Source organism: Micromonospora parastrephiae, assembly GCF_016802865.1.
GTDB lineage: Bacteria > Actinomycetota > Actinomycetes > Mycobacteriales > Micromonosporaceae > Micromonospora > Micromonospora parastrephiae.
The window spans coordinates 1-57,671 of sequence record NZ_JAEVHM010000006.1 but is presented as its reverse complement, the minus strand read 5'-3'; the positions used below and the strand labels follow the sequence as shown (position 1 = coordinate 57,671).

The window sequence follows — 57,671 nt, the reverse complement described above, 5'->3', positions numbered from 1 at the left end:
TGCGGAGAGTGGGTGGCGTACCGCGAACACCACCTCGATCAAGGAGTCCGCCGCCGCGGCGGGGATCGAGCTGAAGTTCGACGACGCGCAGCAGAAGCAGGAAAACCAGATCAAGGCGATCCGCAACTACATCCAGCAGAAGGTCGACGTGATCGCCTTCTCGCCGGTGGTGGAGTCCGGGTGGGACACCGTGCTCAAGGAGGCCAAGGACGCGGGCATCCCGGTCATCCTGACCGACCGCTCGGTGGACTCGGCCGACAAGTCCCTGTACAAGACGTTCCTCGGCTCGGACTTCGTCAAGGAGGGCCGGCTCGCCGGTGAGTGGCTGGTCGAGCAGAAGAAGACCGCCTCAGGCCCGGTGAACATTGTGGAGTTGCAGGGCAACACCGGTGCGGCGCCGGCGAACGATCGCAAGAAGGGCTTCGGCGAGGCGATCGCCGCCAACCCGAACCTGAAGATCATCGCCTCCCAGCCGGGTGACTTCACCCGGGCCGGCGGCAAGCAGGTGATGGAGCAGTTCCTCAAGGCCAACCCGAAGATCGACGTGCTGTTCGCGCACAACGACGACATGGGTCTGGGCGCGCTCGAGGCGATCACCGCCGCCGGCAAGGTGCCCGGCAAGGACATCACCATCATCACGGTCGACGCCGTGAAGGACGGCATGCAGGCTCTCGCCGACGGGAAGTTCAACTTCATCGCGGAGTGCAGCCCGCTGCTCGGCCCGCAGCTCATGGACCTCGCCAAGAAGGTCCACGCCGGCGAGGAGGTGCCTGCCCGGATCGAGACTGAGGAGACCACCTTCACGACTGAGCAGGCCAAGGAAGCGCTGCCCAACCGTAAGTACTGATCGACGACGGGGTCGCCGCGTTCGCGTGGCGGCCCCGCCGCGTCGCCTCCATACCCGAAACGGACCGGGCTTGGCCCGCGACCACCCCGTACCACGCCCGCCCGAGCGACCCCCAGGGACGACCGGGCGGGCGTCGCGGGAGCGCAGCGGCCCTTCCGTGTCGACAACCCAGAAGAGGTCTGATGGGATGACGGATAGCCGTCCGGTCCTGACGATGACCGGGATCAGCAAGTCCTTCCCCGGGGTGCGCGCACTCCACGACGTCAATTTCCGGCTCTTCCCCGGCGAGGTGCACGCCCTGATGGGCGAGAACGGCGCCGGCAAGTCGACCCTCATCAAGGTGCTGACCGGCGTCTACGACACCGACGAGGGCACGATCACACTCGACGGCGAGCCGGTGTCCTTCAGCGGGCCGATGCAGGCGACCGCCGCCGGAGTGAGCACCGTCTTCCAGGAGGTCAACCTCTGCACCAACCTCTCGGTGGCGGAGAACATCTTCATCGGCCGCGAACCCCGGCTCCTCGGCGCCGTCCGCTGGGGTGAGGTCCGTCGCCGCGCCCGAGCCCTGCTGGCCCGCCTCGACCTCGACCTCGACGTCAGCGCACCGCTCGGCTCGTACTCCCTGGCGATCCAGCAGATGGTCGCCATCGCCCGCGCGATCGACATCCAGGCCCGGGTGCTGATCCTGGACGAGCCGACGTCCAGCCTCGACGCCGGCGAGGTGGCACAGCTGTTCCGCATCATGCGCCAACTGCGCGACGAGGGCATCGCGATCCTCTTCGTGACGCACTTCCTCGACCAGGTCTACGAGATCGCGGACCGGATCACCGTGCTGCGCAACGGTGGGCTCGTCGGCGAGTACCTCACCACCGAGCTGCCCCAGCTCTCCCTGGTCGAGAAGATGATCGGCAAGGAACTCGACGTCCTGGAGGGCATCGAGGAGCACTCCCGACGGGACCTGGCCGCGCTGGAGGAGGGCACCCCCCTGGTGGCGGTGTCGAACTTCGGTCGGGCGGGCGCGGTCGAGCCGTTCAGCCTCACCATCCACGCCGGCGAGGTGGTGGGCCTGGCCGGCCTGCTGGGCTCCGGGCGTACCGAGGTTGCCCGGCTGCTGTTCGGCGCCGACCGGACCGACGGTGGTCAGGTCGCGGTGGACGGCACGGCGAGCAGTCTGCGCACCCCCGCCCAGGCCATCGACCACGGCGTCGGCTTCTGTTCGGAGAACCGTCGCGCGGAGGGCATCGTCGCGGACCTGTCGGTCCGCGAGAACATGATCCTCGCCATGCAGGCGGCCCGCGGCTGGCTGCGGCCCGTCCCGCGTCGTCGCCAGGACGAGCTGGTCGACAAGTACATCAAGGCCCTCAACATCCGGCCCGCGGACCCGGAGGTGCCGGTCCGCAACCTCTCCGGCGGCAACCAGCAGAAGGTGCTCCTGGCCCGGTGGCTGATCACCGAGCCGCGACTGTTGATCCTCGACGAACCGACCCGGGGCATCGACATCGGCGCGAAGACCGAGATCCAGAAGCTCGTGACCCAGTTGTCCGACGGCGGCATGGCCGTGCTGTTCATCTCCGCCGAGCTGGAGGAGGTGCTGCGCCTCAGCCACAAGGTGGCCGTCATGCGGGACCGCCAGATGGTCGCGCAGCTCGCCAACGACGACAGCCTGGACGCGGACCGCATCATGCAGACGATCGCCAGTGGTTCCCACCGGGAGGAGGCAGACCGATGAACGCCACCATGGGCCGCTACCGGGCGGTGACCGGTCACCGCCTGTTCTGGCCCGCCGCCGTGCTCGTCGTCATGCTCGCCGCGAACACGATCTACCGGCCCGGTTTCCTGTCCATCGAGCTCAAGGACGGGCACCTGTACGGTTCGCCGATCGACATCCTGCGGCTGAGCGCGCCGCTGATCCTCGTCGCGCTGGGCATGACCCTGGTCATCTCGACCGGCGGCATCGATCTGTCGGTCGGGTCGGTCTGCGCGATCAGCGGCGCGATCGCCTGCATGTACATCAGCAAGCAACCCGACCAGAACAGTCTTGCCGTGGTGCTGGCCGCCCTCGCGATGGCGTTCGGGGTCGCGCTCGTGCTCGGCGCCTGGAACGGGGTGCTGGTGGCCGTCATCGGGATCCAACCGATCATCGCCACCCTGATCCTGATGGTGGCCGGCCGGGGCCTCGCCCAGCTGATCACCCAGGGGCAGATCATCACCATCAACTCCGAGCCGTTCCGGGCGATCGGGCTGGGCCACCTGTTGACCCTGCCGCTGGCCATCTTCATCGCCCTGGCCGCGGCCCTGGTCGTCGCCGCGTTCACGCGTCGCACCGCACTCGGGATGATCGTCGAATCGGTGGGCGGTAACGCCGAGGCGAGCCGACTGGCCGGCATCCGCTCCGGCCGGGTCGTCTTCCTCGCGTACGTGCTCAGCGCCGCCTGCGCCGCGATCGCCGGATTCATGATGACGGCCAACGTCTCCAGTGCCGACGGCAACGCCGTCGGCCTCTGGGTGGAGCTGGACGCCATCCTCGCGGTCGTCATCGGCGGTACGTCCCTCGCCGGCGGGCGGTTCTTCCTCAGCGGCACGATCATCGGCGCGCTGATCATCCAAACCCTGACCACGACGGTGTACGCCATGGACATCTCACCGCAGACCTCGCTGCTGTTCAAGGCGGTCGTCGTCATCGCCGTCTGCCTCATCCAGGCGCCGGCCTTCCGGGCCCGGTTCACCCGCCGCAGGCGAAACGTTCCGACGCCCAACGCCATCGCCGACAAGCCGAAGGAGCAGGTGCCGGCATGACCACTGGATCGCTCACCGCTGGTCGTGCCCGCCTCCGGTTGCCGAGGCGGCAGATACCGGTCCTGGCCACGCTCGCCCTCCTGCTGGTCATGTACGGCATCGGCGTGTCCCAGTACACGGCGTTCTCCAACGTGCAGGTCATCTTCAACGTCTTCATCGACAACGGCTTCCTGCTCGTCGTCGCGATCGGGATGACCTTCGTGATCCTCACCGGCGGCATCGACCTGTCGGTCGGGTCCGTCGTGGCCATGACGGCGATGGTGTCGGCGTGGCTGCTCCAGGAGGGTCTGCCGGCGGCGCTGGTGCTCGTCATCGCCCTGCTCATCGGCCCGACGCTCGGCCTGCTGATGGGTTGCGCCATCCACTTCTTCGAGATCCAGCCGTTCATCGTCACGCTGGCCGGGATGTTCTTCGCCCGGGGGATGTGCACGTTCATCTCCGGCTCGTCCATCCCGATCACCGACGGGTTCTGGACCAGGATTTCGCAGGAGCGGATCGGTGATCCCCGGGGCAACTTCGTCTCGATCAGCGTGCTGATCGCCTTCGTCGTGGTCGCCGTCGCCGCGTACACGCTGGCCTACACCCGGCTCGGGCGCAACGTGTACGCCATCGGCGGCAACCCCCAGTCGGCCCTGCTGATGGGCCTGCCGGTGGGGCGGACCCGGATCGCCGTCTACACGATCAGCGGCCTGTGCTCCGCGATCGGCGGGATCCTGCTGTCCTTCTACACCCTCTCCGGCGCGCCGCTGATCGCCGTCGGCATGGAGCTGGACGTCATCGCCGCCGTGGTCATCGGAGGCACGGTGCTCACCGGCGGTTCGGGATACGTCTTCGGCACGGTGCTCGGCGTCCTGGTCCTGGGCGTGATCCAGACCCTGATCACCTTCGACGGGAGCCTCAACTCCTGGTGGACCAAGATCGTGATCGGCGGTCTGCTCTTCGCGTTCATCCTCCTCCAGCGCCTCATCGGAATCCGTTACAAGTGACCGCCCCTCTCGCGGAAGGCAACCCCATGGCACCACACACCGAACCCGAGATCTGGTTCCTCACCGGCAGCCAAGGCATGTACGGCGAGGAGACGCTCCGGCAGGTCGCCGAGCAGTCCCGTCAGATCGCGGCCGCCCTCGACGACTCGCCGCAGATTCCCGCCCGGGTGGTCTGGAAGCCCGTCCTGACCAACAGCGGTGAGATCCTGCAGGTCTGTCGGGACGCCGCCGCCCAGGGCGCCATCGGGGTTATCGCGTGGATGCACACCTTCTCTCCGGCGAAGATGTGGATCGCCGGTCTGGACGCGCTGCAGACGCCGCTGCTGCACCTGCACACCCAGGCCAACGTCCTGTTGCCGTGGAACGACATCGACATGGACTTCATGAACCTGAACCAGGCCGCGCACGGCGACCGCGAGTTCGGGTACATCCAAACCCGGCTCGGTGTGGCCCGCAAGACGGTGGCCGGGCACGTCAGCGACCCGCGGGTGAGCGCGCGGGTCGGGGCGTGGGCCCGCGCGGCGCTCGGCTGGTCGGCGATGCGGTCGTTGCGGCTGGCCCGTTTCGGCGACAACATGCGCGACGTCGCGGTGACCGAGGGCGACAAGGTCGAGGCGGAGCTGCGGTTCGGGGTGTCGGTCAACACCTACGGCGTCAACGACCTGGTCGAGGTGGTCGGCGAGGTCACCGACGCGCAGGTGGACGACCTCGTCAAGGAGTACGAGGACACCTACCGGGTCGTTCCGAGTCTGGTCGTCGGGGGAGCGCAGCACGACTCCCTGCGGTACGCGGCCCGGCTGGAGCTGGGCATGCGCGCCTTCCTGGACGAGGGCGGGTTCCGGGCGTTCACGACGAACTTCGAGGACCTCGGTGGCCTGCGTCAGCTGCCCGGCATCGCGGTGCAGCGGCTGATGGCGGACGGCTACGGCTTCGGTGGCGAGGGCGACTGGAAGACCTCCGTGCTGGTGCACACCCTCAAGGCGATGTCGGTGGGTGTGGACGGCGGGACGTCGTTCATGGAGGACTACACCTACGACCTCACCCCGGGCGAGGAGCTGGTGCTCGGGGCCCACATGCTGGAGGTCTGTCCGACCATCGCCGCCGGCGTGCCGAACGTGGAGATCCACCCGCTGAGCATCGGCGGGCGGGAGGATCCGGTCCGGCTCGTCTTCGACGCCGCTCCCGGCCCGGCGGTGGTGCTCGGGCTGGCCGACATGGGCGAGCGCTTCCGGCTCGTGGCCAACGAGATCGACGTGGTCGCTCCGCCCCAGCCGCTGCGCCGGCTGCCGGTGGCCCGCGCCGTGTGGCGCCCGCGACCCGACCTGCCCGGTTCGGCCGAGGCGTGGATCACCGCTGGCGCACCGCACCACACCGTGCTGTCCCAGGCGGTGGGTGTGGAGGAGTTGCACGACCTGGCCGAGATGAGCCGTACCGAGCTTGTCGTGATCGACGCCGACACCCAGCCCCGTCGCTTCGCCGACGAGATCCGCTGGAACCAGGCCTACTACCGGTTGGCCCGAGGCTTCTGAAGCGCAGTTGCCGACGCGCCCGCATGATCGACTCCGGCTTCTTGAAATCGGGGTAACCGTCCGTCCCGGACGCCCCGACACCAGGAAAGCCGAGTCGATCATCTCCAGCTCCGACTGAGCCCGGCCCAGGCGCAGCGAAGCGCCCGCCCCGGACGAGGGCGGGCGCTTCGCGCCTGTCGATGGTTGGGTCAGGTGCGCTTGACGAGCTGGGCGACAAACGCACGCCACGGTGCCGGGGCGAAGGCGAGCGCCGGGCCGGCCGGGTCCTTGGAGTCGCGGACCGCCACGATGCCGGGCAGGTTGTCGGCGACCTCGACGCAGTCGCCGCCGCTCGCGCCGCTGCGGGTGGACTTGCGCCACCGAGCGTTACTGAGGTCCATGCTGACTCTCCACTTCCTTCAACAGGTCGATGGACTGTCGGCGAGGAAGCGCCTCGTTCCGGACGCTCTCCCACCTCGCCTGAAGCGTAGCCACCTCATCGTCCTTGTCGATGACATCCCCACCAAGCTGGTTTTCGAGGTGCCCGACCCACAGGCCCTGAGTCGAGCGGGCCAGCGCGAACGGCCCGGACAGCCCGACATGCAGGCCGCTCCCTGTGGGGATGACATGGACGTGGACGTGCGGAAGCTCGGCCACCGCGATCAGGTGGGCGACCTGCTGGGCCATGATTCCGCCCAGGCCATCACCGGTACGCCGTAATGCGGCCTCGTCCAGCACGGCGACAAACTGCGGTGGACGTTCGCCCGTCAGGATCGATTGCCGGCTCATCCGCCCCTTCACCCGCTGCTCGACCTCGTCATCGGTGAGGCTGTCCACGGTTCGCAGCACGGTGCGGGCGTAGTGCTCGGTCTGCAATAGGCCAGGAACGAGAGTGGGCTGAAAACAGCGAAGCTGCGTCGCGCTGCTCTCGGCGTCCAGCCAGGGCAGGAACCATGACGGCACTCCAAGCTTCACCACGAGGCGCTCGAAAAGCCCACCGTTGTCGAGCGCTCTGTCTGCGCCCTTGACGAAGTCCATCGTGAGCGCTCGCGTGCCTCCCTCCACGGCGCTGACGTGTGACGGGCTGAATGCGGCAGCCCGGCCGAATGCGTCCTGCGTCATCCCGTTTGCACCTCTCGCACGGCGAATCTCGCCAACGATGAACGCCGCCAACGGGCCTGGTACGTCGGCCATCCAGTGCTCCCCAATACGAAGATCGACTACTCGCGTCGCCAATTACCGGGAGCCTGTTTCATCAGCTCAGCCCGGACGCCCGAGACACCTTCCGAGCGTAACGGTCACCACAGCAGAGTGTCATCAGGCGGCACGAGCTGGTCGTGCCGGGGCCGCACCTCAGGTGAGCACTCTGGGGCGGCCTTCCAACTACCGAGGGGGTGCCATGCGGGTAAACCGTCACCGCCGCGTCGGCTGCGGCAGGGCGATTGAGTCGAGCGTGTGGGGCTAACACGTGCGGCGGGCCGGGGTGGATGGTGAGGCCACCACACCTGCCGATGCGGCCCGCCTGGTTGTGCCGCAACTGCGCTGCCCCGTGGCCGTGCGGTCCGGCTCAGATCAGCCTTGCCGCAGAGTTCCATGGTCATTCGATCGCTCTGGCGCTCTACCTCGCTACCTTGATGCGGGTGGCCATTGACGACCTCATCCGCATCGGCGGCCGTCCCGACCTGGCCGGGATGCACGTCCGCTTCCTTGGTTGGCTGTCAACGACTCGCCGTGCCCGACACTCGGCGAGGCCCTGAGGTGCGGTGGCGGTGGTCTGGCGTTGTGTCGGTGGCAGCTCAGTCGCTCCGCGTGTCGATTCGCCCAGCTGTCAACGATCAAGAGACAAGGTCGCCGCGACGATCCCCCGTGGCCAGCTCGGCCCGCCGACCAACGTCTCGTCTTGACTACGGTCATGTTATCGATAACATTAGGAATCTATCTGGATCGATGCTTCCGTGGAGCGACTCCGATCCGCCCCTACTCGTCGAGGTCAACCGGCCCCAGCGGCGCGGCGGAGATGCTGTTAGCGATCACATCGACGATTCGGTGAGCCGGCCGGCGATGCGGATGCCGGGCCGGGTACGTCCGGCACATCAGGCCAGCAGAGGAGAATCATGCTTTCCATCGGTCGGGTTCCCCGGGGTGCGCCACACCGGCGCGGGTGGACGTCGCGACTCGTAGCCGCCGCGGTGGCGGTGCTGGTCGGCGGCGCGGTCGCGGCCGTCGCCCCGTCGCCCGCGTCGGCCGCGACGGTGGACACCAACGCGTGGTACGTGTTGGTCAACCGCAACAGCGGCAAGGCGCTGGACGTGTACAACCAGGCGACCAACGACGGCGCGCGGATCACCCAGTGGGCGCGCAACGACGGCGCCTGGCAGCAGTGGCAGTTCGTGGACTCCGGTGGTGGCTACTACCGACTCAAGTCGCGACACTCGGGCAAGGTGCTCGATGTCTACAACTTCTCGACCGCGAACGGCGCGTCGATCGTGCAGTGGGCCGACGGCAACGGGACCAACCAGCAGTTCCGGTTGGCCGACTCGGCCGGTGGCTACGTCCGCTTGATCAACCGGAACAGCAACAAGGCGATGGAGGTGCAGAGCGCCTCGACCGCCGACGGTGGCAACGTGGTGCAGTACGACGACTGGGGCGGCAACAACCAGCAGTGGCAACTCGTTCCCGTCGGCGGCAGCAACCCCGGCAACCCCGGTACGTCGTACTCGAACCCGGTGATCTGGCAGGACTTCGCCGACGTGGACATCATCCGGGTGGACAACACCTACTACATGTCGGCGTCCACCATGCACTACTCGCCGGGCGCGCCGGTTCTGCGCTCCTACGACCTGGTGAACTGGGAGTTCGCCGGGCACTCCGTACCCCGGCTCGACTTCGGGTCGAAGTACGACATGAGTGGCGGCCGGGCGTACGTCGACGGGATCTGGGCGTCGACGTTGAACTACCGGCCGAGCAACCGGACGTACTACTGGGCCGGCTGCATCGACTTCGCGCAGACCCACATCTACACCGCGTCCGCCGTCGACGGCACGTGGAGCAAGCACACCACCATCCCGAACTGCTACTACGACGCCGGGATGCTGATCGACGACAACGACACCATGTACGTGGCGTACGGCAACGGCAGCATCAGCGTGGCGCAGCTGTCCGCCGACGGGAAGACCCAGGTCCGCAACCAGCAGGTGTACACGACGCCGTCGAGCATCGGGACGCTGGAGGGCGCCCGCTTCTACAAGCGCAACGGCGCCTACTACATCTGGCTCACCCGACCCGCGAACGGCCAGTACGTGCTGAAGTCCACCAACGGTCCGTTCGGCCCGTACGAGCAGCGTCAGGTGCTGCTCAACCTGCCCGGCCCGATCTCCGGCGGCGGTGTGCCGCACCAGGGCGGACTGGTGCAGACCCAGAACGGCGACTGGTACTACATGGCCTTCGTCGACGCGTACCCCGGTGGTCGGATGCCGGCCATGGCGCCGATCACCTGGACCGGCGACGGGTGGCCGGTGCTGCAGACCGTCAACGGCGCGTGGGGCAGCTCGTACCCGAGGCCGAACCTGCCCGCGCCACCTCGGGCGGTGAAGCCACTCACCGGCACCGACACGTTCGCCGGCACCACCCTCGGCCCGCAGTGGGAGTGGAACCACAACCCGGACAACAGCAGGTGGTCGGTCAACAACGGGCTACAGCTGCAGACCGCCACCGTCACCAACGACCTGTACGCCGCGCGTAACACGCTGACGCACCGGATCCAGGGCCCCAGCTCCACCGCCACGATCGAGCTGGACTACTCCACGATGCGCGACGGTGACCGCACCGGTCTGGCGGTGCTGCGCAACTCGTCCGCCTGGATCGGGGTCCGGCGGGACAACGGCACCACGCGTCTGGTCATGCAGAACGGTCTCACCATGGACGGCAACTGGAACACCACCAGCACCGGCAGCGAGGTGGCGAGCACCGCCGTCTCCGGTGGCCGGATCTGGTTGCGCGCCAACGCCGACATCAGACCCGGCGCCGGCCGGCAGGCCCGTTTCTCGTACAGCACGGACGGAGTCACCTTCACATCGTTCGGCAACGCCCTGACCCTGGCGAACAACTGGGAGTTCTTCATGGGCTACCGGTTCGCCATCTTCAACCACGCCACCCAGGCGCTCGGTGGCGCGGTCACGGTGCGCCGATTCGACCTGACGACACCGTGACACCAGTCACACCTCGATCGGTTCGCCGCTGGTGTGAGATGCCGGGGCGTCCGCCCGCCAGGTGAAAGCCACGTCACCGCGTCGTAGCGTCGCCGGCCTGCTCCACGCCCTGTCCCGGGGCGTGGGGCGGGCCGGCGCTCCCTTTCGTCCGGGCCCCGACGCCGGATGCCGTGCGCGCGACGGGGAAGCGCGTCGCGCGACCATCGCGCACCGTTGCGTCCGCGCCGCATGGCCGTGCCGTGTCAGGGGCCTTGGCTGGCGTAGACTGTCGGCGATCCAGCGCTGGTCACCTGGGATTCAGCACCGGCGTGGTGGCTGAGCGAGGGGATCGGGCCGGGCTGCTCCAGTCGACGTCGACGGGCTGCGGGCCGGAGATGCAGCGGGGGGAGTGAAATGGCCGTCCACGGTCCCGCGATGACGGACGTTGCTCGTCTCGCCGGTGTCTCCCATCAGACGGTGTCGCGGGTGCTCAACGGGCATCCCAACGTCCGTGAGCAGACCCGGCTACGGGTGCGCGCGGCGATCGCCGAACTCGGCTACCGCCCGAACGGCGCGGCACGCGCGCTGGTGACCGGCCGGTCGCAGGTCATCGGCGTCGTCGCACAGAACACGACGCTCTACGGTCCGGCGTCGCTGCTGGCCGCGTTGGAGCAGACGGCCGCGGCGGAGGGTTTCGCGGTCAGTGTGGGCAGCGTGCGGAACCTGGACCACCGCTCCATCTCGGCGGCCGTCGAGCGGCACCTGTCGCACCGGGTCGCCGGCATCGTGGTCATCGCGCCGGTGGAGTCGGCGGCTGAGGCGTTGGAACGTCTGCCCAAGGACGTCCCGTTGGTCACGGTCGACGGCGATCCGAGCCTGCCGGTGCCGTTGGTGACGGTCGACCAGGTGGCGGGCGCCCGGGCGGCGACGCAGCATCTGCTCGACGCCGGGCACCGCACCGTGTGGCACGTCTCCGGGCCGTCGGACTGGTTCGACAGCGTCGGCCGGATCGACGGCTGGCGGCAGGCGCTGCTGGCCGCCGGCCTGGATCCGCCGCCGCTGATGCCGGGGGACTGGTCCGCGGCGTCGGGTTACCGCTGCGGGCAGATGCTCGCGCGGATGCCGGAGGTCACCGCGATCTTCACCGCCAACGACCATCTCGCGCTGGGCGTGCTGCGGGCGTTGCACGAGTTCGGCAGGCGTGTGCCGGACGACATCAGCGTGGTCGGCTTCGACGACGTGCCGGAGGCCGCGTACTTCATTCCGCCGCTGACCACCGTCCGACCGGACTTCGACGCGGTGGCGCGGGCGAGTCTGCAGCTGCTGCTGACCCAGATCGAGTCGGGCACCGGCGGGGCGTTGCGGCAGACCATCGCCCCGACCCTGGTTGCCCGTGAGAGTGTCGCTCCACCACGTCGCTGACCGCCGTGCCCCGGTTCTGGCCGCTCCTGTCGTTGTGGCGTCGTTCGATGCGGAGCCCGAACGAATCAATCGACGTGTGACGATTCGGTGAGGCACAGGTATTGAACGACGTGAAATCCCCCCGTAACATGATGGCCGTCACTGTTAGCGTTAACAACATTGGTGCCCGGCTATCGGTTCACGGGTCAGCGATCCTCGTCGCGAGGCGGGCGCCACCGACAAGGAGGCTCGATGAACCGCACCGCCCGAGGTCGTCGTTGGGGAAGCGTACTGGCGGCCGGGTTGCTGCTGGCCGGCGCCCTGGTCGGCCTCCGCGCCCCGGCGGCGCAGGCGTTGGACAACGGCGTGGCTCGCACGCCCCCCATGGGTTGGAATTCGTGGAACTCGTTCGGCTGCAACATCAACGAGACGCTGATCCGACAGTCAGCGGATGCGATCGTCAGCAGCGGGATGCGGGATCTGGGCTACCAGTACGTCGTGGTCGACGACTGCTGGTTCAACCCGAACCGGGACGCCTCCGGCAACCTGCAGGGCGACCCGGGCCGTTTCCCCAGCGGGATGAAGGCGCTCGGCGACTACCTGCACGCCCGGGGCCTGAAGTTCGGCCTCTACCAGGTGCCGGTCGACAAGACCTGCGCGCAGTACTTCAATTCCTACCCCGGCGCCACCGGTAGCAGGGGTCACGAGGCGCAGGACGCGCGCCAGTTCGCCGCCTGGGGCGTCGACTTCCTCAAGTACGACTGGTGCTCCCCCGAGGGCAGCATCAGCGACCAGGTGACCACCTTCGCCAAGATGCGTGACGCGCTGGCCGCCACCGGCCGACCGATCGTCTACAGCATCAACCCCAACAGCATCCACGCCAAGACCGGCCCCCAGCGCAACTGGGGCGACGTGGCCAACATGTGGCGTACCACCGAGGACATCACCAACGCGTGGGACACCGGCCAGACCAACGGCTACCCGATGGGCATCCAGAACATCATCAACGTGACCGTTCCGCTGGCGTCGTACGCGAGGCCGGGCGGGTTCAACGACCCGGACATGATGGAGGTCGGTCGCGGCGGCATGAACGACACGGAGATGCGCAGCCACTTCGCGATGTGGGCGATCATGGCGTCGCCGCTGATCGCCGGCAACGACGTCCGGAACATGAACTCGGCGACGCAGACCATCCTCAAGAACGCCAACCTGATCGCGATCAACCAGGACTCGCTCGGATTGCAGGGGACGCAGGTGTCGTTCGACGGCACGCGTCGGGTGCTGGCCAAGCGGCTCGCCAACGGCGACGTCGCCGTCGCCCTGTTCAACCAGGGCGGCTCGACCACGACCATCTCGACCACGGCCGCAGCCGTTGGCAAGTCCGGCTCGTCGTTCACGCTGGTGGACGCGTGGACCGGCGGCACCAGCTCCAGCAGCGGGACCATCAGCGCCAGCGTTCCGGCGCACGGCACGGTGGTCTACCGGGTCAGCGGTGGCGGGACGACGACCCCGCCGCCGACCACGTCGAGCGCGTTGGTCAGCGCCCCCTCCGGCCGCTGCCTGGACGTCCCGCAGAGCAACACGACCAACGGCACCCAGCCGGTGATCTGGGACTGCAGCGGCGCCGCCAACCAGAGCTGGACGGTCAACGGGCAGGCCCTGCAGGCCCTCGGCAAGTGCCTGGACGCGCCCCTGAACGCGACGGCCGGCGCCCGGGTGCAGATCTGGGACTGCAACGGTGGGGCCAACCAGCGGTGGACCATCAACGCCAACGGCACGATCAGTGGCGCGCAGTCCGGGCTCTGCCTGGACGTCAACAACAACGGCACCGCCAACGGCACCACGGTGATCCTCTGGACCTGCACCGGGGCCGCGAACCAGCGGTGGTCGCAGCGCTAGCCGGTCGGCTGCGCCGTCCGACCGGGCGGCGGCAGCCCACCTGATCCTTTAGTGGCACCAGTGCCCCGCGGGCGACGATCGTCGCCCGCGGGCACTAGTCTGTGCGGGCCGCCCACCGGGGGCGGTGAACCGCCGCGACGTGCGCTTGGAGTCAATCGGTGCCGCGGTCATGCTCGCTCGGCCGTCTCCGTTACGAGACCGTGACGCCGGTATTTCGGATCAGGTGTTGACGTGCCCTATGTGAGCGCTAACACTACCCGAAAGATGACACTTGGCCCCGGCACTCGGCGGGGGAGTCCAGAGAGGAGAGGCCCGTGGGCAGGAGATTCCTGGTTGCTCTCGGCAGCGCAGTGCTGGCGCTAAGCCTGGCGGCATGCAGTGGCGAGGGTGCCGGCAGCGGCGGCGACAAGAGCGGGGACAAGCCCGGCGACCTGACCATCGGTGTCTCGATGCCGACCCAGACCTCCGAGCGGTGGATCGCCGACGGCAACGCGGTGAAGCAGAAGCTTGAGGCCAAGGGCTACAAGGTCGAGCTCCAGTACGCCGGCGACGACATCCCCACCCAGTCGCAGCAGGTCGACCAGCTGATCACCCAGGGTGCGGACGTCCTGATCATCGCCGCGATCGACGGTACGGCGCTCAGCAGCCAGTTGCAGGCCGCCGCCGACGCGAAGATCCCGGTCATCGCGTACGACCGGCTGATCCGCGGCAGCAAGAACGTCGACTTCTACGTCAGCTTCGACAACTACAAGGTCGGCGTCGCCCAGGCCACCGCGCTGCTCGTCGGCCTCGGCCTGCAGAACAAGGACGGCTCGAAGGGCACGGCCAAGGGCCCGCTCAACGTCGAACTGTTCGCCGGTTCGCTCGACGACAACAACACCCAGTACTTCTTCGGCGGCGCGATGGACACGTTGAAGCCGTTCATCGACAACGGCACGCTGCGGGTCAAGTCCCGCCAGAACACCGCCGAGCAGGTCGCCATCCTGCGCTGGCAGCAGGAGACCGCGCAGAAGCGGATGGAGAACCTGCTCACCTCCAGCTACAACGACGGCACCAAGGTCGACGGTGTGCTGTCGCCGTACGACGGCATCTCCCGCGGCATCATCACCGCCCTGCAGAACGCCGGCTACGGCAGCGCGAGCAAGAAGATGCCGGTGGTGACCGGCCAGGACGCGGAGATCGCCTCGATCAAGCTGATCAACGACGGCGTGCAGAGCTCCACGGTCTTCAAGGACACCCGTCTGCTGGCCGAGCAGGCCGTGAACGCCGCCGAGGCGTTCCTGCAGAAGAAGCAGCCGCAGGCCAACGACACCGAGACGTACAACAACGGCGTCAAGGTCGTCCCGGCGTACCTGCTGCCGATCGCCACGGTCTACAAGGACGACATCAAGGCCACGCTGATCGACTCGGGCTACTGGACGGCGGAAGAGGTCGCCGCCGGTCAGGCCAAGAAGTAACCCACTCGTCGCCCGGCGGAGACCGCCGGGCCCGACGCCGTGGCGTACCACGTCCAACCTGACAGAGGACAGTGACCATGGACGACACCATCCTTGAGATGCGCCGCATCACGAAGACCTTCCCCGGCGTGACCGCGCTGGAGGACGTCACTCTCGCCGTGCGTCGCGGGGAGATCCACGCCATCTGCGGGGAGAACGGCGCCGGCAAGTCCACCCTGATGAAGGTGCTGTCCGGCGTCCACCCGTCCGGTTCGTACGACGGTGAGATCCTCTTCGACGGCAAACCGATGCAGTTCCGTGGCATCCGCGACAGCGAGGCCAACGGCATCGTCATCATCCACCAGGAGCTCGCCCTGGTGCCGTACCTGTCGATCGCGGAGAACATCTTCCTCGGCAACGAGCGGCGTGGCCGCAGCGGGCTCATCGACTGGAACCTGGCCAACGCCGAAGCGGCGAAGTTGCTGGCGTCCGTCGGGCTGCACGAGAATCCGGTCACCCCGGTCATCCAGCTCGGCGTCGGCAAGCAGCAACTGGTGGAGATCGCCAAGGCGCTGTCGAAGAAGGTGCGCCTGCTCATCCTGGACGAGCCGACCGCCGCGCTCAACGACATCGACTCGGCGCACCTGCTCGACCTGCTACGGGCACTCCGGGACCAGGGCATCACCTGCATCATGATCTCGCACAAGCTCAACGAGATCACCGCCATCGCCGACTCGACCACGGTCATCCGGGACGGGCGCGCGGTGGAGACCCTCGACATGAAGTCCGACGAGGTGACCCAGCAGCGGATCATCCGGGGCATGGTCGGGCGCGACCTGGACAGCTTCTACCCCGACCGTGAGTCGTCCCCCGGCGAGGAGGTCCTCCGGATCGAGGACTGGACGGTGCGTCACCCCGTCCAGGACCGGCTGGTCGTCGAGGGCGTCGGCCTGTCCGTACGTGCCGGCGAGGTCGTCGGCATCGCCGGTCTGATGGGGGCCGGCCGCACCGAGTTGGCGATGAGCGTGTTCGGCCGGTCGTACGGGCGTGACATCAGCGGCCGACTCTTCGTGCGTGGGCGCGAGGTGCACGCCCGCAGCGTCGCCGAGGCGATCGACAACGGCATCGCGTACGTCACCGAGGACCGCAAGCGCTACGGCCTGAACCTCATCGACGACGTCCGCCGTAACGTCTCCGCCGCCGCGTTGGACCGGCTGTCCCGGCTGGGCTGGGTGAACGGCAACGAGGAAATCAAGGTCGCCGAGTCGAGCCGGCGGGAGATGAACATCAGGACCACCAGCGTCATGGCCGTGGTCGGCAAACTCTCCGGCGGCAACCAGCAGAAGGTCGTGCTGTCGAAGTGGCTGTTCACGGACCCGGACGTGCTGATCCTCGACGAACCCACCCGCGGGATCGACGTCGGCGCCAAGTACGAGATCTACACGATCATCAATCGGCTGGTGGCCGCCGGCAAGGCGGTGATCGTCATCTCCTCCGAGCTGCCGGAGCTGCTCGGGATGTGCGACCGCATCTACACCCTCGCCGCCGGCCGGATCACCGGTGAGGTGCCGGTGGCCGAGGCGACTCAGGAGAGCCTCATGGAGCTGATGACCAAGGACAAGGAGCTCGTCGGATGACCAGCATCAAGACCCCCTCGACGGAGCGCCCGACGCCCCCGGACAGCACGCCCGCCGCCGCCCTGCACAGTGGGACCAGCGACCTGCGGGCTCTGGTGTTGAACAACCTGCGGCAGAGCGGGATCTACGTCGCCCTGGTCGTCATCGTCGGGCTCTTCGCGATCCTGACCGACGGGGTGCTGTTGAGCCCCGGCAACATCACCAACATCGTCCTTCAGTACTCGTACATCCTGGTGCTCGCGATCGGGATGGTCATCCTGATCATCGGCGGGCACATCGACCTGTCGGTCGGGTCGGTGGTCGCGCTGACCGGGGCCGTCTCCGCCGTCCTGGTGATCCAGCAGGGGCATCCGTGGTGGATCGGCGTCCTGGCCGCCCTGGCCGTCGGCGTGGCGGTCGGCGCATGGCACGGGTTCTGGGTGGCGTACGCCGGCATCCCGGCCTTCATCGTGACCCTGGCCGGCATGCTGCTGTTCCGGGGCCTCACCCTGCGGGTGCTGGACAACATCTCGCTGTCGCCGTTCCCGGCCGAGTACCAGCGCGTCGCGGCGGGTTTCCTCAACGGACTGCTCGGCGGCAACGGCTTCGACGCCTTCACACTGCTGATCGGCGCCGTGGCGGTGGCCGGTTACGCGGTGAGCGGCTTCCGCACCCGGGTCGCGCGCATCCGCTACCAGCAGCCCGTCGAGTCGTTCCCGCTGTTCGTCGCCCGGGTCGTCGCGGTCGGCGCGGTCATCATGTACTTCGCCTGGCAGTTGGCGCACGCCCGTGGGCTGCCGATCGTGCTGATCATCCTGGCGGTGCTGGTCCTGGTCTACGGCCTGCTCACCCGGCGTACCGTCTTCGGCCGTCAGGTCTACGCGATCGGCGGCAACCTCTCCGCGGCGGCGTTGTCCGGGGTGAAGGTCCGGACCGTCAACTTCTGGATGTTCGTCAACATGGGCTTCCTGGCGGCGGTGGCCGGCGTCATCTACTCCTCGCGCTCCAACGGCGCGCAGCCGGCGGCCGGCAACATGTTCGAGCTCGACGCGATCGCGGCGGCGTTCATCGGCGGCGCTGCGGTCACCGGTGGCGTGGGCACCGTGGTCGGCGCGATGGTCGGCGGTCTGATCATGGCGGTGATGAGTAACGGCATGCAGCTGATGGGCATCGACCAGTCGACCCAGTCGGTGGTCAAGGGGCTCGTGCTGCTCGTCGCCGTCGCCTTCGACGTGTACAACAAGCGACGCGCCGGCTCGGCCCGCTGACGCCACGACGGTAGAACGTGACCCCTGCCCGCACCGCGGGCAGGGGTCACGCCATCTTCACCACCTTGCCGGGGTCGGACCTGCCCCTACGCGTCGCTGTAGAGCTGCCCCGAATATGGACCGCGAGAATCCCGCGCGGGGGAGCGCGATGCTCGTGGGTGGCCCGCTGGTGGTGCGTCCGCTGCCGGTCTGGTCGGCGCTGCCCCACATCTGGGGCAGCTCTACAGGGAACAGGACAGACCCCCAGGGTCGCCGCCGGCCCCGGCTGCGGTGCCCAGGTCCGGCCCGGGGACGGCGCGCGGAGGGGTGATCCCGCTGCGCCGCGAACGGCGCAGCGGGATCAGACGGTCAGTGACAGGCGCCCGTGCCGCTGTCGTTGTAGGTCTGCCCGGCCACCGGCACGAACTGCCAGTTGTAGCTGCCGGAGTGCAGGGTGAACTTCAGGACACCCCACGCCGAGCTGTTGCGCGCCTCGCTGTTGGGCTGGATGGTGCCGAAGCCGTAGTGGCCCGCACCGCCCATTCCCGCGACGAAGCTGCGCATACCCCGGCTGGCATCCGCGCCGCCGGCCGGGTTCATCGGAGCGAAGCGCTCGTACACGTGGTTGTGGCCCCACACGACGACGTCGGCGTTGTAGTCGTAGAGCGCCTGGTACAGCGGGCGCGTCGACGTCGACGGCGCGTGGTTGGAGCTGGACGTGAACAGCGGGTGGTGCCAGTACGCCAGCGTGCACGGCTTGCTGCTGGCGGCCAGGTCCGCGCGCAGCCACTGCTCCTGCGTCGATCCGGCGGACATGCTGATGTTCGAGTTCAGCGACACGATGTGCCAGTTGCCGAGGTCGAAGGAGTAGTAGCCGCGACCGCTCGGGCCGGCGGACGTACCGAAGTAGTTGTAGTAGCCGGTGGCGCCCGACGTGTTGTAGTCGTGGTTGCCCGGCGACGGACGGGTACGCGTCTTGTGCCGACCCCAGGTGGGCTCGTAGTAGCTGCTGAACTGCGCCGCCGTGCCGCTGTCGTAGACGTTGTCGCCGGTCGTGAAAACCGTGCCCGGGATGCTGTCGAGCAGCGCGGCGGTGGCGCTGTCGCCCGAACCGGAGTCGGCGATGTCGCCCGCGCCGACGAAGACCGGATCGCCGGACGGGGGTGGCGTCGTGGTTCCGGTGGTGACCACCAGTTGCGGCGCGTCGGCCCCGCTCTCACGCGTGTCGTAGTACGCGCCGTCGCCGCTGGTCGAGGTCGCACCGAAGCTGTACGTGCCGTTGCCGGTGACCGCGGCCGTGACGTCCAGCTCGTACCAGGTGTTGCCGCTGACCGCGCCGATCGAGCCGAGCGTGGTTCCGTCGATGGCCGGCTGGTTGTTCCAGGTGGTGCCGGTCTCCGACCAGGTCGTGTTGGACATCCGCCGGAACGTGCCCCCGGCGTCGCTGCCGTCGTTGCCGCTGATGGTGCGCAGCCGCAGCTTCGCGCTGGTCACCGTGCCGCTGACTCCGCTGACGGTGAAGCGCAGGAACGAGCGCCGTACTGGCGAATTGTCGACCACGACCTGCGCGGACGTGCCGTAGTTGGTGGATGCCGTGTCGCTCTGGACGTAGGTGTCGGCGACCGGCGTGAACGTCACGCTCGCCGCCGACGCCTTGCCTGCTCCGGTCACGACGACGGCGGCCGTCGAGGCGAGCAGCACCGCGACCACCCCCAGGGTCACCGACGGGCGGGGAAATCGAATGTCCATCCAGGACTCCTTCGCTACGGATGGGGAAGCGCAAGGAATGTAGGAAGGTCGATGGGCCGGCGGGCCACGGGCGGATGAACAGTACGTCCCGCCAGGCGAACACCTTGATGTTCGGGGGCCGTTCACCCATCTCATGCCTGCCCGCCACCCGGTGTCCGTTGTGTCCCGTCCGACTGGTTCAGCACGATGGCTGACCGTCAGCCGTCGATCCGAGGAGATGCTCGTGTACCTGTCGACCGTCTCCCGACCGGTCACCGACCCACCCGGGTCCGGGCCACGACGCCGACGGTTCGCCATGGTCAGCGGCAACGTCGTCGCGCTCGGCACGGTCAGCCTGATCACCGACGTCTCCGCCGAGATGGTCGCGGCCGTCCTGCCGCTCTACCTGGTGCTGGGTCTGCACCTCAGCCCGGTGGCCTTCGGCGTGCTCGACGGCGTGCACACCGGCGCCACGGCACTGCTGCGGGTCGTCGGCGGTTTCGTCGCCGACCGGCTCCGGCGGCGCAAACTGGTCGCCGGCGCCGGCTACGCGCTCTCGGCGGTCGCCAAGCTCGGCCTGCTGCTCGCCGGCCGGTCGGTGCCGGCGATCGGCGCCGTCATCGCCGTCGACCGGCTCGGCAAGGGGATCCGCAGCGCGCCACGCGATGCGCTGATCACGCTGTCCACCCCACCCGAGGCGCTCGGGCGCGCCTTCGGGGTGCACCGGGCGATGGACAGCGTCGGCGCTTTCCTCGGGCCGCTCGCCGCGTTCGCGGTCCTGCTGGCCGTCGGGCAGTCGTACGACGCGGTCTTCGTCACCAGCTTCTGCGTCGCAGCCCTGGCCGTCGTCGTGCTCGTGCTGTTCGTCCGGGAGCGCCCGTCCGGCGAGCCGGCCGACGGGCCGGACGCCCCCCGGGTCTCCGTCGGCGAGGCGTTCGGACTGCTGCGCAGCCGTCCGGCCCGCCGGCTCGTGCTGGCGGCCGCGCTGCTGGGGCTGGCCACCATCGGCGACGGCTTCGTCTACCTGCTGCTGCAACGCCGGGAGGACCTCGGTCTGCGCTGGTTCCCGCTGCTCGCGGTGGGCACCAGCCTCGCCTACCTGGTGCTCGCCGCTCCACTCGGTGTGCTTGCCGACCGGATCGGTCGGCTGCCGGTGGTGGTGGGCGGATACCTGGCCCTCGGCGCGACGTACCTGCTGCTGTCCGGCCCGGTGCACGGCTGGCCGGTCCTCGCGTTGACGCTGGCGCTGTACGGCGCGTTCTACGCCGCCACCGACGGAGTGCTCATCGCCCTCGCCGGGCCGGTGCTGCCGGCGCGGCTGCGCACCACCGGGATCGCGCTCGTCCAGACCGGGCAGGCGTTGGCGTACCTCGTGTCCTCGGTCCTGTTCGGGCTCGCCTGGCAGGCGTGGGGCCCGCAGAACGCGATCCGGGGTGCGGCGCTGGCCGTCGCCGGCGTTCTGGTCGGCACGCTGCTCCTGCTGGCCTCCCCGTCTCGTTCCGTCTCCCGGAAGGTCTCCCGATGACCGCGATGTCGACCCGCGCCAGGCTCGCCGTGGTGGCCGCCTCGGCGGTGCTGCTGGCTACCGTGGCGGCCGCTACGCCGCCACGGCGGCGGAGCCGACCCGGACGCCGGCGCCCGCCACGGGTGACCGAGCGGTCACCCTCACGCCCGGTCCGCGCCTGCTCGCCATCACCGACCGGCACGTCTCCTCCGTCGCCGCGGCCGACCCCAGCGGGCCGCGCACCGTGTCCGGCCTGGAATGCCTGCGGGTGTACGCCGCGGCCGGCACCGGTGTCTGCCTGAGGCCGGAGACCGCCTGGTCGTACCAGGTCGTCGTGCTCGACGCCGCGCTGCGTCAGACGCGCACCCTCAGCGTGCCGGGCCTGCCGAACCGGGCCCGCGTGTCGGCCTCCGGGCGGATGGTCTCCTGGACGACGTTCGTCGGCGGGGACTCCTACACCGCCAGCGGCTTCTCGACCCGCACCGGAATCCTCGACGCGGTGAACGGCGCGACGGTGTCCTCGCTGGAGGAATTCTCGATCACGCGCGACGGCCGACGCTACCGCAGCGCCGACGTCAACTACTGGGGCGTCACCTTCACCGCCGACGACAACCGCTTCTACGCGACCATGTCGACGCAGGGCAAGCGGTACCTCGTCCGGGGCGATCTCGCCGCCCGCACCGTCGAAACGGTGCAGGAGAACGTCGAGTGCCCCTCGCTGTCACCCGACGGCACGCGGCTGGCCTTCAAGGAGGCGATCGACGCGAACCCGGCGAAGGGCTGGCGGTTGTCTGTCCTGGACCTGGCGACCATGCGGGTGACCGCGACGGCCGAGACGACCAGCGTCGACGACCAGGCGGCCTGGCTCGACGACGCGACGTTGGCCTACACGCTGCGCACGAGCGACGGCCAGCCGGGCGTGTGGAGTGTCCCGGCGGACGGGTCCGGCGGGCCGAGGCTTCTGATCCCCGGCGCCGAGTCGCCGTCTCCGCTCACCTGACGGTCAGGACACCTGACCGCCTTGGTGCGGACAACATCCCGTCATGCCGGATTCCGCCCCGCACCCATCGCCGTTCATCGACGTTCCCGAGGCTGTTGACCATGACAAGGCTGAGCCGTCGCATTTTCGTCCTCAGTGGACTCGTGGCCACCGGCGTCGCGGTGACACCCCGCCAGGGTGCCCGAGCCGCGGTGCCGTACCCCTTCAAACTCGGTGTGGCGTCCGGTGATCCGGCGCCCGACAGCGTGGTCCTCTGGACCCGGCTGGCACCGTCGCCGCTCAACGCCGACGGGCAGGGCGGCATGGCGAACACCGACGTGACCGTCGAGTGGCAGGTGTCCACCACCGACCGGTTCACCTCGCTGGTCGCCTCCGGCTCGGTGGTGGCCCGCTACGCCGACGCGCACTCGGTGCACGTGATCGCCGGGGGGCTCGCCGCCGACTCCGACTACTACTACCGGTTTCGCGCCCAGGGCCAGATCTCCCCGGTCGGGCGGACCCGGACCACCCCGGCGCCGAGCAGCTTCGGCCGTGACCTGGTGATGGCCTTCGCCTCCTGCGCCCACTACGAAGCCGGCTACTACACCGCGTACCGGCGGATGGCCGAGGACAACCCCGGGCTGATCCTGCACCTCGGCGACTACATCTACGAGGGTGGCGTCGGCACCTCCACCGTGCGGCAACACGTCGGCGCCGAGATCGTGTCGCTGGCCGACTACCGCCGCCGGTACGCGCTCTACAAGTCCGACCCGGACCTGCAGGCGGCACACGCGGCGGCACCCTGGCTGGTGGTGCCCGACGACCACGAGGTGGAGAACAACTACGCCAACATGGTCCGCAACGACAGCAGCCCGACGTTGACCGCCGCGCAGTGGACCGCCCGGCGGAGCGCCGCGTACCGGGCCTACTACGAGAACATGCCGCTGCGGCCGGCGTCCGCGGCGAACGGCAACAGCATCCCGCTGTACCGGCGCGTGCGGTGGGGGCAGCTCGCCACCTTCCACATGCTCGACACCCGGCAGTTCCGCGACGACCAGGCGTGCGGGGACGGCTGGAAGGTCTGCGCCGACGCCGACCTGGCCTCCCGGTCGTTGACCGGCTCCGCGCAGGAGAGCTGGCTGCTGGACGGGTTGGCCCAGCACTACGGCACCTGGGACATCCTCGGCCAGCAGGTCTTCTTCGCCCAGCAGCTCGACGCGAACGGGGCTTCGAGCATGGACGCGTGGGACGGCTACCGGGCCTCCCGCAGCCGGATCCAGACCGGCTGGCAGCAGCGTGGGGTGCGCAACCCGCTGGTGCTCACCGGCGACGTGCACCGGTCGTGGGCCAACGAGCTGAAGGCCGACTACGCCAACCCCTCCTCGGCCACCATCGGCACCGAACTGGTCTGCACCTCGATCAGCTCGACCGGCAACGGCAGCGGCAGCACCACCGTCCCGAACGCGGCGGCCAACCCGCACCTGAAGTTCTACTCGGACCGGCGCGGCTACGTCCGTACCACGATCAGCCGCAGCCAGGTCGCGCGGACTTCCGCGCGGTGAACACGGTGACCGAACACGGTGCGGCGGCGTCCACGGTGCGTTCGTTCGTCATCCTCGACGGCCAGCCCGGCCTCCAGGCCGGATGAAGGAGAACCACCGATGACCGCACTCACGTCACTGCTCGCCGCGTCCCTGCTGGTCCCGAACGTGGTACCGGCCCCGATCGCCGTCACCGCCGCGGCGGTCACCTGGACCGCGGCGAACAGCGTCGCCACCGGCGACCAGGATCTGCCCGCGATCGCCATGAACCGCAACGGTCAGGTCGCGGTGGTGTGGGAGGACGACCGGGACTCCACCGCCCCCGAGGACGACACCCACAGTGAGATCTACCTGCGCCTCTTCCGCGACGGTACGCCCGGCTACGAGCTGAAACTGTCCACCGGAGGCACCAGCGGAGCCGCCTGGCGGCACATCAGCCCCGACGTCGGGCTCGACGACAAGGGCAACGCGGTGGTGGTGTGGGCTGCCGACGGCGACGGCAACGGCGTCTACAACATCCAGTACCGGGTGGTGTCGCCCAGCGGCGCGGTGCTCGGCTCGGGGCAGGCCAACGCCTCCGACGCGGGGCAGCAGATCTGGCCGAAGGTGGCGGTCGACCCGGACGGCACGCCCACCAGCGCCGCGGTGGGCTTCACCGTGGTCTGGGAGGACGTGCAGGGGACCGCTCCCGCCACCGTGAAGGCCGCCGGCTTCACCGCCCCCGCCACCAAGGCGTACGAGGTGACGGCCTCGCAGACGACCGGCGCGCACCACCGCCCCGACGTGGCGGTGTCGGCGTCCGGCGAGGCTCTGGTGGTCTGGGACGAGGACGCCGACGCGAACGGCTCGTACAACATCGGTCTGACCCGGCTGGCCCGCTCCAACGGCGCGGTGGTGCTGTCGCGGCGGACGGCCAACGCGCAGAGCGGCGGGCAGCAGCAGCGGGCCTCGGTCGCGGCGACCTTCGCCGGCGACTTCACCGTCGGGTGGGAGTCGGACCACACCGGCGCCCGGGGTGTCTGGGCGCGTTCGTTCACCGCCGCCGGCACCGCCCGGCACGACGAGGTCCAGGTCTCGACCGGGGTCGGCGCCGTCGCGCCCGGCGTCGGCATCGACGACGAGGACAACGTCGTGGTGGGCTGGACGGTGTCCGGCGCCAACCCGGACGTCTGGGCCCGGGGCCTCAACCCCGACGGCACGTCCACCGGTCGGCTGGCGGCGCAGGCACTGAGCCAGACCACGACGGGCCGGCAGGAGCATCTCGCCGTCGCCGCGTCCCCGTGGGGCGAGGTGAGCCTCTGCTACACCGACGACAACGACGGCAACGCCTTCGACCAGGTGCTTCTCGGTCTCGGGGCGACGAACTCCACCTGGCTCATGACCGCCGAAGAGCTGCGTCAACGCAAGGCGCGGGCCGCCACCAGGGCACGCTGACCGATCCGAGGGTCGACGAGCGCACGGTCACCGGTTTCCGGCTCGCCCGGACCAGGCCGTGCGCTCGTTCCCGTCCGTCACCCCGCCCCACGGGTGATGCGCGAATCGGGTGATGTAGAAAACCTTCGATGAGTGCGTTGACTTCGACGGTTTACTACACAACAATCAGCGTCAATATTTACGTCGGTCTCAGTGGCGGGGCGGTAACGCCTGCTCAGCCTCGCTCGTACCCCACCCGTCAACGGCCAAGGCTTTCCGCCGGCCCGGCCGGAATCCCGCATCGAAAGTGAGGGCACGATGAGACACGGTCGACGATTGGCCGGCGGCGCAGCCGCTGCCCTGTTGATGGTCACGAGCCTGATCGGGGTGGCGCCCAGTGCCGCCTCCGCGGCCGTCACCCCGGCGCTCACCGACGCGGTGACCGCCAAACTGCTCGGCGTCGCCAAGCTGTCGACCGCCGACGCGCGACGGGACACCCGGGTCACGGTCAGCCGCACCAGCGGCCGGTGGGCGTTCGGCACCGCCGTGGCGCTCGCGCCCCGACAGGAGGACGCCCACCCGACCGGATCGATCTTCATCGCCCGGTCCGAGCCCACCGGCTGGCGGATCGCCTTCGACGGCGAGGCCGCCTTCGGTGCACTCGCCGCCGAGTCGCCGCTGGTGACGGGTCAGGAGAGGAACGTGCTCACCACCACTCCGACCCCCCTGTACGCGGGCGGGGACTATCGGACCGGGATGGCCCTGCCGTTCGGCGTGGGCCAGACGTGGACGCTCACCAGCGGTCCGCACGGCTGGGGCGGAACCGAGTCACCGTACAGCTCCATCGACCTTGCCGGTGGTGACCAGGTGGTCCGCGCGGCCCGGGGCGGCGCGGCGTACACGATGTGTCAGGGATGGATCCGGGTCATCCACGACCGCGGCTACTCGACCGACTACTACCACCTGTGGAACAGCATCTCCGTCAACGGCGCCAGCGTCGGCCAGGGTGCCGTCCTGGGTAACACCGGCACCGACGTCACCTGCGGTGGGGCGGCCTACGGGCGGCACGTCCACTTCGGGCTGCGGCAGAACAGCGCGTACGTGCCGATCGCCGACCATGACATCGGCAAGTGGGTACTCGCCAACGGCGCGGCCGCCTACCAGGGCGGAGCGCGGCACGGCTCGGCCTGGGCTGGCGTCGGCGGCGGCGTGTACAACTACGGGGCGCTCGGCCTCAACCAGGCGGTGGTCGACGCGAACGGCGGTGGGGTGCTCACCCGGCGCGCGGGGCCGGGCACCGGATACGGCTCGGTCGGCTCGCTGGCCGACGGCGCGACCGTCACCGTCTCCTGCTCCGCCAACGGCACCTCCCACACCGGGCGCTACGGCACCACAGCGCTCTGGGACCGCCTGAGCGACGGCAGTTGGGTGTCCGACGCGTACCTGTGGACCGGTGTGAACGGTCCGGTCAACGGCTGGTGCTGACGAGTTCGACCGCCGAGGTTGCGGCCCGACGGCCGCCAACCCCAGTCACCGCAAGGAGTGCTCATGTCCGTTCGCACCTCCCACCGAGGTCGACTCCTGCTCGCCCTGACCACCACCCTGGCCGGAGTCGTCGCGGTCGCGTCACCGGCCGTCGCCGACCCCGGCGGGACGCCGGCGCCGGCCGCCCCGCTGGCCGCCGCGTTCGACACCGCCGCCGCGCGGTACGACGTTCCACGGGATCTGCTGGTGGCGCTCGGGTACGCCGAGTCGCGGCTGGACATGCACGGCGGCGCGGCGAGCGCGGCCGGCGGGTACGGGCTCATGCACCTGGCGAGCAACCCGGAGGTGCGCACCCTGGACGCGGCGGCGACGCTCACCCGGCTCAGTCCGGCCGCGCTGCGGACCGAGCCCGCGGCGAACGTCCTCGGGGCGGCCGCCGTGCTGCGTTCGTACGCCGATCAGGCCGGCCTCAGCGCCGCGGCCCGCGACGACGTGAACGGGTGGTACACGCCGCTCGCCCGCTACGGTGGCGCCCACGACCCGTCGGTCGCGCGGCTCTACGCGGACACCGTCTACGATCTGCTGCGCGCCGGGTTCACCGGGCGCGGCGAGACGGTGCCCGGTCGGCCGGTCGCGCCGCGCCGGGGCGGCCTGGAGCGGGGCCGCCGTGCTCGGTGGCGTCGGCACCCTGAGCACCGACTACGGGCCGGCCGCGTGGGCGCCGGCCAGCACGAGCAACTACACCGTGGCCAGTCGACCGGGCAGCCACCAGGTGACCCACATCGTCATCCACATGACGCAGGGCTCGTACGCCGGCGCCATCAGCTGGTTCCAGAACCCGGCCGCCCAGGTCAGCGCGCACTACACCCTCCGCTCGTCGGACGGGGCGGTCACGCAGTCGGTGCGGGAGAAGGACATCGCCTGGCACGCCGGCAACTGGACGTACAACACCCAGTCGATCGGCATCGAGCACGAGGGGTACGTCGACGACGCGGCCTGGTTCACCGACGCGATGTACCGGGCCTCCGCCGCGCTCACCCGCAGTCTCACCACGAAGTACGGCATTCCCCGGGATCGGGCGCACATCATCGCGCACGCTGAGGTGCCCGGTGCCACCCACACCGATCCCGGCCCGAACTGGAACTGGACCTACTACATGCAACTGGTGAACGGGACGACCGGCATCGGCTCCGGCACGGTGAACACCAGCGCGAGCACCCTGAACGTACGCTCCGGACCGGGCGCCAGCTATCCGGTCGTCGGCTCGGTCGCCGACGGTGCCACCGTCGCCGTCTACTGCCAGACCGTCGGCAGCACGGTCACCGGCCCGTACGGTACGACCGCCGTCTGGAACCGGATCGGCACCAACCGCTACGTCTCCGACGCGTACGTGCTCACCGGCTACGACGGCTACATCCCGAACGTGCCGCGCTGCTGACGGTGCGGATGAGCACCAGCAGGGTCGCTCAGGCGGCCGCCGACGAGCCGAAGAGCAGGTCCAGCTGGACGTCCAGCGCGTCCAGCGCCTGCTCGGCGGTGTACTGCCCACCCAGCAGATAGACGCCCAGGCCCTCCATCAGCGCGAGCAGGCCGGCCGCCGCGGCGGCGTCCTTCGCGGGCAGGACGCTCGCGATGAAGCTGGTCAGCTGCGCGGTGTCCGCGCGCAGGCTGGGCGCGGCCGACGGTCGTACCGCCGTGTAGGCGAGGAACGCCAGCGCCACCCGCCCGTCGTCGCGGGTCCGCTCGTCGAGCGGCAACAGCGCGGCGAGCATCGTCCGCAGCAGGAGCCGGGGGGAGGGGTTCTCGCCCAGCCGGGCCACCGCCTCGGTGACCCGGACCTGGCTGCGCTCGCGGACCACGCTCAACGCGAACGCCATCATCTCGTCCTTGGTACGGAAGTAGTGCTGGACCATCCCGGCGGACACGCCGGCCTCGGTGGCCACGTGGCGGAGACTCACCGCCTCCAGGCCCTGGTCGGCGGCGACCCGCATCAGCGCGTCCGCGATGAGGGTGCGTCGCTCCTGGTGATCGACCTTCTTGGGCATGACCTCGATCGTTTCACAGTGGGTGGTCCGGACACCCCGCCGGCGGGCGGCGGCTACCGGCGGGCGGTGTCGCCCGCCGGTGTGCCCCGCGCGCTGCGCAGGAGGCCGTCGGGGTCGTCGGCGTACAGCCGTAGCTCGTTCATCGGTGCGGACCGGCCCTTGGGCAGGTCGAAGGTCGTCGGCCGGCGCAGCAGGACGTCGATGCTCGTCTGGCTGCCGACCGGGATGTGCAGGACCCGGCGGTCGCCCTCCTGCTCGACCTGCACGGACCTGCTGGAGGGCAGTGAGCGGTAGCGCTTGCGCAACGCCTCGACGTCCGTCCACGGGATGAAGATGTCGATGCCGGAGCTGAGCCGTACCCGCAGGCCCCTGTCACCCACGACGTGCGGATGGATCGTCATGCTGGCGAACAGGCCGACCATCCAGAGCACACCCCAGACGCCGAGGACGAGCACGATCCAGCGGGCGGGCCGCCACGGCACGACGTGGGTGACGATGAGGTCGAAGATCGGAATCTCGACGACCGACAGGCCGATGAAGATGCCGAGGATCGGCTTGACCACGCCGAGGTAGCCGAACGGCTCGTCGCCGGGGCCCAACGGCAGGGGGCGGCGTCGCGCCCACAGGTACAGGCTGCGCCACATCGCGGCCTCGGTCACCGCCGCCCGGCGCAGCAGCTGTCCGGCGGTCGCCCTGGTCGGCGTTCTCGTCTCGGTCATCGTCGTCCTCGCGGTAGGGGTGGCGTTCAGTGGAAGGTGACGGTTCCGGCGCCGCCGTCGACCGTGACGAGCTGCCCGGTGGAGATCGTCCGGGTGGCGCCCGGTACGCAGATGACGGCGGGGATGCCGTACTCCCGGGCCACGGTGGGGCCGTGGGCCATGATCGCGCCGGTTTCGGTGACCAGGGCCGCGGCGGTGAGGAAGAGCGGGGTCCAGCCGGGATCCGTGGTCGCGGCGACCAGGACGTCCCCGGGTTCGATGTGGGCGGTGGCCGGGTCGCGGACGACCCGGGCGGGCCCGGTCACCCGTCCGGAGGACGCGCCCACGCCGACGAGCGTCCCGTCGCTCGCGGGCGCCGCCGGCAGGACCGTCTCGACGTCGGTGCCGTCGGACAGCAACGCCACCGGCACCGTACGGCGACGCAGCTCCCGGCGGTGCACGGCCCGACGGGACGCGACGACACCGCGATGATCAACATCCTGGTGTACGGCGGTGTGCACCTCGTCGAGGGTCAGGAACATGATGTCGTCGGGCTGCTCCAGCAGCCCGAGGCCGGTCAGGTCGGCCCCGATGAGCAGCAGTTGTCGGCGTGTCTCCCGCAGCGGGTACAGCCCGGCGAACTTGCCGGCCTCGCGCAGGCCGGCCAACGACCGGGCCCGGCGCAGCAGGAATCCCGCGATCCGTCCGCGTACCGGACGCCGACGGCGGGCTCGCGTGACCAGCTCCTCCAGCGCCGTCTCGGCCGTCGCGGCGGCGCGGTGGAAGCGCTGGTCGGGGCCCTGCCGGGGGTCGGTGACGCGCAGGTAGTTGGCGAGCGCGGCGAAGACCGGGGTGGGATCCTCGGCCCAGCGTGGCACGCCGAGATCGACCTCGGCGACGCCCCGATGGCCGTACTCGTCGAGGAAGGCGGCCATGCCGACGTCGGGCAGCGTTCCGCGCAGGTGCCGCGCGGCCAGCTCGTCCGGCGGGGTGTCGAGCAGGAGCCGACGGTGTTCACCCGCGCTCTGGGCGAGTCGCCACAGCGCCAGGTCCATCTCGATGGTGACGTTGTGCGGCATCCCGCCCAGCACGGCGTGGATCTCGTCCGGGCCGGCGACACCCTTGAGCAGTGCGGCCGGCAGCGCGGCGGCGAGCATCCCCGCGACGATGGGCCACATGATGGCGTCGGCGCTGTCCCCGGCGTCCCGCGCCTTAAGGAAACGCAGCCGGTCCGCGGCGGTCCGCAGGTCGGCGGGGGGCGCCGACCGTACTCTGATCTGCTCGATCGCCCGGAACATCCGGTTCCGTGCCGTCTCGGGGCGGGCCAGCGCCCGCACGATCCCCACCACCGCGCGGCCGGCCGTTCCCAGCGAGGCCGCCCCCTGCGAAGCGCCGCGCCCGGTGCCGCCGCTGGTCGGGGCGAATCGCGGATCCGCCAGGACGTGCCGCATCACCGCCTGCGCCCGGGGCCCGAAGTCGACGGCCATGAGCTTGACCAGCCGGCGACGAGACGACCGGCTCCTGGCCAGGTCGGTCAGGTCACCGTAGAGGCGTCCGCCGATGTCGACGATCTCGACCCGGACGCCGAGCGCGGCGAGCATCGCGGTGATCTGCGCCCGCAGGGTCGCCATGCCCATCGGAGTGACCGGTTGCAGCATGCCCTGGACGTGCCCGAACTCCAGGTAGACGCGGGGGAGGGGCTTGTCGGTGGCCGGCGGGAGGGGGAACAGGCTGGTGATCGGCCGCGACTGCAGCAACCACAGCACGTCGTCCGCGTCGATCGCCCACTCCACGTCCTGCGGGCAGCCGAAGTGATCCTGCAACCGCTCGCCGGTGGCCCGCAGTCGTGCCAGGTGTGCGGACGTCAGGCATCCCGTGTCGTCCCGCGCGACGCCGTCGAGGACGTAGTGGTCCACGGTCGTCGCGCCGTCCACGACGGTGGTGCCGAGCCCCGGCGCGGCGTCGACCGCCATCTCGTCGCGCCGGCCGGTGAGCGGGTTGGCGGTGAAGAGCACCCCCGCTACCGTGGGCGTGACCATGCGTTGCACGACGACCGCCATCCGCACCTCGCGATGGTCGATCTGGCGGGCGTCGCGGTAGGCGGTCGCGCGGTCGGTGTGCAGCGAATCCCAGCACTTGCCGATCGCGGCGATCAACTCCGCGCCACCCGTGACGTTGAGGACGGTGTCCTGCTGTCCGGCGAAGCTGGCGTCCGGCAGGTCCTCGGCGGTGGCGCTGGACCGCACCGCCACCGGGCCTGCCCCGAGCCTCTCGTACGCGGCGATGATCTCCGCCTCGGGGACGACGCCGAGCCGATGGGCTTCGGCGGTGACGCAGAATCCCTCGGGCACGCGTTCGCCGCGCCGGATCAGCTCGCCCAGCCCGGCCGCCTTGCCGCCGACCAGGTCGACCATCGCGGCGGTCGCCTCGGACAACGCGATCACGTGCATGGGGCGCCCCTCTCGTTGCAATACAACTGCATTGCGTCCGACCGTAGCGCGTTTACGATACAACTGCAATGTCACTGTGATGATCACCGCGACCCACGGCCGGGGCGTTGCCGGCATCTGCCATGCTCGGGCCGGTGACGACCGGCCGCCCCAGCAGAGCCCGCACCCACCGCCGCCCCCGAAGCCGTACCGTCCGCGTTCTCGTCGCGCTCGTCGCGGCGGCGGCCGTCCTCGGCATCGCCGTGGTCGTCGTGCCGATGCTGCGACCCGCGGGTCCGCGTCCGCTCTTCCAGATGCCGGTGTCCTGTGGTGAGACGTGGCAACTCGGCACCTACCCCGGCCACGACGACTTCGACGTCGACCTGTTCCCCACCGAGGGCGAGGCCTGGGGGCGTCCCGTGCTCGCCTCGTACGCCGGCACGGTCACCGTGGCGGGCATCAACGGGTCGCTGGGCGGGCGTACCCCGGAGAACCCCCAAGGTCCACGCGGTCGCGGTGGCGGTTACTGGGTGAAGATCGACCACGGCGGCAAGTGGGAGACGCAGTACCTGCACATGCTCGAACCGCCGCTGGTCGAGGTCGGTCAGAAGGTCGCGCAGGGCGAGCAGATCGGGCGCCTCGGCAGCACCGGCAACTCCGGCGCCCCGCACCTGCACTACGAGCAGCGGCGCGGCTGGGACAAGGTGGAGACCCACTTCGACGGCGCCCCGTCGGGCATCACCACCGACGATCGCGAGTACACGGTCAAGCGGACGAGCAACAACTGCCGGGCCGTCTCCTGAGGACCACGGTTTTGTTCGGCGCTCCTCGGGGCACTGATCCGGGGGACAGTTCAGACGCAGGGAGGAGCCGGCCATGGCCAAGGGTGACGTCGACACGTACCACGAGGACGGGCAGTGGAAGAACAAGCCGGAGGGCAACGAGCGGGCCAGCAGCACCCACGACGTGAAGGCCGACGCGCAGGCCGAGGGCCGCGAGATGGCGGCCGACCGTGGCGTCGAGCACGTGATCAAGAAGCAGGACGGCACGATCGGGGAGAAGAACACCTACCCGCGCAGCCGCGATCCCCGGGACATCGCGGGCTGATCGCTTCCGGTTCCTGCGAACTGACCTCTTCGGCGTGGCCGAGGAGGTCAGTTCGCTTTCGCGTGGTCGGCCCTGTGGCCGCGTCGCAAACCGTCAGGCCGGCACGACGTACGGGAACGTGGTGGCGCGGGCGGCCTTCGTGACGTCCGACGTGAGGCCCGACGTGGTGCCGGTGTTGAGGACCATGGAGAACATCACCTCCGGCGCGTTGTCGGCCATGGTGCGGCCGTTGCGGACCGCGAAGCCGTAGTTCGCGGCCGTGCCGACCTTGTACGGCAACACGTCGGGGTAGAGCTGCCGGGCGACGCTCCAGCCGTACGCCTGTGGGTCCGGTGCGGTGCCGTTCGCCGCGACGACCCCCGCGACCGCGCTGGCGATCTCCTCCCCGCCTTCGGGGAGGTCCTTGCTGGGGTGTCGGAAGTTGGCGGGGTCCGAGAAGTCGGTGTCGTGGGGCCAGAAGATCGGCCACATCATCGGGTGGCCGGCGCGGTTGATCTGGCGCCATCCACCGGCGTCGGTGGCCAGCAGTGTCCGACACCACACGCCGATCTCGGTGCCGTCGCGCAGCAGCGGCTCGTCATGGGAGACCTCCAGGACGATCGACTCGACGGTCGTGCCGGCGAAGCTGTTCTTGGCCCGGTCGACCCGCCACGCCGAGCGGTCCACCCGCGAACCGTTCTTGACCGCGCCGTTGATGGTGGCGAGTTCGTCGAGGTCGACGAAGAACGGGTCGGTGATCCGCCCGGCCCAGATCCGGACGTTGCCGCCGGTCGACACCTCACCGGTCCGCCCCTCGGCGATGGGAGTGCCCATCGCGGCGTCGTCGCGGGCGTCGGCTCCGGTGAGCTCGTACAACTGGAGAATCTGCTTGGCGTCACCGTCCAGTTCGCCGAAGGCGAATCGGTAGGTCAGCTCCTCCGTCTCCGCGCCGTTGAAGTGGATCTTGATCTCGTAGCGCGCCTCGGCGTGGAAGCCGCGCTTGATGTCGGCCTTGGTCACCGAGCTGTTGACGTCCATGACGAACACCGTGGCGCGGTCGCCGTTGAAGACGTACAGGTCGTCGATGTAGAGCTGACCGCCCTGGGCGGCGAGAGGGGTGTCGAGATGGTGTGACATGGGTTCACTCCCGGAACGGCCGGATATGGATTATCCGAACATAGCGGGCATAGGGCTCGCTCTTTGCGTCGTCGGCCGAATCCAGGTTCGACCCGGGTGAGTCCACAAGGCGGGCCGCCCGACCCTGTTGTCGGACGGCCCGATCGCTCGCGCTGGCGTCGTCAGATGCGAGACCACTTCTGGTTGGCCGCGCCGATGCAGTCCCACAGGTGCAGCTTGCCGCCGTTGTTGGGATTGGCCTCCCGCACGTCCACGCACTTGTTGGCGCTGAGGTTGACCAGATCGCCAGCCCCGTTGAGGGTGAAGCGTTGAGCCGGGTTGCCGTTGCAACTGACCAGGTTGACCTCGGTGCCGTTGGCGGTGCCAGCCCAGGCGGGGTCCATGCACTTGCCCATCGCGCGGACGGTCCCGTCGGAGGCGAAGGTCCACGCCTGTGCCGCGGTGGTGTTGCAGTCCCAGATCTGGAGCTTGGCGCCCTCCACCGGGTTGGCGCCGGGGATGTCGATGCACCGGCCGCTCTGTGCTCCCCTGATCCGGCTGGTGCCGGGGGCGGGGTCGCCGCCGCCGGAGGTGTAGCTGGACACCCGGACGTAGTCGACGAGCATCTGCTGCGGGAACTGCGTGGAGCCGTCCGGGTAGCCGGGCCAGTTGCCGCCGACCGCCACGTTGAGGATCATGAAGAACGGGTGGTCGAACACCCACCGGTTGCCGCCGAGCCGGGCCGGGTCCACCCGGTGGTACTGCACCCCGTCCAGGTACCAGGTGATCGCGTTCGGCTCCCAGTCCACCCGGTAGTCGTGGAAGCCGTCGGCGAGCGGACTGCCGAGGGTGCGGCTGCCGGTGATGCCGCCGCCGCCGGAGTAGCCGGGCCCGTGCACGGTGCCGTAGACGGTGTTGGGTTCCCGGCCGATGTTCTCCATGACGTCGATCTCGCCGGCGTCGGGCCACCCGCCACCGGTGCCGAGCATCCAGAAGGCCGGCCAGATGCCCTGGCCGCGCGGGATCTTGATGCGAGCCTCGAATCGGCCGTACGTCTGGGTGAAGGTCGCCGCCGTCAGCAGCCGGGCCGAGGTGTACTCGCAGCGTCCGTAGTGGCACTGGTAGTTGGCGGGATTCTCCCGGCGGGCGGTGATGACGAGGTTGCCCTGGCCGTCGTGGACGGCGTTGCTGGTGCTGTTGGTGTAGTACTGCCGTTCGTTGTTGCCCCACCCGCTGCCGCCGATGTCGAAGCGCCATTTGCTCTGGTCGACGGGCGCGCCGGCTGCGGCGTTGAACTCGTCCTGCCAGGTGATCGGGCCGATGGCGGCCTCGGCTCGGTCGGATTGCCCCGGGAGGGCGAGGGCGGCGGCGGTGGTGACGAGGGCGACCGCCGCGAGGACGAGGGGTCGGAGGCGGGGTGCGGTGCGGGCTGTGAACACGGGAGGCTCCTCAGCGAGGGGGTGGCGGAGGCTACGCGCCGGAGAGGTAGGAGCGCTCTCTAGAGTGAAGTATGTCTATATCATGCATTTCTGTCAAGAGTGTTTCCAATACGGCGACCGTCCGTTACCGCCCGATCGCACCCCTCGATGGCGGTCGAATCGACCCTTCCTATTGCCGTGGAGCGTCCACCCGGGACAGGATGACGAGGTTCGCAGGAAACCTCCCCGTAACCTGCGCGCTGCTGGTCTCTGTCACAAGGAAGTGGGAGTCAGTCATGAGCGACGCGTCGACGGCGCTGGGTGTGCGCCTCTACCCGGACCTGGTCGAGCGGGGTGGCCTGGCCCCCGCGCTCATTGAGACCGCCGCCCGCCACCAGCTCGACCTCGGCCGGGTGACCGCCCCCGAGCAGGGGCGGAGCCGCTTCACCTGCGCCGAGCTGCACTCCGACCAGGGCGTGGCCTGCGTCGGGCTCGGCTCCCAGGCCCGATACTTCATGATCGACCTTCGGGTTTCGGGAGAGGTCCTCGCGCGCGGCGATGCCATGGACCTCCTCCAGATCGCCCAGGTGGCCGCGGCCTGGCAGGCCGGGCTGACGATCGCCGAGCTGACCGCCCGGTTCCCCTTCATGGAGGAGATCACGCGCCGTCCGGCGTCGGTGGCCCAGGTCGGTTAGGCCGCCCGTCGACCTGACGTGTCGTCGCTGGGTCAGCTGACCGGCCAGGCCGCCACAATCATCGTCCCGACCACGCCGCCCCGGCGAGTTCGGCTACGCCGGAATCTCGGCGAAGAACTCCCGCAGAGCGTCGGCGGCCAGGGCGGGTGCCGTCATGGTCACGAAATGCGACTGGCCCGGCCATACAACGTGACGCGCCGTCGGGATCGTCGCCGCGAGGTTCTTCATCGTCGTGGGCATCGGCTCCCACGTGTCGGCGCCGCCGAGCAGGAGGGTCGGCACGGTGATCGCGGACCATCGGGCGATGTCCGTGCTGTCCCCGGCAAGGGCCTCGAGATCGTGTAGCCAACCGATCGCCGAGCGGCGGGCCTCGACCGGATCAGGCGTCCGGTCGCCCGCCGCCGCAGCGAGCGCGGCGACAACCTCCGCCGGAACCCGCGTCACGCCGTTCAACGCCGCTCTCATCGCCGCGGCGTCGTCGCGCTCGAAGGCGGAACGGTACCGGTCGAGCAGGGGTGCGATCTCCGCTCCGGCCGCGTAGAGCGGCGGTTCGAAGGCGGCCAGCGATCGTACGTCGCGTGGATCAGCCGACGTGGTGTGCAAGGCCAGGGTCGCTCCGTAGGAGGCCCCGACGAGATGGACGGGCTTGCCCGAGGGCTGGCGCGCCGCCTCGATGACGGCGATCAGGTCGGCGGTCTCGCGCTCGAAGGACTTGACACCCGGCGGTACGTCGCTGGGACCGTATCCGCGTCGGGCCGGCAGCCACACCTCGTACTCGTGGGCGAGGTGCGCCGCGACGGCGGCCCAGGAGTGCAGACCCCCACCCGAACCGTGCACGAGGACGACCGGATCGCCGGCACCCAGGCGCCGTGCCACCAGGCGGGTTCCGTCGGCGGACTCGACGTACTGATCGTGGCTGTTCACTTCTGCTCCCGTGTTCCGGTCGGCCAGTTGCTCAGAGTGGTGTGCACCGCGTCGATGATCGAGTGCCACGACGCGTCGACAGCGCGGGGATGCCCGAAACCCTCCACGATCTCGAGACTCGCGAAGCCGTGGAAGGTGCTGCGGACGAATCGCATCGCGTCGGTCAGCGCCGGCTCGTCCAGCCCGTACCCGCGCAGCATCGCGTAGCTCAGCTCGATCATGCGTAGGTGCCCCGCCGAACTCGTGCCGACCTCGGGCGGCAACTGGAGCTGTGTCGCGGCGTACTGCCCCGGGTGCGTGACGGCGAACGCGCGCCAGGCGTCGGCGAACCCGGCGAGGGCCTGGTGGCCTGCTCGACCAGCCACGGCGATCGCCAGTTCGTCGGCGAGGGCCGCCGCCGCCCGGACCGCGACGTGCTCGATCAGCGCGTCGCGGCTGCGGACGTGTACGTACAGGGCGGCGTCGGAGACCCCGAAGTGCCGGGCGACCGCCGCGACGGTCAACCGCGACAGGCCGACCGAGTCCGCCAGCTCGGCTGCGGCGGCCGAGACGCGCGCGATGGTCAAACCCTGCCGTGGCATACCGAACCTTTGATCTGCTAGGAAAAAGCTTAGGGGTCCTAAGATAACACCGCCCGGAGCCCGCTCTGTCGCCCCGGGTGGGCATGAACGGCCCAGCCGGGGGGAGACGGCTGTTCCACCGCCGAACAGGAGAGCCGGGATGAGAGCCGTCGTCTACGCGGACGTTCGGACCGTCGACGTGCGGGAGGTGCCCGACGCGACGCTGGAGGTCGAGACCGACGCGCTCGTGCGAATCACCTCCACCGCCCTGTGCGGCACCGACCTGCACATGTACGACGGGCGGACCAGCGCCGAACCCGGGCTGGTGCTCGGCCACGAACCGCTGGGTGTGGTTCAGGAGGTGGGTAGCGCGGTGCAGACCGTCCGGCCGGGCACCCGCGTGGTGATCCCCACGCACCTGTTCTGCGGGACGTGCGTGATGTGTGCCCGAGGGCTCTCCGCGGCCTGTCTACGGGCCCGGGACGAGGCACCGGGCGCGGCGTACGGCTACGCCGGGATGGGTCCGTACCGGGGCGCCCAGGCCGACCTGCTGCGCGTGCCGTGGGCCGATGCCAACTGCGTGCCCCTGCCCGGTGAGCCGGGGGACGCGTACGAGGGCGACTTCGTGCTGCTCGCCGACGCGTTCGTCACGGGGTGGCACGCCGCAGCGACCCTTGCCGAGGTCGAGCCCGGCGACACGGTGGCGGTGTTCGGTGCCGGCACCATCGGCCTGCTGAGCTCCTACTCGGCGCTGCTGCGCGGTGCCCGGGCCGTGTACTGCGTCGACGGCGTCGACGCCCGGCTCGACAAGGCCGGCGAGATCGGCGCCGTGCCAGTCGACTTCCGTCGCGGAGATCCGGTCGAGCGGATCCGCGCCGACCGCGCACGGGCCGGGTTGCCGCTCGGCGAGGAGAAGCTGGGCGGGGTCGACAAGGTCATCGACGCGGTCGGGTTCCAGGCGCGGGACCGGGAGCGTCCCGACCGGGAGCGCCCGAACCAGGTCATTTCGGATGCTGCCCGGCTGGTCAACGCCGCCGGCGCGATCGCTGTCGCTGGCGTCTACCCGGACAACGACCCGCACCCCGCCCCCGGCGCGGACGGCCACGAAGACCTGGTCGCGCCGTGGGGGACGCTGTTCAGCAAGGGGGCCACGGTCCGGTTCGGGCGTACCCACGACCGCCGCTACACGGTCCTGCTGCGGGACCTGATCGTCGCGGGCCGAGCCCGGCCCGGCAGGATCGTCACCCATCACGGGACCCTCGCCGACGCTCCCGATCTCTATCGCAGCTTCGACCGCCGGGAGAACGGCGTGATCAAGGCGGTGCTGCACCCGAGCTGACCGTCGGGTCGCGGCGAACAGGCATGATCCGCACTTAAGGGACGTTGAGGCATTGATCCGTCTCCAGGTGCCGGCGCGCGCAGCTGACCGTCGTCGATCCGCCCCTCCGGTGGAGGTGTGGGTCACACGGCTGACCGAGGATTGTCGCGGCGCCCCGGATGCGCCACCGGCATCGCCGTCCGACCAAGATCAATCGATGTCGGCGGGAGGCGCGGCCAACAGCCCTGCGGCCGGTCCGTCGGAGGTCTTGGCTGGTGGGGGAGCTGTGAGCAACGGCCAGAGTCGATCGACGTGCGGTCGCCGGCCGACGGGGACGTCGCAGGGCGGGCCGGGGTTCCGGGAGGGGCCACGGGGGCCGCTGTGACGTGCGAACACTGCGCTACGTCTATATTGCCGGATTGTTACATTTTCAACAGTCCCTCGCCTTGCGGATGGCCTCCCCGCCGCAATACGTTGCCGTCAACAACAAAACCAAGTGAAGGTTCAACCTTCCGGAGGCAACCGATGACGTTGGCGAGGTGGTACGAGCGATGAGCGACGTGCCCATCCTCCTTGAGATGCGCTCCATCACCAAGGAGTTTCCCGGAGTCAAGGCCCTCTCCGACGTCAACCTGGTGGTTCGCGCCGGCGAGATCCATGCCATCTGCGGCGAGAACGGCGCGGGCAAGTCCACGCTGATGAAGGTCCTCAGCGGGGTCTACCCGTACGGCAGCTATGCCGGCAAGATCATCTACCGGGGGTCGGAGAGCAAGTTCTCCGACATCCGGGCCAGCGAGAACGCCGGAATCGTGATCATCCACCAGGAGCTCGCGCTCATTCCGGGCATGTCGATCGCCGAGAACATCTTCCTCGGCAACGAGCCGCGCAAGCGGGGCGCGATCGACTGGAAGGCCGCGAACCGGATGGCCCTGGATTTGATGGCCCGGGTCGGCCTCCAGGAGGACCCGGACACGCTGATCAAGGACATCGGTGTCGGCAAGCAGCAGCTCGTGGAGATCGCCAAGGCGTTCGCCAAGGACGTGAAGCTGCTCATCCTGGACGAGCCGACGGCCGCGCTGAACGAGGCGGACTCCCGGCACCTGCTGGATCTGCTCCGCGGCTTCCGCTCGCGCGGCATCACCTCGATCATGATCTCGCACAAGCTCAACGAGATCGAGGCGATCGCCGACCAGATCACCATCCTGCGCGACGGCCGGACCGTGGAGACCCTCGACGTCAAGGCGGACGGGGTCGACGAGGACCGGATCGTGCGGGGCATGGTCGGTCGCGAGCTGAGCAGCCGGTTCCCGGACCACACCCCGAAGATCGGCGACGTCTTCTTCGAGGTCCGCAACTGGAACGTCCGGCACCCGATCTCCGCCGACCGGCAGGTCTGCAAGAACGAGAGCTTCGTGGTGCGCCGCGGCGAGATCGTCGGCTTCGCCGGTCTCATGGGCGCGGGCCGCACGGAGCTCGCGATGAGCGTCTTCGGCCGCTCCTACGGGGTGTACGAGTCGGGCACGATCATCAAGGACGGCAAGGAGATCGTCCTGAAGTCGGTGGCGGACGCCATCGACAACGGGCTCGCGTACGTCAGCGAGGACCGCAAGGCGCTCGGCCTCAACCTGCTCGACGACATCAAGTCGTCGACGGTGGCGGCCAAGCTGTCCAAGATCTCGCACCACGGCGTCCTCGACGAGGTCGAGGAGTACCAGGCGGCCGAGGCGTACCGCAAGGAGTTGCGGACCAAGGCCCCGACGGTCGACGAGAGCGTCTCCAAGCTCTCCGGCGGCAACCAGCAGAAGGTCGTCCTGGCCAAGTGGATGTTCACCGACCCGGACCTGCTGATCCTCGACGAGCCGACCCGCGGCATCGACGTGGGCGCCAAGTACGAGATCTACGGCATCATCCAGCGGCTCGCCGACCAGGGGAAGGGCGTCATCGTCATCTCCTCGGAGCTGCCTGAGCTGATCGGGCTCTGCGACCGCATCTACACCGTGTTCGAAGGCGCCATCACGGGCGAGATCGCTCGGGCGGACGCGGACCCGGAGACCCTCATGAAGCAGATGACCTCAACGAAGAAGTTGGCCACCCGATGAGCCGTATCAAGGACCTTCAGAAGAACCTGTTTGGAGGCACGACCTCCAATGCCCGCCAGTTCGGGATGATCTTCACCCTGGTGGCGATCGTCTTGATCTTCCAGATCTGGACTGACGGGCTGACGCTGCGGTCGGACAACCTGATCGCGCTGTTCCAGCAGAACTCGTACATCCTGATCCTGGCCATCGGCATGCTCATGGTGATCGTCGCCGGGCACATCGACCTCTCGGTCGGTTCGGTCGCCGCCTTCACGGGCATCCTGGTCGCCAAGTCGATGACGGAGTGGGATCTGCCCTGGCCCGCTGCCATCGTGTTCGGCCTCGCCATCGGCGCGGTGATCGGTGCCTGGCAGGGCTTCTGGGTGGCGTACATCGGGGTGCCGGCGTTCATCGTCACCCTGGCCGGCATGCTGCTGTTCCGCGGTGGCAACCAGTTCATCGGCAATGCGCAGAGCATTCCGGTGCCGGAGGGCTTCCGGGAGATCGGCTCCGGCTTCCTGCCCGAGTTCGGCCCGAACACCGGCTACAACAACGCGACGCTGCTGCTCGGTCTGGCCGCCGCCGTGGCGGTGGTGTGGCGCGAGCTTCAGGCCCGCAAGACCCGTCGGGCCATGGACGCCGACCCGGCGCCCATGTGGATCTCGATTCTGCGGATGGCCGTCATGGTCGGGGTGATCGCCTTCGCGGCGCTGCGCTTCGCCAGCGGTCGCGTCGGCACCAGCTTCCCGATCTCGGGCATCATCCTGGTGGCGCTGGTGATCGCGTACTCCTTCTACACCCGCAACACGGCCGGCGGCCGGCACATCTACGCGGTGGGCGGCAACTCCCGGGCGGCCGAGCTGTCCGGCGTGAAGCTCAGGCGGGTCAACTTCCTCGTCATGATGAACATGTCCATCCTGGCCGCGCTGGCCGGCATGATCTTCGTGGCCCGTTCGCAGGCCTCCGGCCCGCAGGACGGCAACGGCTGGGAGTTGGACGCCATCGCCGCGGTCTTCATCGGTGGCGCGGCCGTCGCCGGCGGCATCGGCACCATCAGCGGTTCGATCGTCGGTGGTCTGGTCATGGCCGTGCTCAACAACGGCCTTCAGCTCCAGGGCGTGGGCACCGACAAGGTCCAGATCATCAAGGGCCTGGTCCTGCTGCTGGCCGTCGCGCTCGACGTCTACAACAAGCGCCAGGGGCGCTTCTCCATCATCGGGAGCCTGATGCGGCCGTTCCGCCGCGAGGACTCCACCCCACCCGCCTCACCGCCGGACGCGGAGCGCGAGCCCGCCAAGGCAGCGGTGTCCGGCTGACGGCCACCGACCTCTCCACCCGTCTCACCATCCAGAAAGGCAAGTCCTCACCATGCGTAAATTCTTCGGCACGTCGGTGGTGGCCATCAGCGCCGCCGCCATGCTGGCCCTGGCCGGCTGCGGCTCCGGCCGCGACGGCGACTCCGGCAGCTCGGGCGGCGACGCCAAGGGCTTCGCGGCGAACTCCCTGATCGGTGTCGCCCTGCCGGCCAAGACCTCGGAGAACTGGGTCCTCGCCGGTGACCTGTTCACCAACGGTCTCAAGGAGGCCGGTTTCCAGGCTGACGTGCAGTACGCCGGCGCGTCGACCACGGTCGCCGACCAGCAGGCCCAGATCACCGCCATGACCACCAAGGGCGCCAAGGTCATCGTCATCGGCGCGACCGACGCCGCGCAGCTGGCGACGCAGGTCGCCGCGGCGCACGCCGCCGGTGCCAAGGTGATCGCGTACGACCGCCTCATCACCAACACGCCGGACCTCGACTACTACGTCGCGTTCGACAACTTCAAGGTCGGCCAGCTCCAGGGTCAGGCCCTGCTGGACGGCATGAAGGCCAAGAAGCCGAACGGCCCGTACAACATCGAGCTGTTCTCCGGCTCGCCGGACGACAACAACGCCGGTGTCTTCTTCAACGGCGCGATGGACGTGCTCAAGCCGGAAATCGACAAGGGCAACGTCGTCGTCGCCTCGGGTCAGAAGGACGTCAAGCAGACCGCCATCCAGGGCTGGAAGGCCGAGGGTGCGCAGGCCCGCATGGACCAGCTGCTGACCTCGACCTACGGCAGCAAGGAGCTGGACGGCGTCCTCTCCCCGAACGACACCCTGGCCCGCGCGATCCTGACCTCGGTCAAGGGCGCTGGCAAGCCGATCCCGGTGGTCACCGGTCAGGACTCCGAGGTCGAGTCGGTCAAGTCGATCGTCAAGGGTGAGCAGTACATGACGATCAACAAGGACACCCGCAACCTGGTGAAGGAGACCATCAACATGGTCAAGGCTCTCCAGGCCGGTGACAAGCCGCAGGTGAACGACACCAAGTCCTACAACAACGGCAGCAAGGTCGTCGACACGTACCTGCTCCCGCCGGTCGCCGTCACCAAGGCGAACGCGGCCGAGGCGTACGCCAACGACCCGAAGCTCGCGCCGCTCACCAAGTAATCACCACGCGGTAGGCAGCAACGCCGATGGGTCCCGGATCTCCTCTTCCGGGACCCATCGTCGTCCTGGCGTCCCCGCACCACCCGGCAGCGACCCGGAAGGAGGTCTGACCGTGGACACACCCATCCGGTCCAGGCCAGCCGGCGTCGGCCGCAACCCCGAATCCCCGCTGCCCTCGGTTCCCGGCGCCAGCCAGGAGGAGATCCGGCGGCAGAACCTCGGCGCCGTGCTGCGCCACGTGCACCTGCACGGGCCGACGTCCCGGGCCGAGCTGACCAGCCGGCTCGGCCTCAACCGCAGCACCATCGGCGCCCTGGCCGCCGACCTGGTCGCCAGTGGCCTGGTCACCGAGGAGGCGCCGACCACCGCCCGTCGCGCCGGCCGCCCCTCGCTGGTGGTCAGCCCTCGCTCCGACCGGGTCTACGCGCACGCTCTGAGCATCGACGCGGACCAGTTGCGCGCCGCCCGGGTCGGCCTCGGCGGACGCATTCTCGACCTGCGCGAGGTCGCCCGGCCCGATGGCATGTCGGCGGTCGACGCCGTCGGACCGCTCGCCGACCTCGTCCGCGACATGGAACGCGGGGTGGCCCCCGACACGCTGCTGGTCGGTGGCGCGGTCGCGGTGACCGACACGATCCGCAACCCCGACGGCGAGATCCGGGTCGTCAGCGTGGAGGCGACCCTCGGCGCCGCGCTCGAGGCGGAGCTGACCGACTATCCGGGTTTCGTGGCCGGCGACCTGGCCGACATCGCCGGCCTGGCCGAGCATGTACGAGGCGTCGCAGCGGGCGTCGACGACCTTATCTACCTGCACGGCGACGGTGGGATCAGCGCCGGCATCATCGTCGGTGGCCGGCTGGTGATCGGTCATCGGGGCCACAGCGGCAAGGTCGGCCACATGGTCGTCAACCCGAACGGTCTGCCCTGCGGCTGCGGCTCCCGGGGCTGCTGGGAGACCGAGATCGGTGAGGCCGCCCTGCTGCGGCACGCCGGCCGGGACCCCGGCGACCGTGCGGCGGTGGCCGAGGTGCTGCGCGCGGCGGCGGACGGCGACCCGACCGCCCGGGCGGCGGTCGACCAGGTCGCCGAGTGGCTCGGCTTCGGCGTGGCCAACCTGGTCAACGTGGTCAACCCGGACGCTGTGGTGTTCGGTGGCTCGCTGCGCGACATGTTCACCGCCGGGGCGGACACGGTCCGCCGTCGGCTGGACACCATGCCGCTGCCGGGCTCCCGGGAGCATCTGCGGTTGCGCGCGGCCGCGCTCGGCCGAGACGCCGTCCTGATCGGCGCCGCCGAACTGGCCTTCGACAAGCTGCTGGCCGATCCGCTCAACGTCGGCGTCGCCGGCCAGGTGGGATCCGCCGACTCGGCGTAGACGCGGCTGCCGCCCACTCTGGCGTACCCGTGGCCTGGCCGGTCGTCTGGTCGCCGTACTCCCGCCGCTCTCGATCGCCCGGTGCCGCCGGCTGGCCGGCTGAGCCGCCGACGGGCGCGCCCCCGGTGGCCGGAACCACCGGGAGCGCGATCGGTCAGCCGGCTGGACGCAAGACCCGCCCAGGGCCGGCGGCGTTGTCGGCGGCGGCCTGGGTGCGCTGCGCCCCGGTGACGCAGACGTCGTCGCCGATGAACGCCTCGCGCCACACGTAGCCGGCGACGCAGGTGTGCGGACCGTACGGGCCGTTGACCCAGCGGCTCGCCGCGACCGAGTTGTCCGCGAGCACCTGGGAGCGGGTCGTCCCGGTGACGCAGACGTAGTCGGACTGGTCGGCGTCGCGCCACACGTACCCGCTGACGCAGCTGTTCGGGCCGGACACCAGCCGGGCCGGGTTGCGCCGGGACGCGGCGGCGGCGTTGTCGGCGGCGGCCTGGGTGCGCTGCGCCCCGGTGACGCAGACGTCGTCCCCGGCGTACGCCTCGCGCCACACGTAGCCGGCGACGCAGGTGTGCGGACCGTACGGGCCGTTCACCCAGCGGCTCGCCGCGGCGGCGTTGTCCGCCCAGACCTGGCTGCGGGTGCGCCGGTGACGCAGACCAGGTCGCCGGCGCGGGCCTCGCGCCAGACGTACCCCTGGAGGCAGCGGTTGACCACGTCGGTGGTCACGGTCACCGACGCCGCGTTGCCGGAGAGCCAGTTCACGCCGATCTGCACGCCGTTGGCGTTGAGCGACTGGGCCGGCCCGCCGCCGGGGCCGGTGCGCAGCAGGGTGGGGGTGCCGTCGCGGACCTCGTGCAGCAGCACGGTGTCGGCGGGGATGCCGGCGCTCCAGCCGGTCTTACGGCGGAACTCGACGGTGTAGTAGTGGAACAGGTCGGCCGGGTCGAACGGGATCCGGATCAGCTGCGGGCCGCTCGCGGCGGGCACCTCCAGCGGGGCCAGGGTGAGGCTGCGCGAGCCGATCCCGTCGGCCGCCATGGTGAACACCCGGTTCTTCGGCAGCCAGCCCAACTCGTCGCGGTGCGGCCCGTTGAGCCCGACCGCGCTGGTGCCGTAGTTCGCGGTGCCGAAGGCGTAGATGTGCATGGCGCTCATCTCGTCCCACGGGTCGTCGTACTCGCCCGGTTGGGACCACGGCGCGTTCTGGTAGGTGGTGTCGTTGGAGAACGAGTGTCCCAGGTTGTAGCCGTGCAGCATCTCGTGCGCGGCGAAGCCGACGTTCCAGGCGCCCGGGTCGAGCAGCACCCGGCCGCCGGCGGCGCCGGAGTCCACCCAGTCGTTGAGCATGACCGCGATCCGGTTGCCGGCGGGCACCGCGTAGCCGGCGGTCGCCGCGGTGTCCACGCAGCGCTGGATCCGGGTCCACCGGTCGACCGACTGGAACTGCGCCAGCGTGTACGGCATCGTGTACCAGCCCCGCACCACCGAGCCGGCCAGCGACACCCGCCCGCCGGACTGGTCGGCGAGGTAGTCCGCCACCCCGCCGGTGCCGGTCCCGGCCGCGGTGAGGAAGTTGGCAAAGTGCGACGGCGGTTGTGGCTCCGCCGGCTTGTCGCTGAACTTGCACAACAGCACCGACCAGGCGGTCGCGTTGCGGATCGGGCTGGCCATCGCCGGGGCGGCCGGCAACGCCACCGCCCCCAGCGCGGCGCAGGCGAGCGCCACGGCCGAGGCGCCGACCCGACGGAGGATTCTGGACTTCACGCGTGCGCTCCCATCGCTGCGGTCCGGCCGACCCGGGCCTGGAGTCCACATGGGAGCACCCGTCGTAAGCGGATGGACACGTTGAGTCGCGTTGGCGACGGGCTGGAATCCGACTTCGCCGACCGGCGCGGTGCCCTGGCCGAGGGGTGTTCGTCGAGGCCCCCGCGCCTCGACGAACACCCGACGCCCGGCTACGCGATGCGGCGGAGCCGGCGCACAGCGATGTAGAGCAGGAGCAGGGCGAGAGCGACGAAGATGCCCGTCTCGATGCCCTGGAACAGCCAGAACCGGTCCGCCGGCTGGTACAACTGCCAGTTGTACGCGCCCGGTTCCAGCCCCAGCTCCGCACCGCAGACCCGACCGTCCGGCCCTTTACCGCCCGGCGGACACTGGATCCGGCCGCCCTCCGAGATCACCGTCCCATCGGGGTTCCGGATGCCCTGGGCGAGGACCCAGTCCCCCCGACTGACCTCGGGTGGCCCTTCCCCCTCGATCGAGAAGGTCTGGGTACGCGCCGGCTGGTAGCGCGGTCGGGCCAGCAGCTCCACCGCCGCCCGGACGCCGATGTAACCGGCGAGGGTGATGCCCATGGCAGGCAGCATCCGCTTCCAGACGGTGCCGGCGAAGACGCCCAGCGCCACGGCGAACAGGGTGTACCCGATCGGGACGATGCCCTGCAGGTCGAAGACGATCATGCCGAGCCGACCCTCGTACGCGGCCTTGGTGAGCGGGTCGACCCACCAGGACATGCCCAGCCCGTAGACCGTCGCGAGGACCAGGACGCCCGCGCCCACCAGCCCGAACTTCACCAGGGCCCACCGGGTCCGCCCGACGCCCTGGGTCCAGACGAACCGGTGCGTGCCCTGTTCCACCTCGCGGGCGACCAGCGGTGCGCCCCAGAAGAGGCCGACCAGCGCCGGCAGGGTGATCAGCAGCACGGCCACCAGGTTGAGGCTGTCGTACCGGTCGCCGAAGCGCCGATAGCCCGTTTCGCAGGTCTCCCGGGTCGCCTGTGCCACGTCGGCGCGGGCGAGTTGGCTGGCGCAGTCCGTCAGCCCGAGGTCGCCGAAGGTGTTCCGCATCGCCAGGCCGATCGGCACCAGCAGCGCGGCGAGCGCCGCGAGCCCCAGCAGGGTGTAGAACGCCTGCTTGCGGTGTTGCCGCCAGGTCAACCAGATCATGCCGGCACTCCCCACTCGCTGTGACTGGTCTGCGTCGTGCCGTCGGCCAGGTAGGCCAGGACGACGTCCTCCAGGCTGACCTCGCGGACCGTCCAGCCGGGGTCGGTGACCGGGCCGTCGGTGCGGACCAGCAGCGTGGACTGCCGGTCGGTGTGGCTGGCCCGGACCACGGCGGCGACGCCCCCGATCGTGCCGCCGTCGTGCCGTGGGCCGACCAGTTGGCGGTGCTCGGCGACCAGGTCGTCGACCGCGCCGGTGAGCTGCACCTGGGCGGAGTTGAGCACGATCAGGTAGTCGCAGACGCGCTCCAGGTCGGCCAGCAGGTGCGAGGAGAGCAGAACGGTGGTGCCGGAGTCCGCCACGCTTCCCATCAGCGACTGGAGGAACTCCCGCCGGGCGAGGGGGTCGAGGCTGGCGACCGGCTCGTCGAGCAGCAGCAGCCGGGGCTGCTTGGCCAGCGCCAGGGCGAGCGCCACCTGGGCCCGCTGCCCGCCGGAGAGTTTGCCGACCGGTCGGTCCGGTGGGATGCCGAGCTGGGCCAGTCGCTGACGGGCCAACGCCGCGTCCCACCGTTTGTTCAGCTTGCCGCCGGCGATGACCAGCTCGGCGGCGGTGAAGTCCCGGTACAGCGGGGTGTCCTGGGCGACGAAACCGATGTCGGCCAGGCCCTCCGTGTCGCCGTACGGGGATCTGCCGAACACCCGTACCACGCCCGCGTCGGGCTTGAGCAGCCCGACCGCGAGGTGCAGCAGCGTGCTCTTGCCCGCGCCGTTCGGCCCGACCAGAGCGGCGATCCGGCCTGCCGGCAGGTGCAGCGAGCAGTCCCGCAACGCCCAGGTGCTGCCGTACCGCTTGCCCAGCCGGTCAGCCTCCAAGACCACGTCCATCCTCTGTCCTCTCGTTCCGCTCGCTGTGCCTGATGGTTCGCGCGCTCACGCGGGCTCCTTCTGCGGGGCGTCGTCGGCGAGGGTGGCCCGCAGCGTGGTCTCCACCAGGGCGACGACGTCCTCGGCCGTGAGGCCGGCGGCCTGCGCCCGGTGCAGCCACGCGACCAGGTCCTCGCGCAGCTCGGCCTGGTTGGGCAGGGACGCGCCGGCCAGGGTGCGCTGAACGAACGTGCCCACCCCGGGGCGGCCGCCGACCAGACCCTCGATCTCCAACTCCCGGTACGCCTTCAGCACCGTGTTCGGGTTGATCGCCAGTGACTGCGCGACGTCCCGAACCTTCGGCAACTGGTCGCCCGGCGAGAGCAGACCCACCCGCAGCGCCTGTTTCACCTGCTGCACGAGCTGCATGTAGGTGTTCACCTTCGACCGGCTGTCCAGCACGAACTCGATCACTCGAGATGATCCTTCCTGTTGTCCTACGACAATAGGACTAATAGACAGCTTCACCGGGTGAGTCCCACCTGTCAAGCACGACCCGGCGCGTCGCGGCATTGCGGCGCGTCGCCGGTGGTGGCACCGGCGGGCCAGACGTTGGCACCGACGGGTCAGCCGACCGGGAAGGGGACGGCAGGCGATCCGCGCGAACGGGGAGGTGTCCGATGGTCACCAAGCAGCTCACGGCATCGACGGCGACACCGCTACAGACGGCCCGCGCCCGAGGTCGGGTACGGGGACGGCTGATCCTGCTGGGCCCGGCGTTCGTCGCCGCCGTCGCGTACGTCGACCCCGGCAACTTCGCGACCAACTCGGCCGCCGGCGCGCGCTACGGCTACCTGCTGGTCTGGGTCGTGGTGGTGGCCAACCTGATGGCCATGCTGGTGCAGACGCTCACCGCCAAGCTGGGCCTGGCCACCGGGCGCAGCCTGCCCGAACTGTGCCGGGAGCGCCTGCCCCGGCCGGTGAACCGGATGATGTGGGTGCAGGCCGAACTGGTCGCCATGGCCACCGACCTGGCCGAGGTGATCGGCGGCGCGGTCGCCCTCTACCTGCTCTTCGGCATCCCACTGTTGCCCGGCGGGATCATCATCGGCGCCGCCGCGTTCGCCGTGCTCGCCCTGCGCTCGCGCGGCTTCCGGGCGTTCGAGATCGGCATCGCCGTGCTGCTCGGCGTCATCGTTCTGGCCTTCGCCGCCAACCTGCTCGCCTCCGGCTCCGATCCGGGCTCCGCCGTCGCCGGCCTGGTGCCCCGGCTCCAGGGCACCGACAGCGTGCTGCTGGCCGCCGGCATCCTCGGCGCCACCGTCATGCCGCACGTCATCTACGTGCACTCCGCGCTGACCCGCGACCGCATCCCCGCCGCCGACGACACCGAACGCCGTACGCTCTTCCGTGGCCAACGCGCTGACGTGCTGCTGGCGCTGACGGCCGCCGGAGCGGTCAACCTCGCCATGCTGCTGATCGCCGCGGCCAGCTTCCGCGGCGGCGGCCCGGCCGGCGCGGACAGCCTGGAGGGGGTGCACGCCGGCCTCGGTCAGACCATCGGCACCGCCGCGGCGTTCGGCTTCGCCATCGCCCTGCTGGTCTCCGGGCTCGCGTCCACCAGCGTCGGCACCTACGCCGGCGAGGTGATCATGGAGGGCTTCCTGCGGCGGCGGATTCCACTGCTGCTGCGCCGCCTGGTCACACTCCTGCCCGCGCTCGCCGTACTCGCCATCGGCCTGGACCCCACCCGGGCCCTGGTGCTGTCCCAGGTCATCCTCAGCTTCGGCATCCCCTTCGCGCTGATCCCGGTGGTCGCCTTCACCCGCCGCCGCGACCTGATGGGAAACCTGGTCAACCACCCCCTCACCACCGCCGCCGCGTCGCTGGTGGCCGTGCTGGTGGTCGCGCTCAACGCGTTCCTGCTCCGGCAGGTCGTCGCCGGCTGAGCCGGGCGGCGGTTTCGGTGCGGACGTCCGCACGAGCGTGATGCCTGTGAGTCATCACGATGAGTCACAGGCATCACACGTCGCGGGACGTGTCGGGCCGACCCGGTACGGCGGCCGGGCCGGGTGTGGTCAGGTTCGGCGGCCCTCGTCGCGGGTGGGGATCTCCTGGCGCTGTTCGAGGGCGTCCGCCGGGTTCGCGTCGGCCGGCAGCGACGTCACCTCCTCGAGCGCGCCCGCCGGCAGGGCGCCCTGCTCGGCCAGGTCGGCCTCGGACGCCTCCGGGTCGACGTCACCCGACACCCGGTCCGGCGGACCGACGTCGAACGCGTCCTGCCGTTGCTCGACGGCGTCCGCCTCCGGGGGAGGAATCGGAGCGCCCTGGTCGTCCCGGTATGTGCTCATCGGAGCCTCCTCGCGGCGGTTGTCGACAGCCCGCCGGGCCACTGCCTACCCGGCACCGCCGCACTCAGGCCCCCCGGACCCGCCTCGTACCGTCGTCGGGGCGCCGAGATCGACCGGGGCCGGGCCGCCCGCGCAGACCAGTGCGCCCACCTGGCCGCCGGCGAGGATCGGTGCCGACGCGGTACCGGTCAGCGCCAGCGGGCCGGCCACCCGAGTTCCCACCACCGTGACGTGGTCGGTGGTGCCGGTCAGCGCCACCGCGCCGTGTACCTCGGTGGTCAGCAACTCGACGGCGGTGGCGCCGGACGACGCCAGGCTCCCGCCGATCGTGGACCCCTCGGCGACCAGGGCGGCGCCGGGTGCGACGGTGACCGGGCCGCTCACGGTGGCTGCGCGCAGGCAGGTGACGCCCGCGGCGACCACCAGCGGGCCGGCGTGCCGGCCGGTGACCACTCGGGTGCAGGCCGGCGGCGGCGGGATGAGCGTGGCCACGAACGCGTTGGACGCCCCGATGTTGCCGACCGCGTCGATGCCCCGGTACTCGATGGTGTGCCGGCCGTACCCGGGGGACCGCTCGGCGAACGGGGACAGCGACAGACCACCCGAGCCGAGGTTGCCGTAGACCAGGCCGTCCACGTCGGTGCCGGTGGCGGTGAACAGGAACGGCGATCGGGCGTCCGTGGGCCAGCCGTAGTAGTTGTGCCACCCGTCGCCGTCGAGTCGGAACTCCGAGGTGACCTGCCCGGCGCCGTCGTCCGTGCCGGTCAGGCCCATGGTGAACGGGCCGTTGTACACGTACTCGGTGGGCCGGCCGGGTCGGGTCGTGGCGAGCAGCGGCTCGGAGAGGGCGTACGCCACGTCGGGCCGCGTCGCGTCGACCGTCCAGGCGCGGGTCACCGCCTCCCCGGTCGTCGGGTCGCTGACGCGGGCGGTCAGCCGGTGGGTGCCCCGCGACAGGCGCAGGGCGGCCAGGTCCAGGTCCCGGTCATCGCCCGTGTCGGCCACCGGTCGGCCGTCGAGCGACCAGCGCACCCCCGGCACCCGATCGGTGGGTTGGCTGGTCCGCACGTACACCACGTCGCGTGCGCCGACCGGCCGGTCGGTCGCGGTGGAGTCGGTGATCGCCAGCGGCTGCGCCACCGGCGGGGTGCGTACCCCGGTTTCCACCGTCCACCCGCGGGTCTGGGTCAGCGCGGGTGAGCTGCGGATCGCCGGGTCGCGGACGAACTCCGTCGGGTCGGTCACCGTGGCGGTGACCGTGTGCCGGCCAGGGCTCAGCCGCAGCGTCCGCAGGTCCAGGTGGCGGGCGTTGCCGGTTTGCGGCACGGCCCTGCCGTCCACCGACCAGGTGACCGTCAGCGCGTGGCTCACCGGGTGCAGGGTGTCCACCCAGAGCAGCCGGTCCGCGCCGACCGGCTGGTCGATGGACGTGCCGCCCTGCACGATGCCGACCCGGCTCGCGATCCGCTCGGTCATCTGCTCGCGGCCGACCTGGTCGAAGTAGAAGCCCAGCGACTTCATCATCGAGTGCCGGCTCGGCCGCCACACCCCGCGCTGGAGGTACAGGCCGCCCTCGTAGCGGCCGATCCTGCCGCCCGCCTCGCTCGGCTCACCCAGCCAGCGCCACCACTTGGCCCGGGTGTCGCGCATCTGCCGCTCGGTCAGCAGCGTGTGGTGCGCCGAGTCCGGTTCCGGTCCGCTGTACGTGTCGCCGGGGACCCCGCGGCCGTAGTAGTCGTACTCGTCCTGCAAGCCGCCGAGCGAGTGACCCAGCTCGTGCGGGCTGATCAGCGCGGAGAGCGCGTTGCCGCCGGAGGCGGTGGCGTTGCTGCCGCCCGCCCCGCCATAGGTGCCGCTGTTGGCCAGGGCGATCAGCTGCCGGTTGCCCGGGTTGGTGCCGACGGCCAGGTCGGCGTAGGCGTTCGCGGCGGCACGTCGACGGTGAGCAGGCGTTGCACGCTGGCCGGGTTGCAGCCACCCCAGAAGCCCATGTCCAGCACGGTGTCGCGCTGCGGCGCGGACAGGCCGGGATCGCAGTCCACGCCGGACTCCCGTGAGACGATCTCGACGGCGTAGACGTTGAAGTAGCTGCGGTAGGACTTGAACGGTTCGATCGTCCACAGGGTGTTGAGGTGGCGATCCACGTGCGACCGGAAGGTGGGCAGGTCGGCCTCGGTGTAGCCGTCGCCCAGCAGCACCAGGTTGAACCGCGTCGCCGGGTCCCCGGTGACCTGGATCGGGACCACCGTGGCGCCGTCCACCGGCGCGGCGGAGGCCGGTGTGCCGACCGTCAGCCCCGCCGCGACGAGCGCCGCGACGCACAACCCCGCTCTGATCCGCATCCCGCGCCCCTTCCGACGTGCCGGGCGGCCGGACGGCGTCGACGCCGGGCCCGGCGGGGCGCCGTCGTCCGGGTCTGCCGTGACCGCGGTCACCTCGGACCGTACCGGGGTCCGGGCCGACACGTAACCCTGCGTGTCCTCAGTGGACCCTTCTGGCGGGTGACCGTTCGGCGCAGCCAGGGCGGCGTTCGGCTCGCGCGCGTGCCGGACCGGGTGCCGGATGGCCCGGTCCATCGTGAAGCATCGATGTACGTGTCCGGCGGTGGTCGCCGTTGTCGGCGGGCGGCGCGCCACCGGTACCCCGGACGACCCGCGAGGAGAGGGAACACCATGCGATGGAACGCACGACGGGCCGCCGCCGGCGGCTTCGGGCTCGTCCTCGGCGCCGTGCTGGCGCTGGCCCAGGTCGCGCCCGCCCAGGCCGAGTCGAACGGTGGCGTGCGCGTGATGCCGCTCGGTGACTCGATCACCGACGGGTTCAACGTGCCCGGCGGGTACCGGATCAACCTGTGGCAGCGGCTGGCCGGCGGCGGCTACACGGTCGACTTCGTCGGCTCGGGTTTCAACGGGCCCGCCAGCCTCGGCGACCACGACCACGAGGGCCACTCCGGCTGGCGCATCGACCAGCTCGACGCGAACATCGTCACCTGGTTGCGGGCCACCGACCCGCGTACGGTGCTGCTGCACATCGGCACCAACGACGTGAACCAGAACTACGACCTGGCCAACGCGCCGGCCCGACTCTCCGGTCTCATCGACAAGATCAGGTCGACGGCTCCGGAGGTCGAGCTCTTCGTCGCCACCATCACCCCGGAGTCCGACCCGAACCTGGAGACGCGGGTACGGGCGTACAACGCGGCGATCCCCGGCATCGTGGCCCAGAAGGGCAGCCGGGTGCACCTGGTCGACATGCACGCCGCGCTCACCACCGCCGATCTCGCCGACGGCGTCCACCCCAACGCCGGCGGATACGACAAGATGGCGGCCCGCTGGTACGACGCGCTGCGCTCGGTGCCCGGCAGTCTGGTCCCGGCGGGCGGGCCGCCGGTGGGCAGCCCGGTCGGTCTGGTCAACCCCGCCTCGGGGCGTTGTCTGGACGTCTCCGGCGCCAGCACCACCGCCGGCGCCCCCACGATCATCTGGGACTGCCACGGCGGCGCCAACCAGCGCTGGACCCGCACCGCCGCCGGTGAGCTGCGGGTCTACGGCGACCGGTGTCTGGACGTCAACGGCGGGGCCAGCGCCGACGGTACGAGGGTGCAGATCTGGACGTGCAACGGCACCGCCGCGCAGCGCTTCACCTTCCGCACGGACGGCACGATCGTGCTCACCTCCGCCGGCAAGTGCGTGAGCGTGACCTCCGCCGGCACGGCCAACGGCACGACAACGCAGCTCTGGACGTGCAACGGCACCGGCGCCCAACGCTGGTCCGTCCGGTAGCGGACGCCCGGCCGGTCCACGTCGTACCCGGCGGGACGGCCCGGGGCGCCCCGGGCCCGCTCAGAGGGCGGTCGAGGTGCCCCGGCGGGTTCCGGCGGCCACGCCCAGTGCCAGCAGTACGCACAGCGCACCGACGAGGAAGAGCAGCGAGGCGGTCGGCTGGCCCAGCCACTCCCACAGCGGATGCCAGGCCGGGTGCGGCTCGTCCAGGTGGTGGCGCAGCAGCAGCGGGACGGTCAGCAGCACCGGCAGCCACCACAGCACCATGGCCACGCCGATCAGGACGTTCACCGTGCCGCCGCTGCGTCTCCCCGCGGTGCGCCGGCTGGCCCAGCCGAAGACCGCCCAGGCGACCACCGCGCCCAGCAGCGTGCCGAGCACACCGGCCGGCACCACCGCCGGGGGTGGCGCGCGGTGCACCTCGACCGTCAGGTAGGTGGCGTCGACGGCTGCCTGCGAGGAGATCATGGCATTCAGGATGGTGTCGCCGCGCCGGGCGATCATTGCCGTGTCGGTCACCGCCACCGGGGTGGCGCACACCTTGTCCGTGCAGGTGGTCCCGCCGGACTCCTGCGGGTCGTACACCCGCCAGCCGGAACTTCTCAATCGGTCCCGGGCCACCGCGACGATCTGCTCGGCGGGCACCGGCGGAGCGCCGAAGGCGGCGGCGCCGGTGGCGCTCTCCTGGTACTCGCCGCCGTCGCCCAACAGCAGGGTCTTGACGGTGCCCAGGCGCACCGGGTGCGCGTAGACCACGAAGAGCGCGGGCGGGGTGTCGATGTCGCCGAGGTCGTGCCCGGGAAAGACCTCGGTCAGGATGGCGCCGGCCTCGGCCCGGTCGGGTTGCGGTCGCGAGGTCTCCCAGGCGACCCGACTGGCCAACGCGCCGGTGAAGAGGCCGCAGATGACCGCGCCGAGCGCCGCCCAGGCCACGCCGGTGCCACCGGCCGGACGGCCCAGGCGACGGGACAGCGTCCGCCCGAACCGGCGGGCCACGGAGGTGTCGCTCGCGGGCATGACCATCCCTCACGTCCAGAATCCGGCGGGGTGACAGTACATCGACAAGGGTGTGGACGCGTCCCCGAGATGACCGCGCGGGTGGTCGAGATCGGCCAGGATGGTCGGTACGGCCCGGGACGTGGCCGCGACGAGGAGGCGGGCGATGCGGGTCACGCGGGTGGGTGACCCGGGGGCGGCGTGCCCGCGCGGCAGCGACGCTGGGCGCGCTGGCCGTCGGCGTCGTGCCGGCCGTGGTGCTGGCGCCGGGTGCGGCCGTGGCCGGCGAGACGGCCCCGACACCGGTGTGCCAGGTGCGTGACGACCGGCTCAAGGAGATCTCCGGGATGGTCGCCACGGACGACGGGTACGTGGTGGTCAACGACGGCGCTGACGACGAGGCCCGCCGCCGGATCTTCTACCTCGACCGCCGCTGCGCGGTGACGCGGACGGTCAGCTACCCGTCCCGCCCCCGCGACACCGAGGACCTGGCGATCGGCCGGGACGGCACCGTCTGGGTCGCCGACATCGGTGACAACGACCGCACGCGGGAGACGATCGCCCTGTGGCGGCTCGCGCCGGGCGCGGAGGAGCCGGTGCTGCACCGGATGACGTACCCGGATCGCCCGCACGACGCGGAGGCGTTGCTGCTCGACAGCGACGGCCGGCCGCTGATCATCACCAAGGGCGGCAGCGGCACCGCCGTCCTGTACGCGCCGACCACCGCACTCCGGCCGGGCGCGACGACGCCGCTGGACTCGGCCGGCCAGGTGGTCCTGCCGTCCAGTTCGACCAGCAATCCGTTCTCGTTCCTCGGGCGGGGCGTGGTCACCGGCGCGGCGAGCGCGCCGGACGGGCGCCGGGTGGTGCTGCGCACCTACGCCGACGCCTTCGAGTACGACGTGCCCGACGGTGACGTGGTCGCCGCGCTGACCACCGGCACCGCGCGGGTCACCCCACTGCCGGACGAACCGCAGGGCGAGTCGATCACCTACAGCCGTGACGGCCGCTCGCTGCTCACCGTGTCCGAGTCCGCCGACCAGCCGCCGGGCACCCGCCCGACGATCCTGCGGTACGCGGTCGGAACGGCGACCGCCGCCGGCGCGCACCCGGCGGAGTCCACCGCCGCGTCTCCGCCCGCGCCGGCGGCCCTTCCGGCAGCCGAGCGACCGACCGCGTCGACGGCCCGATCTGGCCGCTCGCGGCCGGCGCCTGGACGCTACTGGCGCTCCTCACGGTCGCCGGGGTGCTGTGGCGGCGGCACACCGACCGTCGGTGACCGACCGGGCGTCGGTCGGCGCGGACCCCATGCGGGAGGATGGCCGGATGTCCGTACTGTCCACGTTGCGTCATCCGATCGTCGCCGCTCCGATGGCCGGCGGCCCGTCCACACCGTCGCTCGTGGCGGCCGTCTCCGCCGCCGGTGGCCTGGGCTTCCTGGCCGCCGGGATGATCGACGCCGGCCGGCTGGTCGCCGACGTCGCGGAGGTCCGCGCCCGCACCGACCGCCCGTTCGGGGTCAACGTCTTCCTGCCCGGCGCCGCCCCGTCGACGAGGCCGCCATCGAGGTGTACGCCGAGCGGCTCACCCCGCAGGCCGAGCAGCGCGGGGTGCGGTTGGGTGAGCCGGTGGGCGGCGACGACGCGTACCCCGAGAAGCTGGCCGCGCTGCTCGCGGACCCGGTCCCGGTGGTGTCCTTCGTGTTCGGCCTGCCGGACCGGGCGGCGGTGGCCGCCCTGCGCGAGCGGGGCACCGAGGTGTGGGCGACCGTCACCCGGCCGGACGCCGCGGCGGCCGTCGTCGAGCGGGGCGTGGACGCGGTCGTGGTGCAGGGCACCGAGGCAGGCGGGCATCGCGGCGGCATACCGGACGACGACGACTACGCGCTGCTGCCGCTGCTCCGGTTGGCCGCCGCCCGCTGTGCTCGGCCGCTGGTGGCCGCGG

The 57,671-nt window shown here is 70.5% G+C and carries 47 protein-coding genes and 1 pseudogene (1 of these 48 running past the window's edge); 28 read left to right on the top strand and 20 right to left on the bottom strand.

Going from position 1 to position 57,671, the window contains the following annotated elements; genetic code table 11:
• The 5 genes from JNW91_RS03070 to araA all read left to right on the top strand — a co-directional run.
• On the top strand, window positions 1–847 hold the 3' portion of the coding sequence (locus tag JNW91_RS03070; RefSeq protein WP_407664239.1) for an ABC transporter substrate-binding protein. The gene continues 155 nt to the left of window position 1, outside the view; 847 of the gene's 1,002 nt are visible here — the last part of the coding sequence; its start codon lies beyond the left edge, outside the window; it ends in the stop codon at window positions 845–847.
• A 187-nt stretch (window positions 848–1,034) separates the two neighbouring features.
• Complete coding sequence (locus JNW91_RS03065; protein WP_203173427.1) at window positions 1,035–2,576, top strand: sugar ABC transporter ATP-binding protein; 1,542 nt, start codon at window positions 1,035–1,037, stop codon at window positions 2,574–2,576.
• Complete coding sequence (locus JNW91_RS03060) at window positions 2,573–3,643, top strand: ABC transporter permease (RefSeq protein WP_203173426.1); 1,071 nt, start codon at window positions 2,573–2,575, stop codon at window positions 3,641–3,643. Before JNW91_RS03065 ends, JNW91_RS03060 begins: the two co-directional genes overlap by 4 nt.
• Entirely contained in the window at window positions 3,640–4,629 is a 990-nt protein-coding gene (gene yjfF / locus JNW91_RS03055; RefSeq protein ID WP_203173425.1) for a galactofuranose ABC transporter, permease protein YjfF, read from the top strand. The genes JNW91_RS03060 and yjfF overlap by 4 nt, the downstream gene beginning before the upstream one ends.
• A gap of 26 nt (window positions 4,630–4,655) precedes the next feature.
• Window positions 4,656–6,158 (top strand): L-arabinose isomerase, encoded by a 1,503-nt coding sequence (araA, locus tag JNW91_RS03050; protein WP_203173424.1) that lies wholly within the window; start codon window positions 4,656–4,658, stop codon window positions 6,156–6,158.
• A gap of 188 nt (window positions 6,159–6,346) precedes the next feature.
• Here the strand turns inward: araA and JNW91_RS03045 are convergent, their stop codons facing one another.
• On the bottom strand, window positions 6,347–6,538 hold the full coding sequence (locus JNW91_RS03045; RefSeq protein WP_203173423.1) for a DUF397 domain-containing protein: 192 nt from the start codon (window positions 6,536–6,538) through the stop codon (window positions 6,347–6,349).
• Window positions 6,525–7,331 carry a helix-turn-helix domain-containing protein gene (locus JNW91_RS03040; protein ID WP_203173422.1) on the bottom strand — a complete coding sequence of 269 codons (807 nt, stop codon included), beginning with the start codon at window positions 7,329–7,331 and terminating at the stop codon, window positions 6,525–6,527. Before JNW91_RS03040 ends, JNW91_RS03045 begins: the two co-directional genes overlap by 14 nt.
• Before the next feature lie 920 nt (window positions 7,332–8,251).
• Between JNW91_RS03040 and JNW91_RS03035 the strand changes: the two genes are divergently transcribed.
• From JNW91_RS03035 to mmsB (JNW91_RS03010), 6 genes are all read left to right on the top strand, one after another.
• Window positions 8,252–10,345, top strand: coding sequence for a family 43 glycosylhydrolase (locus tag JNW91_RS03035; RefSeq protein WP_203173421.1), 2,094 nt, complete (start codon window positions 8,252–8,254; stop codon window positions 10,343–10,345).
• Between the two features lie 414 nt (window positions 10,346–10,759).
• On the top strand, window positions 10,760–11,746 hold the full coding sequence (locus JNW91_RS03030; RefSeq protein WP_203173420.1) for a LacI family DNA-binding transcriptional regulator: 987 nt from the start codon (window positions 10,760–10,762) through the stop codon (window positions 11,744–11,746).
• A gap of 231 nt (window positions 11,747–11,977) precedes the next feature.
• Entirely contained in the window at window positions 11,978–13,624 is a 1,647-nt protein-coding gene (locus tag JNW91_RS03025; RefSeq protein WP_203173419.1) for a glycoside hydrolase family 27 protein, read from the top strand.
• A 314-nt stretch (window positions 13,625–13,938) separates the two neighbouring features.
• Window positions 13,939–15,081: a multiple monosaccharide ABC transporter substrate-binding protein gene (chvE, locus tag JNW91_RS03020; RefSeq protein WP_203173418.1), complete on the top strand. Its 1,143-nt coding sequence runs from the start codon at window positions 13,939–13,941 to the stop codon at window positions 15,079–15,081.
• Window positions 15,082–15,158: 77 nt separating this feature from the next.
• A complete protein-coding gene (mmsA, locus tag JNW91_RS03015) occupies window positions 15,159–16,697 on the top strand; it encodes a multiple monosaccharide ABC transporter ATP-binding protein (RefSeq protein ID WP_203173417.1) in 1,539 nt (512 codons plus the stop codon).
• Window positions 16,694–17,944 (top strand): multiple monosaccharide ABC transporter permease, encoded by a 1,251-nt coding sequence (mmsB, locus tag JNW91_RS03010; RefSeq protein WP_203173416.1) that lies wholly within the window; start codon window positions 16,694–16,696, stop codon window positions 17,942–17,944. Before mmsA (JNW91_RS03015) ends, mmsB (JNW91_RS03010) begins: the two co-directional genes overlap by 4 nt.
• A gap of 348 nt (window positions 17,945–18,292) precedes the next feature.
• Here the strand turns inward: mmsB (JNW91_RS03010) and JNW91_RS03005 are convergent, their stop codons facing one another.
• The gene (locus JNW91_RS03005; protein ID WP_203173415.1) at window positions 18,293–19,672 is read right to left on the bottom strand and encodes a CBM96 family carbohydrate-binding protein; all 1,380 of its coding nucleotides are present in this window, start codon (window positions 19,670–19,672) and stop codon (window positions 18,293–18,295) included.
• Between the two features lie 217 nt (window positions 19,673–19,889).
• Between JNW91_RS03005 and JNW91_RS03000 the strand changes: the two genes are divergently transcribed.
• The 6 genes from JNW91_RS03000 (at window position 19,890) to JNW91_RS02975 (ending at window position 28,011) form a co-directional block, all read left to right on the top strand.
• Window positions 19,890–21,176 (top strand): MFS transporter, encoded by a 1,287-nt coding sequence (locus JNW91_RS03000; protein ID WP_238424268.1) that lies wholly within the window; start codon window positions 19,890–19,892, stop codon window positions 21,174–21,176.
• A gap of 223 nt (window positions 21,177–21,399) precedes the next feature.
• Window positions 21,400–22,155: a TolB-like translocation protein gene (locus JNW91_RS02995; RefSeq protein ID WP_238424267.1), complete on the top strand. Its 756-nt coding sequence runs from the start codon at window positions 21,400–21,402 to the stop codon at window positions 22,153–22,155.
• A 101-nt stretch (window positions 22,156–22,256) separates the two neighbouring features.
• The gene (locus JNW91_RS02990; protein ID WP_238424266.1) at window positions 22,257–23,696 is read left to right on the top strand and encodes an alkaline phosphatase D family protein; all 1,440 of its coding nucleotides are present in this window, start codon (window positions 22,257–22,259) and stop codon (window positions 23,694–23,696) included.
• 99 nt (window positions 23,697–23,795) lie between these two features.
• A complete protein-coding gene (locus JNW91_RS02985; protein WP_203173413.1) occupies window positions 23,796–25,109 on the top strand; it encodes a hypothetical protein in 1,314 nt (437 codons plus the stop codon).
• A gap of 315 nt (window positions 25,110–25,424) precedes the next feature.
• Window positions 25,425–26,573, top strand: coding sequence for a peptidoglycan DD-metalloendopeptidase family protein (locus tag JNW91_RS02980; protein ID WP_238424265.1), 1,149 nt, complete (start codon window positions 25,425–25,427; stop codon window positions 26,571–26,573).
• Window positions 26,574–27,240: 667 nt separating this feature from the next.
• Window positions 27,241–28,011, top strand: a complete 771-nt coding sequence (locus tag JNW91_RS02975) for an N-acetylmuramoyl-L-alanine amidase (protein ID WP_309244203.1) — start codon at window positions 27,241–27,243, stop codon at window positions 28,009–28,011.
• A 28-nt stretch (window positions 28,012–28,039) separates the two neighbouring features.
• On the opposite strand, the gene JNW91_RS02970 is transcribed toward JNW91_RS02975, so the two are convergent.
• Genes JNW91_RS02970 through JNW91_RS02960 form a run of 3 tightly spaced genes read right to left on the bottom strand, consistent with a single transcriptional unit; the run spans window position 28,040 to window position 31,766 of the window.
• On the bottom strand, window positions 28,040–28,618 hold the full coding sequence (locus JNW91_RS02970) for a TetR/AcrR family transcriptional regulator (RefSeq protein ID WP_203173411.1): 579 nt from the start codon (window positions 28,616–28,618) through the stop codon (window positions 28,040–28,042).
• 53 nt (window positions 28,619–28,671) lie between these two features.
• Window positions 28,672–29,337, bottom strand: a complete 666-nt coding sequence (locus tag JNW91_RS02965; protein WP_203173410.1) for a hypothetical protein — start codon at window positions 29,335–29,337, stop codon at window positions 28,672–28,674.
• Window positions 29,338–29,363: 26 nt separating this feature from the next.
• Window positions 29,364–31,766: a PEP/pyruvate-binding domain-containing protein gene (locus tag JNW91_RS02960; protein WP_203173409.1), complete on the bottom strand. Its 2,403-nt coding sequence runs from the start codon at window positions 31,764–31,766 to the stop codon at window positions 29,364–29,366.
• A gap of 134 nt (window positions 31,767–31,900) precedes the next feature.
• Between JNW91_RS02960 and JNW91_RS02955 the strand changes: the two genes are divergently transcribed.
• Both JNW91_RS02955 and JNW91_RS02950 read left to right on the top strand, forming a co-directional pair.
• A complete protein-coding gene (locus JNW91_RS02955; RefSeq protein WP_407664238.1) occupies window positions 31,901–32,548 on the top strand; it encodes a M23 family metallopeptidase in 648 nt (215 codons plus the stop codon).
• A gap of 73 nt (window positions 32,549–32,621) precedes the next feature.
• Window positions 32,622–32,852, top strand: coding sequence for a DUF2188 domain-containing protein (locus JNW91_RS02950; protein ID WP_203173408.1), 231 nt, complete (start codon window positions 32,622–32,624; stop codon window positions 32,850–32,852).
• A gap of 93 nt (window positions 32,853–32,945) precedes the next feature.
• On the opposite strand, the gene JNW91_RS02945 is transcribed toward JNW91_RS02950, so the two are convergent.
• Together JNW91_RS02945 and JNW91_RS02940 are read right to left on the bottom strand one after the other, a co-directional pair.
• A complete protein-coding gene (locus tag JNW91_RS02945; protein ID WP_203173407.1) occupies window positions 32,946–33,968 on the bottom strand; it encodes a DUF4331 family protein in 1,023 nt (340 codons plus the stop codon).
• Window positions 33,969–34,129: 161 nt separating this feature from the next.
• A complete protein-coding gene (locus JNW91_RS02940) occupies window positions 34,130–35,386 on the bottom strand; it encodes a glycoside hydrolase family 16 protein (RefSeq protein WP_203173406.1) in 1,257 nt (418 codons plus the stop codon).
• A 275-nt stretch (window positions 35,387–35,661) separates the two neighbouring features.
• On the opposite strand from JNW91_RS02940, the gene JNW91_RS02935 reads away from it, so the two are divergent.
• Window positions 35,662–36,060 (top strand): hypothetical protein, encoded by a 399-nt coding sequence (locus JNW91_RS02935; protein ID WP_203173405.1) that lies wholly within the window; start codon window positions 35,662–35,664, stop codon window positions 36,058–36,060.
• 93 nt (window positions 36,061–36,153) lie between these two features.
• Here JNW91_RS02935 and JNW91_RS02930 read toward each other — a convergent pair whose 3' ends face one another.
• Both JNW91_RS02930 and JNW91_RS02925 read right to left on the bottom strand, forming a co-directional pair.
• Window positions 36,154–36,984: an alpha/beta fold hydrolase gene (locus tag JNW91_RS02930; RefSeq protein WP_203173404.1), complete on the bottom strand. Its 831-nt coding sequence runs from the start codon at window positions 36,982–36,984 to the stop codon at window positions 36,154–36,156.
• Window positions 36,981–37,565: a TetR/AcrR family transcriptional regulator gene (locus JNW91_RS02925; protein WP_203173403.1), complete on the bottom strand. Its 585-nt coding sequence runs from the start codon at window positions 37,563–37,565 to the stop codon at window positions 36,981–36,983. Before JNW91_RS02925 ends, JNW91_RS02930 begins: the two co-directional genes overlap by 4 nt.
• Window positions 37,566–37,704: 139 nt before the next feature.
• Here JNW91_RS02925 and JNW91_RS02920 point away from each other — a divergent pair, with 139 nt between their 5' ends.
• From JNW91_RS02920 to JNW91_RS02900, 5 genes are all read left to right on the top strand, one after another.
• A complete protein-coding gene (locus JNW91_RS02920; protein WP_203173402.1) occupies window positions 37,705–38,883 on the top strand; it encodes an alcohol dehydrogenase catalytic domain-containing protein in 1,179 nt (392 codons plus the stop codon).
• A 530-nt stretch (window positions 38,884–39,413) separates the two neighbouring features.
• On the top strand, window positions 39,414–40,961 hold the full coding sequence (gene mmsA, locus JNW91_RS02915; protein WP_203173401.1) for a multiple monosaccharide ABC transporter ATP-binding protein: 1,548 nt from the start codon (window positions 39,414–39,416) through the stop codon (window positions 40,959–40,961).
• Window positions 40,958–42,256: a multiple monosaccharide ABC transporter permease gene (mmsB, locus tag JNW91_RS02910; RefSeq protein ID WP_203173400.1), complete on the top strand. Its 1,299-nt coding sequence runs from the start codon at window positions 40,958–40,960 to the stop codon at window positions 42,254–42,256. Before mmsA (JNW91_RS02915) ends, mmsB (JNW91_RS02910) begins: the two co-directional genes overlap by 4 nt.
• Before the next feature lie 52 nt (window positions 42,257–42,308).
• The gene (locus tag JNW91_RS02905; protein ID WP_203173399.1) at window positions 42,309–43,412 is read left to right on the top strand and encodes a substrate-binding domain-containing protein; all 1,104 of its coding nucleotides are present in this window, start codon (window positions 42,309–42,311) and stop codon (window positions 43,410–43,412) included.
• Between the two features lie 112 nt (window positions 43,413–43,524).
• Window positions 43,525–44,787: an ROK family transcriptional regulator gene (locus tag JNW91_RS02900; protein WP_203173398.1), complete on the top strand. Its 1,263-nt coding sequence runs from the start codon at window positions 43,525–43,527 to the stop codon at window positions 44,785–44,787.
• Window positions 44,788–44,941: 154 nt separating this feature from the next.
• Here the strand turns inward: JNW91_RS02900 and JNW91_RS02895 are convergent, their stop codons facing one another.
• From JNW91_RS02895 to JNW91_RS02875, 5 genes are all read right to left on the bottom strand, one after another.
• A complete protein-coding gene (locus JNW91_RS02895) occupies window positions 44,942–45,379 on the bottom strand; it encodes a hypothetical protein (RefSeq protein WP_203173397.1) in 438 nt (145 codons plus the stop codon).
• Complete coding sequence (locus tag JNW91_RS02890) at window positions 45,376–46,551, bottom strand: metallopeptidase domain-containing protein (protein ID WP_203173396.1); 1,176 nt, start codon at window positions 46,549–46,551, stop codon at window positions 45,376–45,378. Before JNW91_RS02890 ends, JNW91_RS02895 begins: the two co-directional genes overlap by 4 nt.
• Before the next feature lie 191 nt (window positions 46,552–46,742).
• Window positions 46,743–47,732 (bottom strand): ABC transporter permease, encoded by a 990-nt coding sequence (locus JNW91_RS02885; protein WP_203173395.1) that lies wholly within the window; start codon window positions 47,730–47,732, stop codon window positions 46,743–46,745.
• Window positions 47,729–48,619 (bottom strand): ABC transporter ATP-binding protein, encoded by an 891-nt coding sequence (locus tag JNW91_RS02880; protein WP_203173394.1) that lies wholly within the window; start codon window positions 48,617–48,619, stop codon window positions 47,729–47,731. The genes JNW91_RS02885 and JNW91_RS02880 overlap by 4 nt, the downstream gene beginning before the upstream one ends.
• 45 nt (window positions 48,620–48,664) lie before the next feature.
• A complete protein-coding gene (locus JNW91_RS02875) occupies window positions 48,665–49,072 on the bottom strand; it encodes a GntR family transcriptional regulator (protein WP_203173393.1) in 408 nt (135 codons plus the stop codon).
• A gap of 206 nt (window positions 49,073–49,278) precedes the next feature.
• Between JNW91_RS02875 and JNW91_RS02870 the strand changes: the two genes are divergently transcribed.
• Window positions 49,279–50,547 carry an Nramp family divalent metal transporter gene (locus tag JNW91_RS02870; RefSeq protein WP_203173392.1) on the top strand — a complete coding sequence of 423 codons (1,269 nt, stop codon included), beginning with the start codon at window positions 49,279–49,281 and terminating at the stop codon, window positions 50,545–50,547.
• Between the two features lie 129 nt (window positions 50,548–50,676).
• Here JNW91_RS02870 and JNW91_RS02865 read toward each other — a convergent pair whose 3' ends face one another.
• Genes JNW91_RS02865 through JNW91_RS33035 form a run of 3 tightly spaced genes read right to left on the bottom strand, consistent with a single transcriptional unit; the run spans window position 50,677 to window position 53,291 of the window.
• Window positions 50,677–50,949, bottom strand: a complete 273-nt coding sequence (locus JNW91_RS02865; RefSeq protein ID WP_203173391.1) for a hypothetical protein — start codon at window positions 50,947–50,949, stop codon at window positions 50,677–50,679.
• Window positions 50,950–50,994: 45 nt separating this feature from the next.
• Window positions 50,995–52,815 carry a M64 family metallopeptidase gene (locus JNW91_RS02860; protein ID WP_255544954.1) on the bottom strand — a complete coding sequence of 607 codons (1,821 nt, stop codon included), beginning with the start codon at window positions 52,813–52,815 and terminating at the stop codon, window positions 50,995–50,997.
• Window positions 52,816–52,820: 5 nt separating this feature from the next.
• Window positions 52,821–53,291 (bottom strand): M64 family metallopeptidase, encoded by a 471-nt coding sequence (locus JNW91_RS33035; RefSeq protein ID WP_203173390.1) that lies wholly within the window; start codon window positions 53,289–53,291, stop codon window positions 52,821–52,823.
• Window positions 53,292–53,621: 330 nt separating this feature from the next.
• Here JNW91_RS33035 and JNW91_RS02850 point away from each other — a divergent pair, with 330 nt between their 5' ends.
• Window positions 53,622–54,731: a ricin-type beta-trefoil lectin domain protein gene (locus JNW91_RS02850; RefSeq protein ID WP_203173389.1), complete on the top strand. Its 1,110-nt coding sequence runs from the start codon at window positions 53,622–53,624 to the stop codon at window positions 54,729–54,731.
• A gap of 60 nt (window positions 54,732–54,791) precedes the next feature.
• Here JNW91_RS02850 and JNW91_RS02845 read toward each other — a convergent pair whose 3' ends face one another.
• Both JNW91_RS02845 and JNW91_RS33805 read right to left on the bottom strand, forming a co-directional pair.
• On the bottom strand, window positions 54,792–55,748 hold the full coding sequence (locus JNW91_RS02845; protein ID WP_203173388.1) for a hypothetical protein: 957 nt from the start codon (window positions 55,746–55,748) through the stop codon (window positions 54,792–54,794).
• A 436-nt stretch (window positions 55,749–56,184) separates the two neighbouring features.
• Window positions 56,185–56,604, bottom strand: coding sequence for a hypothetical protein (locus JNW91_RS33805; protein WP_238424264.1), 420 nt, complete (start codon window positions 56,602–56,604; stop codon window positions 56,185–56,187).
• Window positions 56,605–57,035: 431 nt separating this feature from the next.
• Between JNW91_RS33805 and JNW91_RS33800 the strand changes: the two are divergent.
• Window positions 57,036–57,671, top strand: a pseudogene (locus JNW91_RS33800) (NAD(P)H-dependent flavin oxidoreductase); the annotation flags it as partial.

What these genes read in the sequence shown, in the direction of transcription:
- JNW91_RS03065 (WP_203173427.1), top strand. Translation starts at nt 1,035, where the DNA reads ATGACGGATAGCCGTCCGGTCCTGACGATGACCGGGATCAGCAAGTCC.
- JNW91_RS03060 (WP_203173426.1), top strand. Translation starts at nt 2,573, where the DNA reads ATGAACGCCACCATGGGCCGCTACCGGGCGGTGACCGGTCACCGCCTG.
- yjfF (WP_203173425.1), top strand. Translation starts at nt 3,640, where the DNA reads ATGACCACTGGATCGCTCACCGCTGGTCGTGCCCGCCTCCGGTTGCCG.
- araA (WP_203173424.1), top strand. Translation starts at nt 4,656, where the DNA reads ATGGCACCACACACCGAACCCGAGATCTGGTTCCTCACCGGCAGCCAA.
- JNW91_RS03045 (WP_203173423.1), bottom strand. Translation starts at nt 6,538, where the DNA reads ATGGACCTCAGTAACGCTCGGTGGCGCAAGTCCACCCGCAGCGGCGCG.
- JNW91_RS03040 (WP_203173422.1), bottom strand. Translation starts at nt 7,331, where the DNA reads ATGGCCGACGTACCAGGCCCGTTGGCGGCGTTCATCGTTGGCGAGATT.
- JNW91_RS03035 (WP_203173421.1), top strand. Translation starts at nt 8,252, where the DNA reads ATGCTTTCCATCGGTCGGGTTCCCCGGGGTGCGCCACACCGGCGCGGG.
- JNW91_RS03030 (WP_203173420.1), top strand. Translation starts at nt 10,760, where the DNA reads ATGACGGACGTTGCTCGTCTCGCCGGTGTCTCCCATCAGACGGTGTCG.
- JNW91_RS03025 (WP_203173419.1), top strand. Translation starts at nt 11,978, where the DNA reads ATGAACCGCACCGCCCGAGGTCGTCGTTGGGGAAGCGTACTGGCGGCC.
- mmsA (WP_203173417.1), top strand. Translation starts at nt 15,159, where the DNA reads ATGGACGACACCATCCTTGAGATGCGCCGCATCACGAAGACCTTCCCC.
- mmsB (WP_203173416.1), top strand. Translation starts at nt 16,694, where the DNA reads ATGACCAGCATCAAGACCCCCTCGACGGAGCGCCCGACGCCCCCGGAC.
- JNW91_RS03005 (WP_203173415.1), bottom strand. Translation starts at nt 19,672, where the DNA reads ATGGACATTCGATTTCCCCGCCCGTCGGTGACCCTGGGGGTGGTCGCG.
- JNW91_RS03000 (WP_238424268.1), top strand. Translation starts at nt 19,890, where the DNA reads ATGCTCGTGTACCTGTCGACCGTCTCCCGACCGGTCACCGACCCACCC.
- JNW91_RS02990 (WP_238424266.1), top strand. Translation starts at nt 22,257, where the DNA reads ATGACAAGGCTGAGCCGTCGCATTTTCGTCCTCAGTGGACTCGTGGCC.
- JNW91_RS02985 (WP_203173413.1), top strand. Translation starts at nt 23,796, where the DNA reads ATGACCGCACTCACGTCACTGCTCGCCGCGTCCCTGCTGGTCCCGAAC.
- JNW91_RS02970 (WP_203173411.1), bottom strand. Translation starts at nt 28,618, where the DNA reads ATGCCCAAGAAGGTCGATCACCAGGAGCGACGCACCCTCATCGCGGAC.
- JNW91_RS02965 (WP_203173410.1), bottom strand. Translation starts at nt 29,337, where the DNA reads ATGACCGAGACGAGAACGCCGACCAGGGCGACCGCCGGACAGCTGCTG.
- JNW91_RS02960 (WP_203173409.1), bottom strand. Translation starts at nt 31,766, where the DNA reads ATGCACGTGATCGCGTTGTCCGAGGCGACCGCCGCGATGGTCGACCTG.
- JNW91_RS02950 (WP_203173408.1), top strand. Translation starts at nt 32,622, where the DNA reads ATGGCCAAGGGTGACGTCGACACGTACCACGAGGACGGGCAGTGGAAG.
- JNW91_RS02945 (WP_203173407.1), bottom strand. Translation starts at nt 33,968, where the DNA reads ATGTCACACCATCTCGACACCCCTCTCGCCGCCCAGGGCGGTCAGCTC.
- JNW91_RS02935 (WP_203173405.1), top strand. Translation starts at nt 35,662, where the DNA reads ATGAGCGACGCGTCGACGGCGCTGGGTGTGCGCCTCTACCCGGACCTG.
- JNW91_RS02925 (WP_203173403.1), bottom strand. Translation starts at nt 37,565, where the DNA reads ATGCCACGGCAGGGTTTGACCATCGCGCGCGTCTCGGCCGCCGCAGCC.
- JNW91_RS02920 (WP_203173402.1), top strand. Translation starts at nt 37,705, where the DNA reads ATGAGAGCCGTCGTCTACGCGGACGTTCGGACCGTCGACGTGCGGGAG.
- mmsA (WP_203173401.1), top strand. Translation starts at nt 39,414, where the DNA reads ATGAGCGACGTGCCCATCCTCCTTGAGATGCGCTCCATCACCAAGGAG.
- mmsB (WP_203173400.1), top strand. Translation starts at nt 40,958, where the DNA reads ATGAGCCGTATCAAGGACCTTCAGAAGAACCTGTTTGGAGGCACGACC.
- JNW91_RS02905 (WP_203173399.1), top strand. Translation starts at nt 42,309, where the DNA reads ATGCGTAAATTCTTCGGCACGTCGGTGGTGGCCATCAGCGCCGCCGCC.
- JNW91_RS02885 (WP_203173395.1), bottom strand. Translation starts at nt 47,732, where the DNA reads ATGATCTGGTTGACCTGGCGGCAACACCGCAAGCAGGCGTTCTACACC.
- JNW91_RS02880 (WP_203173394.1), bottom strand. Translation starts at nt 48,619, where the DNA reads ATGGACGTGGTCTTGGAGGCTGACCGGCTGGGCAAGCGGTACGGCAGC.
- JNW91_RS02870 (WP_203173392.1), top strand. Translation starts at nt 49,279, where the DNA reads ATGGTCACCAAGCAGCTCACGGCATCGACGGCGACACCGCTACAGACG.
- JNW91_RS02865 (WP_203173391.1), bottom strand. Translation starts at nt 50,949, where the DNA reads ATGAGCACATACCGGGACGACCAGGGCGCTCCGATTCCTCCCCCGGAG.
- JNW91_RS33035 (WP_203173390.1), bottom strand. Translation starts at nt 53,291, where the DNA reads ATGCGGATCAGAGCGGGGTTGTGCGTCGCGGCGCTCGTCGCGGCGGGG.
- JNW91_RS02850 (WP_203173389.1), top strand. Translation starts at nt 53,622, where the DNA reads ATGCGATGGAACGCACGACGGGCCGCCGCCGGCGGCTTCGGGCTCGTC.
- JNW91_RS02845 (WP_203173388.1), bottom strand. Translation starts at nt 55,748, where the DNA reads ATGCCCGCGAGCGACACCTCCGTGGCCCGCCGGTTCGGGCGGACGCTG.